Origin of the sequence: Paraburkholderia caffeinilytica, assembly GCF_051027425.1 — a bacterium.
Lineage (GTDB): Bacteria > Pseudomonadota > Gammaproteobacteria > Burkholderiales > Burkholderiaceae > Paraburkholderia > Paraburkholderia caffeinilytica_A.
The window spans coordinates 113738-170989 of record NZ_CP186552.1; the positions used below are offsets into that span (position 1 = coordinate 113738).

Genomic DNA, 57252 nt, shown 5'->3' on the forward strand with positions numbered 1-57252 from the left:
GAAGTCGCTCGCCGTCGAGCATCTGGTCGACAAGTGGGACCATGCGTTCCTCGTCTACGAAGGCGATACGCAGGTGCGCGGTTTCCTGGAAACGATGGCGGGGCACAAGACGGTCGTGCTCGATCGCATTCCCACCGTTGAAAATCTCGCAGCCGTCGCGTTCGACATTCTCGCGAATGTCTACGACGCGCATTACGGTGTGAATCTGCGTTTGCACAAGGTGCGTCTGTTCGAGACGCCGAACTGCTGGGCCGACGTCGTTCGCGACTAAACGCCGGGTCGACTTCACGGCCCAACCTCCACGTTATTGTCACGGTATGATCGCTCCGATAACCACACGGAGCGAGACATGCCGGTCACCGCATTGCGTTGCAGCAGGCACTCAGGCCGTCATGGCCCAGGCGCTGGGCCGTTCCGCCACGCCAGCATCTTCAACCGTGTTTCAGGCGATGTATCCCATCGCCAGGGAGCGCGGCAATGAGCACCTTCACGAATCCCCTCAAACAACGTCTGAAAGAAGCCGATCCGCTGTTCGGCCTATGGCTTTCGCTCGGCAGCGATTCCGCGGCCGAGGCGCTTGCGCACGCCGGTTTCGACTGGCTGCTGATCGACATGGAGCATGCGCCGAACGATAGCGGCGATGTCACGTCGCAGTTGCGCGCGATCGCCGCCGCGCATCTGCCGAGCGAGCCGGTCGTGCGCGTGCCCGCCAGCGAGGCGTGGCTCGTCAAGCGCGTGCTGGACGCCGGCGCGCGCACGCTGATGTTCCCGAATATCGAAACCGCCGAGGAGGCGGCACACGCCGTGCGTCTGACGCAGTATCCGAGCGCCGATGCGCTCGACGGTCAGCGTGGTGTCGCCGGTGCGGTGCGGGCGGCTGCGTACGGCATGCGGCGCGACTACGTGCAGAGCGCCAACGCGCAGATCGCAAATATCGTGCAGATCGAGTCGGCGCGCGGCTTGCAGGAAGTGGAGAAGATTGCGGCGACGCCGGGCGTCGATTGCCTGTTCGTCGGACCGGCCGATCTCGCCGCGAGCCTCGGTCATCTTGGCGATTCGAAGCATGCCGACGTGCAGGCCGCGATGGCGCGCATCGTTAGCGCCGCCGACAAGGCCGGCATCGCCGCGGGAATTTTTGCTATGGATGTCGCGAGTGCGAAGCAGCATCGCGATGCCGGTTTTCGTTTTATCGCTCTGGCCGCCGACGTCATGTGGATGTTGCGCGCAACCCGCCAGGCGTTGCAGGAGGTGAGGACATGAAGGGGATGGTGCAGTGCGTCGTGGTGCGTCTGGCGGTTACGGCGGCGTTGATGGCGAATGTGACGGCGTATGCGCAGGACAGCCGCGTCGCGAAGTCGAACGATCCGGAGACGCAAACCGCGGTCGCCGACTACAACGCCGGCAACCTGGGCGCGGCGCTTGCCGAGTTCCGTAAAGCCGCGCAGCGCGGCAGCCGGCTGGCCCAGTTCAACTACGCGATGATGCTGCTCAACGGTGAAGGCACCACGGCCAATGTCGACGAAGGTAAGAAGTGGCTGCGCAAAGCCGCCGACGCCAACATGTCGCACGCGCAGTACGTGTACGGCAAGATGTACGACGACGGCGAGTTCGTCGGGCGTGATCCGGTCGAGGCGCACCGGTGGTTTCTGAAGGCTGCGCAGCAGGGGCATGTGCAGGCGGAGCTCGCGCTGGCCAACCAGTTTCTCGATGGCCGCGGCACGACTCGCGATAACCAGCAGGCGTTCGTCTGGTACAAGAAGGCTGCGCAAGGCGGCGATATGACCGCGCAGTACGTAACCGGCTCGTTCTACGAGCGCGGTGGCGATGGCGTGGATAAGAACCTGAACGTGGCGCGTGCGTATTATGCGGCAGCGGCAGCACAGGGCGATCCGGCGGCGAAACTCAAGTACCAGCAATTGAGTGCGCAACTGCGGGATCAGAAGGAAGTGAAGCCGCAGTAGATACAAAAAGGGGCGCTCCTGACTTGAACTGCACTCCAAAAGTTGGACACGTGTCCATGCTTTTCAGGTGCGGTTCACGTCGGGCGGGTCCCTTTTGTTTGCTGGGCCTTCTTTTTGCAGCCTGATTTGACTGCGCGTTTTTCGGCTCTTCTGGTTGCGACCGGCTTCGCAGCCTGCGCCTTCGGATGGCACTAACTCTGCATCAACCGTTTCTGTCGCGCGATGCTCATGATCAGGCCGATAGCGACCCCCAGCGTAGTCAGCGCAGTGCCGCCATAACTCATGAATGGCAACGGCACGCCCACCACCGGCAAGATCCCGCTCACCATGCCGATGTTGACAAACGCGTAGGTGAAGAACGCCATGGTCAGCGATCCGGCCAGTAGCCGCCCAAACAGCGTCGCTCCGTTGGCCGCGATATACAAACCGCGCGCGATCAGCAGCATATAAAGCGTGAGCAGCACGATCCCGCCCGCCAGCCCGAACTCCTCGGAAAACACCGCAAAAATGAAGTCGGTGTGCTTCTCAGGGATGAACTCCAGATGTGCCTGGGTACCCTTGAGCCAGCCCTTGCCGAGCGGGCCGCCCGAGCCGATGGCAATCACCGCCTGGATCGTGTGGAAACCCTTGCCGAGCGGATCGGACGTCGGATCGAGCAGCGTACAGATACGGTGCTTCTGATAGTCGTGCATCAGCGGCCACTGCACTTCCGGCTGGCAGATCTTGTCCTGGAACGCCGCGATGGAGCCGACCGCGATCACGCCCGCAATCAGCACCGGCACGATCAGCTTGAAGCTCAGTCCCGCGAAATAAATCACGAAGAAACCCGCCGCGAACACCAGCACGGCGGTGCCAAGGTCAGGCTGCTTGGCGATCAGACCGACCGGCACAATCAGGATCACGAAGCCGACCAGAAAGTCGTACCAGCGCATCACGCCTTCGCGTCGCTGGTAGTACCAGGCGAGCATCAACGGGGTAGCGATCTTCAGAATCTCGGACGGCTGGATCACCACGCCGACATTGATCCAGCGCTTGGCTCCCTTGCGCGTCAGGCCGAACAGCGCCACTGCAACCAGTAACGCGATCCCGAACGTATAGAGCGGGACCGCGAAGCGCATCAGCGTGGTGGGTGGCACATTGGCCAGCGCCCACATCAGCACGAACGTCAGCATGATGTTGCGCAGTTGGTCTTCCACGCGGCCGGGCATGTCCAGCGTCGCGCTGTATAGCGTGACGATGCCGACGCACAGCAACAGAAACACGATCAGGGCGAGCGGCCGGTCGAAGCCCACGAACATCCGCTTGATGCGGTCGAGCCAGGCGCGCTTGTCGAATTGCATGCCTTTCTCCTTACTCGTCGATGCCGCCGGAAACCGGCTGGCGTGGCGACGTAGGCTGAATGCTGTCATCCCGCGACGGAGCGGCGGCGGTCGGTACCGGCTCGCTGCTCGGGCGGGGTTTGTGCGGGACGCCGGATTTACGCGGCGTCGGGTTTTTTGCAGCGGCGGCGGATGCAGATGTGGATGCGGCGATGGCTGCTGATGCGCTGGTTGCGCCGGATGCGGAAGCAGCCGCCGCGGCCGGCGATGTCGCCGCTGTAGCTGCCGACGCAGCAGCCGAAGCCGAAGCAGCCGCCGCCGCGGAAGCTGCCGCAGCGGCCGAAGCAGCACCCGGCATCGGCAGAGGAGTGAAGCCTGCCGCGACCTTGACCGGTTGCGCCGCGTCCTGTGGCGTCGGTGAGCCACCCACTTCAGGCGCTGACGCATCCTGCGTCGCCGAGGCCGCTGCGGCGACAGCCGCCGCTTCAGCGCCGGGCTTGTTCTTGCCGACCAGGTAGTAGTCGAGCACCCGACGCGCGATCGGACCGGCCGCTTCCGCGCCCCAGCCACCGTTTTCGACGATCAGCGCGAGCGCGATTTTCGGTTGCTCGGCCGGCGCGAACGCGATGAAGAGCGCGTGGTCGCGCAGATGCTCGGCGATCGCGTGACCCTTGTAGTTGGCACCTTGCAGCGAGTACACCTGCGCCGTACCGGTCTTGCCGGCCGCCAGATAGGGCGCGCCGATGAACAGCTTCGACGCCGTACCGTTGGTCACGACGCCTTCCATCGCGCGCTTGATGATGTCGATGTCCGATTGCTTCACCGCGATCTTGTCGCTCGGATCGCGCACGACCGGGCGCGTGTCTTTCGTAATCGGATTCTCGATGTCGCGCACCAGGTGCGGCTTCATCACGATGCCGTTGTTCGCGAGCGTGGCCGTGGCGTGGGCGAGTTGCAGAATGGTGAACGAGTTATAGCCCTGGCCGATGCCCAGACTGATCGTTTCGCCTTCATACCAGCGCTGCTGCTCGGGCTTGCGGTACGCCTTGCGTTTCCATTCCGTGGACGGCAGGATGCCGCGCGCTTCGCCCGAAATGTCGATGCCCGTGATCTGGCCGAAGCCCCACGGCTTCATGAAATTAGCGATCGCGTTGACGCCGAGATCGTGGGCGAGCATGTAGAAATACGTGTCGTTCGACACCACGATCGCGCGGTTCATGTCGACCCAGCCCTGGCCCGAGCGCACGTCGTTGCGGAACGTATGGCCGCCGAACGTGTACGAGCCCGGATCCTGGAAGCCCCAGCCCGGCGTGCGCTTATGCAGCGTCAGCGCGGCGAGTGCCATGAACGGCTTGTAGGTCGAGCCCGGCGGATAGGTGCCGTGCAGCGGACGGTTCAGCAGCGGATGGTCGGGCGAGTTATTGAGCTCGTCCCAGGTCTGCTGATCGATACCGTCGACAAACGAATTCGGATCGAAGCTCGGCGCCGACACGAACGCGAGCACGTCGCCGGTTGCCGGTTCGATCGCGACCAGCGCTCCGCGGCGCCCCGCAAACGCCTGTTCGGCGACCTGCTGGAGGCCGATGTCGATCGACAGTTCGAGGTTGTTGCCCGGCGTTGCCTGCGTGCGCGACAGGGTGCGCACGGGCCGTCCGCCCGCGGTGACTTCGACTTCTTCAAAACCGGTCTGGCCGTGCAGTTCCGTCTCGTAGCTCTGCTCGACGCCGATCTTGCCGATGTAGTCGGTGCCTTTGTAGTTGTTCGCGTCGAGGCGTGGATCGTAGTGGTCCGGATCGCTGTCGTTCTGATCGCTGGCGTCGTCGATACGATCCTGATCGCGCTGCGAAATCCGACCGATGTAGCCGATCACGTGCGCCGCCGTGGGCCCAAGCGGGTATTGACGGAACAGGCGCGCGCGCACTTCCACGCCCGGGAAGCGGAAGCGTTGCGCGGTGAAGCGCGCGACTTCGTCGTCGGTGAGACGGGTGCGGATCGGCAGGCTCTCGAAATTCTTCGAGTCTTCCTGCAGTTTCTTGAAGCGGCGGCGGTCGCGAGCGTCGATCGAAACCACGGTGGCCAGGTTGTCGATCACGTTTTCGAGCGTGTCGTTCAGCTTCGACGGGGTGATTTCGAGCGTATACGCCGAATAGTTCTTGGCCAGCACCACGCCGTTGCGGTCGGTGATGATGCCCCGGTTCGGCACGATCGGCGCGACCGAGATGCGGTTTTCGTCGGCTTGCAGCGAGTACTTGCTGTAGTGCCAGACCTGCAGGACCAGGAAACGGAAGCCGATCAGCCCGAAACAGACGAACACGAACACGCCCGCCGCCGCGACCCGCAGGCGGAACTTCGAGAGCTGTTGCTGAGTGTCCTTGAATTCGGTCATGCGATTCTGCAAAAGGCCGTGTGACGGCCATCATGAGTGTGCGCCTAAACCGGCCGGAACCGGGAGGCATGAACAGCGATGCGCGTCGAGCGGGCCGGCTGCCTGGGTTCCATTGGAACGAACTGCCGGTGTGCTCGATGCGTGATTAAATCGGCCGCGTATCGTCCGGATCGGCAGGCCGGCGCTGCGGCATCAACAGCAGCATGCTGGCGACCGGCCACAGCGCGGCTTCGACGAATCCGTCAATCAGGTAACTCCAGCCCGGAAACGCCGCGCCCGTCAGCAGGCGGATCACGAACGGCACCAGTTGCGCGATGACCAGCAGCGGCATCACCGCGAAAGTCTGCACGCCGAGCGACATCCACAGCACCCGGCGATGGATCGTAATCGCGCCATACGACAACAACGTATACGCCAGCGCGTGCTCGCCGAGCAGGCTGGCGTTATGCACGTCCATCAACAGGCCGAGAAAGAACGCGATGCCCATGCCGACTTTGCGCGGCTGGTGCACGTTCCAGAACAGCAGCACGAGCGCCACGAAGTCCGGCACGCCGGCGAGGCGCCCCCACGGCATCAGGTTCAGCAGGAACGCCGCGGCGAGGCTGAACGCGATGAAGTACGGATTGACCGGCTGCAGGATGTATTGCGGACGGTTCATGGCTGGGCCCCCGGCGTGGCTTGCGGCTTCGCGTTCTTGTCAGCGGCCGGTTTCTTTTCGGTGGCGGCTTTCTTCTCCGCGGCCGACGGCTTTTCAGCGGGCTTGACGGGCGCTTTCTCGGCGGGTTTGGCGACCGGCTTTTCAGCAGGTTTCGCCGCGGATTTATCCGCTGCGGCCTTGCTGTCCGCCGGTTTGCCGCCCTTCTTCGCTTTCGCGTCTTTCGCGGACGTGGCCGCATCGGGCTCTTCCGCCGGGCGCGGCGGCACATTGTTTACGTAGTGCAGCACCAGTAGCTGACGCGCGCCGCGCACGGGTGCAACCGGCAAGCAGATCACGCGCGCGAATGCGGTATCGGCCTGTTTGTCGACCCGCACGACCTTGGCGACCGGCAGCCCCGGCGGATAAACGCCGTCGAGCCCGCTGGTGACGAGTTCGTCTCCGGTTTGCACGTCGGCGCTGATCGGCACGAAGCGCAGATCGAGAGTATCGCCCTTCGGCGTGCCGTAGATCACGCTGCGCAAGCCAGTACGCACGATCTGCACGGGCACTGCCTGGTCTTTGTCGGTGAGCAGCGTTACTTCGGCTTGCAGGGGGAACACGCGCGTCACCTGACCGATCACGCCGTCTTCGTTGACGACCGGCGAACCGTCCTGGACGCCTTGCTGGGCGCCGCGGCCGATGACGACCTTCTGCGTGAACGGATCGCGCGTGTCGTACTGGATTTCAGCGGGCAGCGATTGCGTGGTGGAGCGCTGCGAGAGTTGCAGCAGTGCGCGCAAATGCGTGTTTTCGGCGGCCAGTTCGGCGGCCGTATTGGCTTGCTGCGAGAGCTGAAGATCTTTGGTGCGCAGCTTGTCATTCTCGCTGCGCAACGTGGCGCTGGTCACGGCCAGGTCGGCCGCGCCCATGAACACGTCGCGCGGCACGAGGGCTGCGCGTTGCAACGGATATAGACCCGCACCGAGCACGCCACGCACGATTTCGAGCGTTTTGAAGCGTGCGTCGGAGATCAGCAGGGCGAGCGCCAGCACGACGAAAAACACCAGCCGTGCGAGAGCTGACGGGCCTTGCTTGAACAGGGGCGGCGGACTGTATTCCATGGTCGGCGCCGGGGGCGTGAGCGGTTGGGTGAGACGGCGGCGCGCGAGGGACGCGCGTTCAGCGCACGGAGGCTGGCAGGCCCAGCCAACGGCAAACCGGCCCACGAGGGGCCGTTTGCCTGATCCGCGCTACTGACATGGAGACGGGCTCGCTTACTCGTACGAGAAGATGCTGCCGAGCTTGTCCATGCGTTCGAGCGCCATGCCCGAACCGCGCACAACGCAGGTCAGCGGGTCTTCGGCGACGAGCACCGGCAGGCCGGTTTCTTCGGCGAGCAGGCGGTCCAGATCGCGCAGCAATGCGCCACCACCCGTGAGCATCATGCCGCGCTCGGCAATGTCCGCACCCAGTTCCGGCGGCGTTTGTTCGAGCGCGATCTTCACCGACGACACGATTTGGTTCAGCGGATCGGTGAGGGCTTCGAGGATTTCGTTGCTGGAGATCGTGAAGCTGCGCGGAATGCCTTCCGACAGATTGCGGCCCTTCACTTCCATTTCCTTGACTTCGGAACCCGGGAACGCGGAGCCGATTTCTTTCTTGATGGCTTCGGCGGTTTGCTCGCCGATCAGCATGCCGTAGTTGCGGCGGATGTAGTTGACGATCGCTTCGTCGAACTTGTCGCCGCCTACGCGCACCGAACCCTTGTACACAATACCGCCGAGCGAGATCACGCCGACTTCGGTCGTGCCGCCGCCGATGTCGACGACCATCGAGCCGGTTGCTTCCGACACCGGCAGGCCGGCGCCGATGGCGGCCGCCATGGGTTCTTCAATGAGGTAAACCTGCGAAGCGCCCGCACCGTGCGCGGCTTCTTTAATGGCGCGACGCTCGACCTGGGTCGACCCGCACGGCACGCAAATGATGATGCGCGGCGACGGCGAGAACATGCGCGATTCGTGAGCAGTTTTGATGAACTGCTTGATCATCTGTTCGGTGACGGTGAAGTCGGCGATCACGCCGTCTTTCATCGGGCGGATCGCCTCGATGTTGCCCGGCACCTTGCCAAGCATCTGCTTGGCTTCCTTGCCGACTGCCTGAATGGTCTTCTTACCGTTGGGACCGCCTTCCTGGCGGATCGAGACCACCGACGGTTCGTCAAGAACGATACCCTTGCCACGCATATAGATGAGCGTGTTGGCGGTGCCGAGGTCAATCGCCAGATCGTTGGAGAAGTAGCTGCGCAGAAAACCGAACATTCAAAATCCTGTCTCGCTTGGGGCCAGCCCTCGCAACGATTGCGCAGGGCGGCAGCGGAAAAAATAACAGCTTCAACCGGGCGGAAGCGGCGCCACAGGAACTTGAAGCTGCGAGGGAGTCTACCGGAGGCCGGAGCAAGGCCCAGTCAGAAAAATCCGAACTATCTTTGGGAATTGTTCAGAAAGGCCTTGTTAAGTCGGTCCGGGTTTGGGTCGAACGCGTAATGATACCTTATAATTTTGGATGTTTTGAAGGAAACGGACGGCACTTTTTGCCGCCGCTGGCCCCTTTTTCGAGGCCGTCCTCCAGTGTCGTAACCCGCTGTCGCAGCATCGTTTTCCCGCGCTGCGGCGGTCCACCACATTTTCCGGTGACTGCATGGCTCTGACCCTGACCGATGTTAAGCGCATCGCGCACCTCGCGCGGCTCGAACTGGCTGATGCCGAAGCTGAACACACGCTTGTCCAGCTCAACGATTTTTTCGGCCTTGTCGAGCAAATGCAGGCGGTCGATACCACCGGCATCGCCCCGCTTGCCCATCCGATCGAGCAGATCGAAGACGTCGCGCTGCGTCTGCGTAACGACGCGGTGACCGAAACGGTCGACCGTGAAGCCTTCCAGCGCCCGGCGCCGGCCGTTCAGGACGGCCTGTACCTGGTGCCGAAGGTGATCGAGTAAGTGATCGACCAAGACTCGCGAATCAAGCCCAGGATAAAACGCAATGCATGAAAAAAGCTTGACCGAACTGCGCGCCGCACTGGCAGCCAAAGAATGCTCCGCAGTCGAACTGGCGCAGCTGTATCTGAAGCGGATCGACGCGGCCAACAGCCTGAATGCGTTCATTCAGGTCGACCCGGATCTCACGCTCGCGCAGGCGAAAGCCGCGGACGCGCTGCTGCACACCGGCCACGCCGGCCCGCTGGTCGGCTTGCCGATCGCGCACAAGGACGTGTTCGTCACCAGGGGCTGGCGTTCCACCGCCGGCTCGAAAATGCTGTCGAACTACGAAAGCCCGTTCGATGCGACGGTAGTCGCGCGTCTGCAGAACGCCGGCATGGTGTGCGTGGGCAAGACCAACATGGACGAGTTCGCGATGGGCTCATCCAACGAGAATTCGTACTTTGGCCCCGTGAAGAATCCGTGGGATCGTCTGGCTGTGCCGGGCGGTTCATCGGGTGGTTCGGCGGCAGCGGTTGCGGCGCGCCTCGCGCCCGCCGCAACCGGCACGGATACCGGCGGCTCGATCCGTCAGCCGGCGTCGTTCTCCGGTATCACCGGCATCAAGCCGACGTACGGCCGCGTGTCGCGTTACGGGATGATCGCGTTCGCGTCGTCGCTGGATCAGGGCGGCCCGTTTGCGCGGACCGCCGCGGATTGCGCCACGCTGCTCAATGCGATGGCCGGTTTCGACGAACGCGATTCGACCAGCCTCACGCGCGATGACGAAGACTTCACGCGCTACATCGGTAAGACGTGGAAAGAAGACGGTGCGGATAAACCGCTCGCCGGCCTGCGCATCGGCCTGCCGAAAGAGTATTTCGGTGCGGGTCTTGCCGACGACGTGCGCGCCTCGATCGACGCCGCGCTGAAGCAATACGAAGCGTTGGGCGCGACGCTGGTGGAAGTCTCGCTGCCAAAAACCGAGCTGTCGATCCCGGTGTACTACGTGATCGCGCCGGCGGAAGCCTCGTCGAACCTGTCGCGTTTCGATGGCGTGCGCTTCGGCCATCGCGCCGCGGAATACCGCGATCTGCTCGACATGTACAAGAAGTCGCGTGCGGAAGGCTTCGGTCCGGAAGTGAAGCGCCGCATTCTGGTGGGCGCGTATGTGTTGTCGCATGGCTACTACGACGCGTATTACCTGCAGGCGCAAAAGATTCGCCGCATCATCGCGCAAGACTTCCAGGAAGCGTTCAAGCAATGCGACGTGATCATGGGACCGGTCGCGCCGTCGGTGGCGTGGGACATCGGCGCGAAGGGCGACGATCCGGTGCAGATGTATCTGGCCGACATCTACACGCTGTCGGTGAGCCTCGCCGGCTTGCCGGGCATGAGCGTGCCGTGCGGCTTCGGCGCGGGCGCGAATGCGCAGCGCCCGGTGGGTCTGCAGATCATCGGCAACTATTTCAATGAAGCCCGGATGCTGCAAGTGGCCGACGCGTTCCAGCGCGCGACCGACTGGCACCGCAAAGCACCGGCAGGAGTGTGAGCACCATGGCCAAGCAATGGGAAGTCGTGATCGGTCTGGAGACCCACGCGCAACTGTCGACCCAATCGAAGATTTTCTCGGGCACCGCCACGCAATTCGGTGCTGCACCGAACACGCAGGCCAGCCCCGTCGATCTGGCATTGCCGGGCACGCTGCCGGTGATGAACCGCGGCGCCGTGGAGCGTGCGATTCAATTCGGCCTCGCAATCGGTTCGACCATCGCGCCGCGCAGCATTTTCGCGCGCAAGAATTACTTTTACCCCGATCTGCCGAAGGGCTATCAGATCAGCCAGTACGAAATCCCCGTCGTGCAGGGCGGCCAGGTGACGATTCAGGTCCCGGCTAACGAAAAGGCGGGTAAGGAAGCGTACGAGAAGGTCGTCAACCTGACGCGCGCCCACCTCGAAGAAGACGCGGGCAAGTCGCTGCACGAAGACTTCGCGGGCATGACCGGCATCGACCTGAATCGCGCCGGCACGCCGCTGCTCGAAATCGTCACCGAGCCGGAAATGCGCAGCGCGGCCGAAGCGGTCGCGTATGCGAAAACGCTGCACACGCTGGTCACCTGGCTTGGCATCTGCGACGGCAACATGCAGGAAGGCTCGTTCCGTTGCGACGCGAACGTGTCGGTGCGCCCGGTCGGTCAGGCGGAATTCGGCACGCGTGCCGAGATCAAGAACCTGAACTCGTTCCGCTTCCTCGAGGAAGCGATCCAGTACGAAGTGCGCCGTCAGATCGAATTGATCGAAGACGGCGGCACGGTGGTGCAGGAAACGCGTCTGTACGATCCGGACAAGCGCGAAACGCGTTCGATGCGCAGCAAGGAAGACGCGCACGATTACCGCTATTTCCCCGATCCCGATCTGATGCCGCTGGTGATCGACGCGGCGTGGGTCGAGCGCGTGAAGGGCGAAATGCCGGAACTGCCGGTGGCGATTCAGCAGCGCTTCGTCACGCAATACGGCCTGACGCCGTACGACGCGAACGTGCTGACGTCGAGCAAGGCCATGGCTGCGTACTACGAAGCGGTCGTCCTCAAAGTCGGTCCGTCGAACGCCAAGGTTGCGGCTAACTGGCTGATGGGCGAAGTGTCGTCGCAACTGAATCGCGAAGGCCTGGACATCGCGGAGAGCCCGGTTTCGTCGGCGCAACTCGCGTTGTTGCTGCAACGTATCGCCGACGGCACGATCTCGAACAAGATCGCCAAGGAAATTTTCCTCGCGATCTGGGAAGAGAAGGCTACCGACGAAGCCGCCGCCGATCGCATCATCGAAGCGAAGGGTTTGAAACAGATTTCGGACACTGGCGCGCTGGAAGCGATCATCGACGAAGTGCTTGCCGCGAATCCGAAGTCGGTTGAGGAATTCCGCGCCGGCAAGGAAAAGGCATTCAACGCGCTGATCGGTCAGGCGATGAAAGCGACCAAGGGCAAGGCCAATCCGGCGCAGGTGAACGAACTGCTGAAGAAGAAGCTGTCCTGAGTTGAAGCTGGGCTAAAGCCCAGTTGAAAAAGCCACGGCCGGAGCGCGAGCTTCGGCCAACACGGGCTGTTGCCGGAAACGAAAGTGGGGGCAGCGGCCCGTTTCATTTTGCGGGCCCGCTTTTATGTACCGCTGAACGCAAAACACGGAGTGTGAATGGCGAAGCAACCCGAACTCGACGATTTTCGCGTGCCGTATTTCGACGACGGCAAGAAAAACAGCAAATTCTCGCTCGACGCTTTCGATCCAGCCGCGAAGCCTTTTTCGACTGGTTCGAAAGATTCCGACCGGGCGCGATTGTCGGAGATCGGCGCGATCCTCGACACGCAGCAGGAGTGCCTGCACGCGCAGCAGAAGCGTCGGGTGTTGCTGGTATTGCAAGGCATGGACACGAGCGGCAAGGACGGCACGATCCGCGCGGTGTTTCATGAGGTCGATCCGCTCGGTTTGCGTATCGTGCCGTTCAAGGCGCCGACGCCCGTCGAACTGGCGCACGATTTTCTCTGGCGTGTGCATGCACAGGCGCCCGCTGCCGGCGAGCTGACCATCTTCAACCGCAGTCACTACGAAGACTTGCTGGTGCCCACCGTGCTCGGCAATCTGGATGCCGAGGCATTCGCGCGGCGTTGCGGCCATATTCGCCAGTTCGAAGCACTGCTCGCAGACAGCGGAACCGCCATCATCAAATGCATGCTGCACATTTCAAAAGATGAGCAGCGTGCGCGTCTGCAAGCGCGCATTGACGATCCGAGCAAGCACTGGAAATTCGATGTCTCCGATCTCGAAGCCCGCAAGCAGTGGGACAAATATCAGGCCGCGTATCGCGAAGCGCTGGCCGCGACGTCGACCGACTACGCGCCGTGGTACGTGATTCCGGCCGATTCGAAGACCCATCGCAACGTGATGGTCGCCGAGTTGCTGCTACGTACGTTCGAAGCGCTGAAGCTCGAATATCCGCCTGCCAAAGAATCGCTGAAGGGCGTCAAGGTCGAGTGACCTTTTTGCTTTTTGCCCTTTGCTCCAACAACGAATCGAACACAAAAGGAACGACATGTTGCGTGTGATTACCGCCAACCTGAACGGCATCCGCTCAGCGGCGAAAAAAGGTTTTTTTGAATGGTTCGGCGAACAGAAAGCCGACGTGCTGTGCGTGCAGGAAATCAAATGCTCGCAGGACGATTTGACGCCGGAATTCATGTCGCCGCACAATTTCACCGGCTATTTTCAGCATGCGGTGAAGAAGGGCTATAGCGGCGCCGGCGTGTACACGCGTCACGAACCGGACGAGGTGATTATCGGTTTCGGTAGCGAGGAATTCGATCCGGAAGGGCGCTATGTCGAATTGCGCTTCGGCAAACTGTCGGTGATTTCGGTGTATGTGCCGTCGGGGTCGAGCGGTGAAGAACGCCAGCAGGCCAAGTTCCGGTTCATGGACGAGTTCATGCCGCATCTCGCGGAACTGGCCCAGGAGCGCGAAGTGATCGTGTGCGGCGACGTGAACATCGTCCACAAAGAGATCGACATCAAGAACTGGAAGAGCAACCAGAAAAATTCAGGTTGCCTGCCGGAAGAGCGCGAGTGGCTCACCAAACTGTTCGACGAAGTGGGTTATGTGGACGTGTTTCGTACTCTGGATCAGCGGCCGGAACAGTACACGTGGTGGAGCAATCGCGGTCAGGCGTATGCGAATAACGTGGGGTGGCGGATCGATTATCAGATCGCGACGCAGGGCATCGCCGGCAAGGCGAAACGCACCGACGTGTTCCGCGATATCAAGTTCAGCGACCATGCACCGCTGACGGTCGATTACGACCACAAGCTCAAAAAGTAAGCAGGGCGAGAACTGAGGCGGAACCGGGTGAACTACAGGCGCGCCCGAGGCCGCAAGCCGCAAGCCGCAAGCCGCAAGCCGCAAGCCTCAAGCCTCAAGCCTCAAGCTCCGCGGCCCGCGCAATTCACTCGCTGCCGAGCGGTTTACGGCGCGGGCGGCCCATGCCGGCATAGTCCGGCAACGCATCGAAGCTCTTGCCAATGGCCTTCGCATAGAGCGGCAGCATATCCGGCAAACGCTTGATGATGTCCTGGCGGCGCGCCGGCGTGTACGGGTGCACGTAGATATAGCCCTGGTCACGATTGCTGCGCGTCGCCTTGGCCAGCTTGTCCCATAACGTGACTGCCGCGCGCGGATCGAAACCGGCGCGCGAAGCGATATCGCTGCCGATGACGTCGGCTTCGGTTTCGTCGGTGCTTTCGTACTTCATCTCCAGCAACCGCGACCCGATACCAAGCGGCGCCGCGCCCAGATCGGCGAGCCCGAATAGCTGCGGGATCGTGCCGGACGAGTCGAGCTGGCTGGACTGGAGTTCGCCGAGCCGTTCACGCGCATGCTCGCGCAATGCGTGCGCGATCTCATGACCGATCAGCATGCCGAGTTCGTTGTCGTTCAGACGCGCGCGATCGAGCAGGCCGCTGTACACGACAATCTTGCCGCCCGGCAGGCAGTACATGCGGATATCGGGCGAGCGCACTATCGCCACATTCCACTTCCATCCCTTCGCGCGCTCGTTCCACTTCAGCGAATAGGGAATCAGCTTGTCGACAATCGACCGCACGCGAGTGACGTGGGCGTCGGTATCGCCGTACAGTCGGTCCGCATGCTCTGCGCCGTACACGATCTGGCTGAATTCCTCGGCGGCTTGCGCCTCGAGCATCGGCGACGGGATCAGGTTGCGAAATACGAGGTAGCCGCCGTAGCGCAACTGGGTGTTCGGCGCGCTGTAAGACGGGGGCGTGGGAGCGTTGGCGGCTGCGGCGGGCGTTGACGTCGCGGCAGGCGCTTTTGCGGTCGCAGCCGGTGTCGAGGTGGTTGCCGGCGTTTTGGCCGTTACTGGCGCCGGCGGCGGCTGCGTCGAAGACGGCGGCGTAGCGGCTGCGGGCGCACTGCCGGCGTTCGTGGTGCTGGTCGCGCCGGCCGCCGCCGGTGTCGCGTTTTCCGGATTCGCGGTGTTCTGCGCCGATTTTGCCGCCGGCGCCGCTGCCGGAGTCGGTGTGGTGGTGGCCGCTGCTGCACTGGAGCCGACTGCAGGCATCGCGGTCGCGTAGGCGCTCAACGGCGCCGCCAGCGTCAGGCTCGCGCAACCGAGCGCCAACGCCGCGCGCAGTACCGCGCGGCTGACCTTGAGCGAAGGAACCCCGGTGGTATTCGATCCCGGGCGCACCACGTGCGTTGACTGAAGCGCCGTCACGACCGGATTCTCCAGGGCGCGATGCGCAGCAGAAGCAGCATGCCAGGCAGCCCCAGCGCGGTACACACGATGAAATAGTCGAACCAGCCGATCTTCGCAACCACATAGCCGCTTGCCGCCGACGCCAACGTGCGCGGCACGGAGGCGAGGCTCGTGAAAAGCGCGAACTGCGTAGCGGTGTAACGCGGATCGGTGGTGCTGGCGATGTAAGCGGTGAAGGCCGCCATCGTCAGACCGGTCGCGAAGGTTTCCAGCCCGTAGACCAGCGCCAGCGCGACAGAGCGCGGGTCGAGCTGCACGGTCCAGTCTATGCCGACCAGCGCGAGCAGTTTCGAGGTGCCCTGGCTCAGCCAGACAGCGATGTCATAAATCACGGCAAGGCCGGGCGACGCCGGGCCAAGATGGGCGAGCCATGCAAAGCCGAGCGTCGACACCATCTGCAGGACGCCGAAGATCCAGAGCCCGCGGCCGATACCGATCTTCATCAGCCAGATCCCGCCGACCAGCCCGCCCGCCAGACTCGCGCCAAACGCGGTGGTCTTGGCGATCACGCCAATCTGCGTGCGCGAAAAGCCGATGTCGAGAAAGAACGACGTGGACAGCGTGGTCGCCATCGTGTCGCCGAGCTTGTAAAGGAAGATGAAGCCCAACACGAAGAGCGCGCCGCGCCAGCCGTCGCGCTGAATGAATTCGCTGAACGGTTGCACGATCGCTTCGCGCAGATTCTTCGGCGGCGTGCCGTGCACCTCCGGCTCGCGCACCACCAGCGTCATCACCATGCCGGGCAGCATGAAGGCGGCGGTGACGATAAAAACGGTGGTCCACGGCAAATGGTCGGACAGAATCAGCGCCAGCGAACCCGGCACCAGCGCGGCGATCTTGTAGGCATTCACATGCACTGCATTGCCGAGGCCCTGCTGCGTGTCGCTCAGCAATTCACGCCGGTAGGCGTCGATCACGATGTCCTGGCTCGCGCCGAAGAACGCAACCAGCGCCGTCAAAGCCGCCACGGTCCAGATCGAGTCGCGCGGAGACACGAAACCTAATGTCCCGATCGCGCCCGCCACCAGAATCTGCGTGACCAGCATCCAGCCGCGCCGTCTTCCCGGACGCCAGCCCGGAAAGCGTGGGACGTAGCGGTCCATCAACGGCGCCCAGATGAATTTCCAGGTGTACGGGAACTGGATCAGCGCAAAAAGGCCGATTTCCTTCAGATTGACGCCTTCGGAGCGTAGCCACGCCTGCACCAGATAGACGAGCGTGAACAGCGGCAGTCCCGACGTAAAGCCGAGAAAGACGCAGATCAGCATGCGCGTATTCAGGAACGCGCGCCAGCCGGGATGTTCTTCGTGAGCGGTAAGTGCAGGCGCCTCGTGCGGCGGGTTCGACATGTGGATAAGTGGCGTTAGCTTTTCTTGACGCGATAGACCGCAAGACTACCACGCCAGTTCACCCCCCATCGCACCACCTGGCCATCATGAAGCACCACGCGGTCGAGAATCTCGATGCCGACTTCCGGCGCCAGCGCCTCGAAATCCTTGATCGTCAGCACCCGCACGTTCGGCGTGTTGTGCCACTGGAAAGGCAGCGACTTCGACACCGGCATGCGGCCTTGCAGCACGGACAGCCGATGCGCCCAGTAACCGAAATTCGGGAACGAGACGATGCACTCCTTGCCCACCCGCACCGTCTCGCGCAGGATCGCGGCGGTCTGGTGGATGGTTTGCAGCGTCTGCGACAGAACCGCGAAATCGAAGCTGCCGTCTTCGAACAGGCGCAGGCCGTCTTCCAGATTCTGCTGGATCACGTTGATGCCGTTCTGCGTCGACGCCAGCACGCCGGCGTCGTTGATTTCGATGCCGTAGCCCTGCACGTCCAGTTCTTCGGTCAGGAGCGACAGCAAGGAGCCGTCGCCGCAACCCAGATCGAGCACGGTGGCGCGCGGTTCGACCCAGCGGGCGATCGCGCGGAAGTCCGGGCGCTGCGCCAGATAATCGAGTGCTCGCTGGTTCATGCGTTCACCTCGTTCGCAATACGTTCGTAGTAGGCGCGCATCAGGTTGTGATAGCGCGCGTCGTCGAGCAGGAAGGCGTCGTGGCCGTGCGGCGCGTCGATTTCCGCGTAGGTCACCGTGCGCTTGTGGTCGAGCAGCGCCTTCACCAGTTCGCGCGAGCGGGCCGGCGCGAAACGCCAGTCGGTCGAGAAACTGGCGATCAGGTATTTCGCCGTGGTGTGCGCGACGGCGGCGGTCAGATCGCCGTCGAAGGCCTTGGCCGGATCGAAATAGTCGAGCGCGCGGGTGATCAGCAGGTACGTGTTCGCGTCGAAGTAGTCGGCGAATTTGTCGCCCTGGTAGCGCAGGTACGACTCCACTTCGAACTCGACGTCGAAGTTGAAGTTGTACGCGTCCACCGCGCCTTCCGCACGGCGCAACGAGCGGCCGAATTTCTCGGCCATGTCGTCGTCCGACAGATACGTGATGTGACCGATCATGCGCGCGACGCGCAGGCCGCGTTTCGGCTTCACGTTGTGCGCGTAGTAGTTGCCGCCGTGGAAGTCCGGGTCCGACAGGATCGCCGAGCGCGCCACTTCGTTGAACGCGATGTTCTGCGCAGACAACTTCGGCGTGGACGCGACCACGATGCAATGGCCCACGCGTTCCGGGTACATCATGCTCCACGCGAGCGCCTGCATGCCGCCGAGGCTGCCGCCCATCACCGCGGCGAAGCGCGTGATGCCGAACTCATCGGCGACGCGCGCCTGCGCGTTCACCCAGTCTTCAACCGTGACCACCGGAAAGGTCGCGCCGTACGGGTTGCCCGTTGCCGGATCGACGCTCATCGGCCCGGTCGAGCCGAAGCACGAACCCAGGTTGTTCACGCCGATCACGAAGAACTTATTGGTGTCGAGCGGCTTGCCCGGGCCGACCATGTTGTCCCACCAGCCGATGTCCTTCGGATTGTCCGCGTACACGCCTGCCACGTGGTGCGAGGCGTTGAGCGCGTGGCACACCAGCACGGCATTGCTGCGCGCGGCGTTGAGCGTGCCGTAGGTCTCGACCATCAGGTCGTAACCGGCCAGCGAGCTGCCGTTCTGCATGAGCAGCGGCTCGGTGAAATGCATTTTTTGGGGAGCGACGATACCGATCGATTCCATTCATTCCGCCGTTTAACAAATACAGGGCGGCTAGATTGGCGTCGGCGAGGCACGGGGGAGAAACAGTGTGCGCGGCTGACGACCTCTTTAGCCGCATTTATAGTGAACCGCGGGATCGTATGTTCCCGCTGGTTCGCGCGCCCGCAATCGAGTCAGCAAATCGGCGCGTGATAGTACGTGTACAAGGTGTTCAGGGTGCTCTGGACAGCGGTCTCGGGAGTATCGAGTTGCCGAAGTCAGGCGCAAAGTATAGCGGAAAATTTCGTGCGGTAGCGGCGGGGGCGCTACCGTGCCACTGTGCGCTGCCGCGCGGACTACTGAAGAATCAGCAGCAGTTGCGCGTCGGCGTGTTCGGCGGGCGGCCGTGCAAAGCCGCTGCGCACATACCGATGCCAGCGGCCGATGATGTAGCTCAGCAGCAGGCTCGCGCGAATCGCGGAATCGTAGCCGGCGGGCAGCGGGGCAGCATGCGCATTTGCGCCCGGGCTGGCGTTTTCACCCGTGCTTGCGTTTGCCTCCATCTGGGCTAACCGCAAACACTGTTTCAACGACGCTTCGATCCGTTCCAGCATCTGATTGACACGCTCGGTCAGCCGTTCGTGCTCGCCGACCAGCGCCTCGCAGGTCAGCACGCGCGTCATGCCGGGATTTTTCGCGGGAAAGTTGAGCAGCATCAGCGCAATCGCACGGGCTTGCAGCACGCCGTTGTTTTCTTTGTCGGTGATCTGGTTGATCAGGCCGAAGATGGTCTGCTCGATGAACTCGATCAGCCCTTCGAACATTTGCGCCTTGCTGGCGAAATGGCGGTACAGCGCGGCTTCGGAGACGCCGAGCCGGGCGGCGAGCGCCGCCGTGGTGATCTTTTCGCTCTTCGGCGCCTCCAGCATGGCCGCGAGCGTCTGCAGGATGTGCACGCGACGCTCGCCCGGTTTCAGGCGCAGCGCACGCGGGGTGGCCGGCGGGACGGGTTCGTCTTCGGCTAAGGCTTCGTCAGGCTTGTCGATCGGCTGCATGGCTGTCGTCCCGTCTGCTGTCCCTTCAATCGAACCGAGCGGGTGCCCAGTCGTAGCGATTTTAACGAACGAATGTTGCGATCGACATAATGCGGCCGACCGGTGCCCGGCAGGCGCGTCGGTATGCCGTCCGCGTGCGGTTTGCGCGGCAAATGGCCGGTGATCCACACGGTGCGAATGCCGAGTCGCCGGTAGTTCTTCAGATGCGAGTGCGTGTCTTCCACAAGGATCACATCTTTGAGCGAGACGTGCGCGTCGCGCATCGCCCGGCGCAGCATCGCATGGTCAGGCTTGGCGCGCCAGTTGCGGCGATCGCGCATATGCTCGATGGCAATTACCTGTTCGAACAGACGCTCGATGCGCAATTTCGCGAGCACCGCGCGCGCATACGCCTCAGGTGCATTGGTCAGCACGATCTTGCGACCGGGCAGCGACGCGACGAGGCGCGCGACGCCGCGCTCGTGCCGGATCATCGAGCCGAGATCGGGGAACATGTGCACGACTTTCAGGAAGTCGTTCGGGTCGACCGGATGGTGACGTGCCAGACCGAGCAGCGCCGCGCCGTAACGTTGCGTATAGCCGGTGCGCAGGCGGTTGGCTTCGTCGATATCGACACCCAGCGTATCGATGATGTATTGCGTCATCCCCCGATTGATCGCCGGGAAGATCGCGTGCGAAGCGTTGTGCAGCGTGTTGTCGAGATCGAACAGCCAGACCGGACTGCCACCTGCGATATGCGGACGACGGCGTCGGGAAGCGGAGTTGCGCATGATAAGGACGCCGTTCAGGCGCGAGCAGTCGCTTCGCGCAGCGAATGCGGACAACGGTTCGCAATGCGGAAGGCGGTAAAAGAGGGAAGCGTATTTTTGCGGCGCGGGACAGCGCGCGGTGCGCCACATGGCGCGGTGATGGTGCAACTGCCCGACCCATACGGCACGCCGGGCGGGCGTGCCGTATGGGTCGGATTTGAGGCAGGAATCAATGCGAGCGGATCATCGTGCCGAACGGCTGTTCGGTGAGAATTTCCAGCAGCACCGAGTGCTCGATACGACCGTCGATGATGTGTACCGAACGCACGCCGCTCTTCGCGGCATCCAGCGCCGACGAGATTTTCGGCAGCATGCCGCCGGAGATCGTGCCGTCTGCGAACAGGCCGTCGATTTCGCGCGCCGACAGATCGGTCAGCAGATTGCCTTCCTTATCCATCACGCCCGGGATGTTGGTCATGATCACGAGCTTTTCGGCGTTCAGCACAACCGCCAGTTTGCCCGCGACCAGGTCAGCGTTGATGTTGTACGACAGGCCGTCTTCGCCAAAGCCGATCGGCGAGATCACCGGAATGAACGCGTCGTCCTGCAGCGCTTTCACAACCGCGGGATTGATCGCCTCGACTTCGCCTACCTGGCCGATATCGACGTACTGGCCCGGATTGTCGCGATCCGGCATCTGCATCTTGCGCGCGTGGATCAGGCCGCCATCTTTGCCGGTCAGGCCGACCGCGTGGCCGCCAAAATGGTTGATCAGCGTGACGATGTCCTGCTGCACTTCGCCGCCGAGCACCCATTCGACGACTTCCATCGTCTCTTCGTCGGTAACGCGCATGCCCTGAATGAACGTGCCCTGCTTGCCGATTTTCTTCAGCGCCTGGTCGATTTGCGGACCGCCGCCGTGCACGATGACCGGATTGATACCGACCAGCTTCAGCAGAATCACGTCGCGCGCGAAGCCTTGCTTCAGCCGCTCCTCGGTCATGGCGTTGCCGCCGTATTTGATGACCACGGTCTTACCGTGATACTGGCGAATGTAAGGCAGCGCCTCGGCCAGGATTTCAGCCTTCAGGGTGGGCGCGATCTGCGAAAGGTCAGGGATCTCGGACATGGCGGCAGGCTCAGGCACGGAACAAGTTAAAACAGGGCGAATTGTACAGGACTGGCGCGCTGCAACAGGGTTTTCGATACCCGCACCGGTGACGGGTGGCGCAGGCTTTGCGCACTGCGCAATGGGTGGGCGGAAGCAGCGGCCGACAATCAAGCTTACCGTCGTTGAATGACGCCTGTGAATTGGCCGAATGGCCGACTCGCGGCGCCCCGCCAGCCGTGGCATCATTTCCTCGTCAAGGCTGAAGCGAGACCATCCGGCCCCTTATGAAATTGTCAGCTTCCCGCTCCGGAAGCAGCGCGCTTTGTCCGCGCTGCGGTCATGCGTTCGATTGCGCCATGCACGGCGTGCCGTTCGACTGCTGGTGCCGCGAGATGCCGGCCCTGCCGGCCGACAGGCTCGACCCGTCTGGCCGTTGCCTGTGCCCTGAATGTCTCGCAGCGGAGATCGCACGAGCCGTCCGGCCGGCGCCTGGCGCCGGCTCACCTTGAGCGAGGCGTGGCTTTCGCGGCCGCGTTGCCGGTTTACGCCGCGTGATGCTGGGCTGCCAGCACGCTCAGGTCACCGGCAACGGCTTTGAGCGCCGGGTCCCATTGGCCGAACTGTGGCTGCCGGTAAAGTGTTGCGCTCGGATACCACGGACTGTCGGACCGGTCGAGTAGCCAGACCCAATGCGGATTCACGTCGAGTAGCACCCATGTGCGCTGGCCGAGCGCGCCGCTCAGATGCGCGGCAGACGTGCAGACTGTAATGACGAGATCGAGCGCGCTGACAAACGCGGCCGTATCGTCGAAGGTGGCGAATTCGGCGGTGTAGTCCGACATTGGCAGACCTGCCGCTCGCGCCGCCGCGACATCCGTCCCGGCACCCGGTTGCAGCGAATAGAACGCCACGTTATGCATCCCGCCGAAATGCTCTGCGTAGCGCTCCCAGCCCACTCGCCGGAAGGGATTGCGCTGATGGCCAAGGCTGCCGGTCCATGTCAGCCCGACTTTGAGCCTCGTTTCGCCGGCAAGCCTCTGTTGCCATGACGCATTGGCTGCAGCGTCCGCGCGCAAATACGGAGTCGTACCGGGGATGGTTTCTTCGCGTGTGTCGAATATCAAAGGCAGACTAAGCAGCGGAATTTCGTAGTCGAACGACGGCAAAGATTCGACACCGCCGCCTGCCGAATAGTCATCCACGTAATGGCCGAGGCTGCGAGCGAGCAGCGCACCCATCTGCGGAAATGAATTCCAGACGAGACGGCCGCCCTCGCGATGAACACGTTCGGCCAGCAGAGGGATATAGCGGCTGAACTGCAGGACATCGCCCATGCCTTGTTCACCCCATACAAGCAGCGTTTTACCGACGAGCGGTTCGCCTTGCCAGGTCGGCGCCGGCATTGCCGGTCGGTTGCCGGTTAATTCAAGTGAGCCGTCCCAGCGCGCTTCATGGGTTTGCCAGCCGTGCGCGTAGTCGCCGCGCACCAGTTGCAGCATGCTGAGATTGGCGCGCATGGTTGCGTTGTTGGGCGCTAATGCACAGGCGGTTGTTCCGGCGTGTGTCGCTTCGTCCCAGCGTTGCGCTTCACGCAGCGCCAGCGCATAGTTGTTATGCGCTAAAGAGCTATGCGGCGCGCATTGCACGGCTTTTGCGCCGGCTTCCAGCGCACGCGGCAGGTTCAGATTGGCGCGGCTTGCATGAGTGAGATTGGTCCATGCGTCGCCGTGGCCGGGTTCGTCATGAACCGCACTTTCCAGTAGTGCGAGTTGTTCGCTGAGATCGCCGCCTGTGAGCGCGAGGGCGCCCGCGAGATTGTTGCGCAACTGCGGCAGTTTCGGATCGATGGCGAGTGCGCGACGATATGGCGCGATTGCCTCGCTATGCCGGTTTGCCATCTGCAGCGCGTAGCCGAAACGGAAGTGTGCGAGAGCGCGATGAGGATCGAGTTGGGCAATAATGGCGGCGAGTTCAATCGCGTCGTTGTGGCGATGTTGCTCGAGCAACGCGGCAATGAGCGATGCAATCGACTCGTCGTCGAGTGAATGGCGTTGCGCAGCGGCATCGAGCCATGTGGCCTCTGCTTCTGCGGTGCCGTTTTGCCGGGCTGCGGCAGCATGTCGCAGAAAAGTCAGGAAAGCTGACGAGGCGGATGCCTCGCTATCGGAAGTAGGCAGCATGGATGGTTTTGGGCGGCACAAAAACCGGTGATGTGTGATCGGCCTGTGCAACGCTGTCGCAAAAATTCCATGTTACCGGCACGAGGCCGCGAGGTAAGTCGGACTAGTCCGAACAGGTAAACTAAAGTCATGCACCGTATAACCAACACCGGCCGGGTCAACCTCGGTCATCTGTTCTGGCTGCGCAGTCTCGCCATCATTGGCCAACTGATGACGATCGCGTTCGTGCAGATCTTCATCGGCGTGCATTTGCCGCTGCCCGCCATGCTGCTCGTGATCGCCCTCGAAGTTATCTTCAACGGACTTACGTGGTGGCGTGTCTCGCAGCAGCGGCCCGAGTCCAATCTCGAACTGTTCGGCCAGATATGGGTCGATCTCGGCGCGCTGTCGGCGCTCCTGTTCCTCTCCGGTGGTACCACCAACCCGTTCGTTTCGCTGTACCTGCCATCGCTCGCGATTGCCGCAGCCGTGTTGCCGTGGCATCTGATGGCGTGGCTCGCCGCGTTCGCCGTGGCCTGCTATGCCGTACTCGGTTTCGACTCGGTGCCGCTGAATCTCGACAACCCGGCGAACCTGTTCGACTACTATCGCGCCGGCATGTGGGTGAACTTCATGGTCAGCGTCGGGCTGATTGCGTGGTTCGTCGCGCGCATGTCACGCGCTCTGCGACTACGTGACGCAGCGCTCGGAGAGGCGCAGCAGCGCTTGCTTCATGACGAACGCGCCGTTGCGCTCGGCGTGCAGGCCGCCACGGTCGCGCACGAAATTGGGACGCCTCTGTCTACAATTGCAATGTTGTCCGAAGAATTGCGCGATGCCGCCCGAACCGATAAAGGGCTTGCGCCGTACAGCGCCGATCTGGAGTTGCTCGAACAGCAAATGACGCTGTGTACTTCGGCGCTTGCGCGGTTGCGCAGCCGTGCATCGACAACGACTAACCGGCAAACGGTCAACGAATGGCTCGAATCGTTCGGCGAGCAATGGCGCTTGCGTCATCCGCATGTGAAGTTCGAACGGATCGGTGTGTCGCCTGCAGGAGTCAGTCTTGACGATACGGTTGCCGTCAGTCAGATTCTCACGATTCTGCTCGACAACGCCGCGCGGGCGAGCCGCGATCATGTAACGCTGTCGTGCACGCTTGCGGCTCGCGCCGACCAGATCGTATTCGAGGTATGCGACGCAGGCCCTGGTATTCCGGCCGCGTTGCGCGGGTTGCTCGGCGCGATGCCGGTCGACAGCACGCAGGGCGGACACGGCGTGGGCCTGTATCTGGCATTTTCAGCGGCGGCACGTCTGAAGGGATCGATCGAACTGACCGATGTCAGCGAGATCAAGCCGCGTGGCACGCGCGCAGTGTTGAGACTGCCGCTTGCTGCGCGCAAATTATCAGGTGCGGGCCGTCAAGGCACTACGCCATCCAACACGGAGAAACAGGCATGAGCGAAATGAATTTTCTGGTGATCGACGACGACGAGGTGTTCTCCGGCATCCTCGCACGTGGTTTGACGCGTCGCGGTTATACGGTGTCCGAAGCGCATAACGCCGACGAGGCGATCAAGTTGGCGAACCAGCAGAAGTTCAGCCAGATTACGGTGGACCTGCACCTCGGCAACGACTCCGGTCTTACGCTCGTCGCTCCCTTACGCGATTTGCAGCCCGACGCGCGTATGCTGGTGTTGACCGGTTATGCCAGCATCGCCACAGCGGTGCAGGCAGTAAAAGACGGCGCCGATAACTACCTGGCGAAGCCCGCCAACGTGGAGACGATCTTGTCGGCGTTGCAAAGCGAAGCGAGCTCGCTGCAAGCGGAAGAGGCGATTGAGCATCCCACGCCTTTGTCGGTTGCGCGCCTGGAGTGGGAGCATATTCAACGCGTGCTCGCGGAGCACGGCGGCAATATTTCGGCTACTGCGCGCGCGTTGAACATGCATCGTCGAACGCTGCAACGCAAGTTGGCGAAACGGCCGGTCAAGCAGTAAGCGCTGAGGTCCACAAGCCTCAGCGGGACGGAAAACAAAATGGGCTGTCTTTTACAAGACAGCCCATTTTTTTACGCGTCACAGATGATCGGCTGTGCGCGAAGCGCGAGGCGCGCGGCTTTAACGCGGCGTCAGTATCGACATCGACGCCAGCATCTGCATCAGCATCAGCATCAGCATCAGCATCAGCATCTGCATCGATATCTACATCGGCCTCACAGCACGTAGCGCGACAGATCCTCGTCTTCCGCCACTTCGTTCAGCGCGCGATCGACATACGCCGCGTCGATCTGCACCGTCTTGCCCGAGTGATTGCCCGCTGCGAACGAGACGTCTTCGAGCAGTTTTTCGATTACCGTGTACAGGCGGCGCGCGCCGATATTTTCAGTCTTCTCATTGACCGAGTACGCGATTTCGGCCATGCGGCGAATGCCGTCGTCGGCGAATTCGAGGTGCACGTCTTCGGTGGCCAGCAGTGCCTGATATTGCTTGACGAGGCTCGCGTCCGTCGACACCAGAATCGATTCGAAATCGCCCACCGACAGCGAATCCAGTTCGACCCGAATCGGGAAGCGGCCTTGCAGTTCCGGAATCAGATCACTCGGCTTGGCGAGATGAAATGCACCACTCGCGATGAACAGAATGTGATCGGTCTTCACCATGCCGTACTTGGTGTTGATCGTGGTGCCTTCGACGAGCGGCAGCAGATCGCGCTGCACGCCTTGGCGCGACACCTCGCCACCGCCTGCTTCACTGCGCGACGCGATCTTGTCGATTTCGTCGAGGAATACGATGCCGTTCTGCTCGACGTTCTGCACTGCCTTGGTCTTCACCTCTTCGTCGTTGAGCATCTTGCCGGCTTCTTCGTCGGTGAGGACCTTGAGCGCTTCCTTCACCTTCAGCTTGCGGCGCGTTTTCTTGCCGCCGCCGATGTTCGCGAACATCGAACGGATCTGCTCGGTCATGTCTTCCATGCCCGGCGGCCCCATGATGTCCATGCCGACTTGCGGCTGTTCGACGTCGAGTTCGATTTCCTTGTCGTCGAGCAGGCCTTCGCGCAGACGCTTGCGGAACGTTTGACGCGTGGTGCTGCCTTCGTCTGCTGTATCCGCGGCGCTCGAACTCGCGCCGAAACCGACCGGACGCGCGCTTGGCAACAGGATGTCGAGAATGCGGTCTTCGGCCTGATCTTCCGCCTTAGTCCGCACTTTACGCATTTCCGTTTCGCGCGTCTGCTTGACCGAGATTTCGATCAGGTCGCGCACGATGCTGTCGACGTCGCGGCCCACGTAACCAACCTCAGTGAACTTGGTGGCTTCGATCTTGATGAACGGTGCGTCGGCCAGTTTCGCCAGGCGCCGCGCGATTTCGGTTTTGCCGACGCCGGTCGGTCCGATCATCAAGATGTTCTTCGGTGTGATTTCCTGACGCAGCGGTTCTTCAACCTGTTGACGCCGCCAGCGGTTGCGCAGCGCCACGGCAACCGCCTTCTTCGCACGGCCTTGGCCGATGATGTGTTTGTCGAGTTCCGAGACGATCTCGGCAGGGGTCATAGTGCTCATCGTGGGTCCTTACTCGATCGTCTCGATGACGCGGTTATGGTTCGTATAGATGCACATGTCGCCCGCAATCTCCAGCGACTTCTCCACGATCTCGCGCGGCGACAGCTCGGTGTTGTCAACGAGCGCCTTCGCGGCGGCTTGCGCGTAAGCGCCGCCCGAACCGATCGCGCAGATGCCGCCTTCCGGATCGAGCACGTCGCCGTTACCGGTGATGACGAGGGTGGTGGTGGCGTCCGCGGCGATCAGCATGGCTTCGAGGCGGCGCAGCATGCGGTCGGTGCGCCAGTCTTTGGCGAGCTCGACGGCGGCGCGGGTCAGATTGCCCTGGTGTTTTTCCAGCTTCGCTTCGAAGCGGTCGAGCAGCGAGAAGGCGTCGGCCGTGCCGCCGGCGAAGCCGACCATCACCTTGCCGTTATAGATGCGCCGGACTTTTTTCGCGCCGCCTTTCATGACGATGTTGCCCAGCGTGACCTGGCCGTCGCCGCCAAGCGCGACCTTGTCGCCGCGGCGCACGGAGACGATCGTCGTGCCGTGAAATTGCTCCATATGCGTTCCTCTTTGCAAAACGGGTAGGACGCGATGGCGTAGGCCACCGCATGAATCCTGGACGCGGACGGCGCGAAACGATGAACCGGTCGGCGCGCGCTCGTGCAACGCATGTCCGACTTATTTTAGGGCGTGCGCGGTCATATCAAGAGCCGGCAAATGGCATAAGACAAAAACACAGGGTTCCGGGCGATGGAGCGGGAGCAGCGCTGAGGCGGGGCGGGCGTCGAGATGCGAGCCGCGCGGAGGGGGGGCGGCGGAACTGGGCACGGCGCTGAACCGCCGCGTAGCGGGCGCTCAGAGCCGTTATCCCAGCAAAGCTCGAAAAGCGTCTCACAAAAGAAAAAAGGCGCACAGATCACCGTGCGCCTCTCGACGAAGCAGCTTAAAAGGGCGCGGAGCCGAAGCCGCGCCGCAGGTGTTCAGTCGCCGAACAGCTTCTGGCGCAGTTCGCGGCGTTCCTGCGCTTCGAGCGACAGGGTAGCCGTGGGCCGTGCGAGCAGACGCGGCACGCCGATCGGTTCGCCGGTTTCTTCGCACCAGCCGTAATCGCCCGAATCGATGCGCGCGATCGATTGCTGCACTTTCTTCAGCAGCTTGCGCTCGCGGTCGCGCGTGCGCAGTTCCAGCGCATGCTCTTCTTCGATCGTTGCACGGTCGGCCGGGTCCGGCACGATTACTGTTTCGCGCAGGTTTTCGGTCGTCTGGCCGGCATTGCGGAGAATATCCGCCTGCAGCTGTTCGAGCTTGTTCTTGAAGAAGGCGAGCTGATCCGCATTCATGTAATCCTTGTCGCTCATCTTCAGGATTTCGGCTTCAGTCAAGAGTCGTTTCGTCGTCATCTGGCTTGCTTCTTCAATGTGAGGCAAAACTCTTACATAGTGCCCGCACTTTCGTATTGCCCGCAAAGGCGCCACGAGGACGCGGAACGCTAGGCGGGCACGGACGATGGGCTGTCGTGACGCCGAAGCGCCTTGCGCCCACGCGCCGGGCGTCGCTACGCCAATGCGGGGCCGAACTCCTCTGGAAACCGTTTCTCACATGCTCCGGAGGCATTGTTTGCCGGCCGCGTGCCTTGTCTGCAGTGCCAGCCGGCATTGTCGGCGTGATTTCCGGATAAGATTTTCCGGCGCCGTTTCTGGCCCGGCGCGTAATACGCGCTGACCGGGCAATTCGTTGTCATTCTCCAGTGGGCACGTATTGTAACTGAATCACAATCCAGCACCGCAACTGGTGAAAATCCCCTGGCGGCGCACTGATATCCCGAAAATATAACGCGCGCACGACCAAAAAGCGATGGTCGTGCACGGTTTAATACAGCAGGGTTTTCACGTGCTTTTCACACGCCCGACATGTCAGCGGGCGTTTGGCCGCTCGTCTGCGTATTCCGCAGAGGATTGCCTCGGTGTCCCATGGCACACCAAGGCAAGGGTGCTCCAACCCGCCGCGCGCCATGCGACTTGCATGGCGCGGCAGGCGTGATGCTTACGCCAGACAGGCGTCGAGGCCGTCGGTGATCAGGTCTTGCGGCAGTTCGATGCCGATAAACACCATCTTGTTGGTCTTCTTCTCGATCGGCTGCCATTTCGCGGCCAGATCGCTGCCCATCATCTGATGTACGCCCTGAAACACCACTTTCCGGTCGACGCCCTTCATATACAGCACGCCTTTGTAGCGCAGCAGGCGCTCGCCATAGATCTGCAGAATGCCGCCGAGGAAGTCCTCGAGCTTGTTCGGATCGAACGGGCGGTCGCTGCGGTAGACGAACGATTTGATCTTGTCGTCATGGTGCGCGTGATGGTGATGCGCGTGGTCGTGGCCTTCGTGGTCGCACTTGCCGTGGTCGTGATCGCAGTTTTCGTGATCGTGGCCATCGTGATCGGCATGGGTGTGGCCGTGCTCGTCATGCGCGTGAGCGTGGTTGTGCGCATGTTCGTCTTCGGCGAGGAAGTCCGGATCGATCTCGAGCTTCGAATTCAGGTTGAAGCCGCGCAGGTCGAAGATTTCCTTGATGTCCGCTTCACCGAAATTGACGATCTTGATCGCCGCCCGCGGATTCATGTGCAGCAGACGGTGGCGCAGATCGCCCACGTGCTTTTCGTCGACCGTATCGGACTTCGTGATGAACAGGCGATCGGCGAAGCCGACCTGGCGCTGCACGACTTCGTGCTCGTCCAGTTGATGGTTCGCGTGTTTCGCGTCGACCAGCGTGATGATCGCGTCGAGCAGGAATTCGTTGGCGATCTGGTCGTCCATGAAGAACGTCTGCGCGACCGGGCCCGGATTGGCGAGACCGGTGGTTTCGATCACGACGCGGTCGAAATCCAGCTCGCCGGACTGCTTCTTCGCCGCCAGATCGCCCAGCACGCGCGACAGGTCACCACGGATCGTGCAGCAGATGCAGCCGTTGCTCATCTGGATGATCTGCTCGCTCGTGTCCTGCACGAGGATTTCGTTGTCGATGTTTTCTTCGCCGAACTCGTTCTCGATCACGGCGATCTTCATGCCGTGCTTTTCATTCAGGATGCGCTTGAGCAGGGTGGTTTTGCCGCTGCCGAGAAAGCCGGTCAGGATGGTGACTGGGATCATGGTGGTCGCCTTTACGTAAGTCTGTGCGTAATCGAAAAGTGCCGCGCGAAATGTGCAGCGCGAAATGTGCAACGAATTCGTCTGCGAATCCGGTTTGCCGGGCGCGGCAGCCTGACGGCGCGCAACCCGATCTAGCCGGATATTGAAACATATCTGTCAAGCCGGTGCTGGCGGCGGGGGCGAACCCCTTCGCAGCACGCGGGAAATAACCCTGAAGCTATGGGCGATCAGGCAATTTGCAACAGCAGGCCTTTCAGATATTCACCTTCCGGGAATGCGGTGAGCAGCGGGTGGTCGACACCGGCGCCGAGGCGCTTGAGAATCCGCGCATCGACGCGTGCATCGGCCGCCGCGCCGGACACGATCTTCTGGAACAGTTCGGAATCGATCGCGCCGGAGCACGAATAGGTGAACAGCAGACCGCCCGGACGCAGCAGCTTCAGGCCGGTCAGGTTGATGTCCTTGTAGGCGCGCGAGGCGCGGTCCACGTGTTCACGCGAGGGCGCGAATTTCGGCGGATCGAGCACGATCAGGTCGAAGCGTTCGCCCTCGTCGTACAGGCGGCGCAGGGTTTTGAACGCGTCGGCGTCGAGCCAGGTGGCGCGTTCGGCGTCGAAACCGTTGGCCGTCACGTTCTGCTGCGCGATCGCGAGCGCGTCGCCCGACGAATCGATCGACACCACGCGTTTGGCGCCGCCCTTCAAAGCCGCGAGCGAAAAGCCGCCGGTGTAGCAGAAGCAGTTCAGCACGTCGCGATCTTTCGCCAGTTCCTGCACCAGCAGGCGGTTGTCGCGCTGGTCGACGTAGAAGCCGGTTTTGTGGCCGTTGCGCACGTCGACGTGATAACGCACGCCGTTTTCGCTCGCGATCAGCGCTTCCGACGGCGCCTCGCCCGCCAGCACGCCAGTGGTCTGCTCGAGCCCTTCCTTCTGGCGGATCGACACGTCCGAGCGCTCGTAGACGTTCGGGCAACCGGTCGCGTCGGTCAGCGCGGCGACGATCGCTTCCTTCCATGCTTCGACGCCCGTCGCCATGAACTGGCACACCAGTTGGCTGCGCTGGCCTTCGTCCTCGGCTACGTAGTGATCGACGATCAGACCAGGCAGGCCATCTGCTTCGCCGAAAATCAGCCGCACGGCGCCGGTGTTGTGCACCATCGTTTGACGATGCGCGAGCGCGCGCTGCACGCGGCGCTTGAAGAACGCGTGATCGATCGGCTCGGCTTCGTCGAAGCTCCACACGCGGGCGCGAATCTGCGAATGCGGGCTGTAGGCCGCGCGTGCGAGGAAACGGCCGTCGTGCGCGCGCACCAGCACAGTCGCGCCGGGCGCGGGATTGCCGTCGACGCGATCGATCACGTTGGCATAGACCCACGGGTGGCGGCGCAGCAGCGATTTTTCTTTCGACGGTTTGAGCGTAACGATATTCATCAGGGTGTCAGCAGGAGCAATAGGCCGCGCGGAACAGGGGTCGCACGGCAGGTGAAGCGAAGGTGAAGACCGCACGCCGCAAGAAGCAAAGAGCGGAATCAGTCGCGTTTTTTGGCGCGCGGATGCGCCTGATCGTAGACGTGCGCGAGATGCTGGAAATCGAGCGCGGTGTAGACCTGTGTGGCGGTGATACTGGCGTGGCCGAGCAATTCCTGCACGGCCCGCAGATCGCCGCTCGACTGCAGCACGTGCGTGGCGAACGAATGCCGCAGCACGTGCGGATGCACATTGGCGGGGATGCCGGCGACCAGCGCCGCGCGCTTCACACGGTCACGCACGACATTCGGCGACAACCGGTTACCACGCGCGGACAGAAACAGCGGATGCGGATCCTGCCTGACCATCTGGTCGCGTACCGCGAGCCACGCGTTCAAGGCGTCGAGCGCTTTGCTGCCCACCGGCACGACGCGGCGCCGGTTGCCCTTGCCGAGCACTTCGACTTCGGCGGAATCGAGCTTGAGCCAGCCCGCGGAACGGTAGCCGCCGGCGTCGGCAAAACGGGCGTCGAGGCCGACCAGCTCGGACAAGCGCAGGCCCGACGAGTAGAACAGTTCGAGCATCGCGTGGTCGCGCAAGCCTTCGGGCGTCGCGGCGGGCGGGCTCTCCATCAGGCGCGTGGCGTCGTCGACGGAAAGCGCTTTCGGCAGGGATTTGGCCTGCTTCGGCGCCCGCACGGTGGCGACCGGGTTGGCCGGCAGATCGACGCGGCCCGCGAACCAGCGGTAAAACGCTCGCCAGCACGACAGCCGATGGCTGATCGAGCGCGCCGTCAAACCACCGGCATGCGCTCGCGAAACCGCGCCGCGAATATCGACGGCAGTGAGGCTTTCGAGCGGCCGGCCTTTGGCCAGCAGCTTGAGCTCCTCGAGTTCGTGGGTGTAGCCGCGCAGTGTATGCGCCGACAGCCGCCGCTCATGTTCGAGATTCGACAGGTAGGCGGCGATCGGATCGGCTTCGGTCACGATGGCTTTTCGTGGCTCAGCGCGGCAGCAGACGGCTCAGCGCCGCGCTTGCCAACGCGCCGATCTGCGTCAGGAAATCGGTCGCCATGCCGTCGTGGAAGCGGCGTGCGTCGGCCGAACCCATGACCAGCAGGCCGAAGGTGGGCGCTTCTTCCTTCCCTTCGGGGTCGCGCAGCGCCAGCAACGCAATCGATTCGGTGACGTGCGCGGACTCGCCTGTGCTGCCTGCGGACTCGTCGTCGCTCACGGCCGACACGGCCGGCACCAGCCACTGGGCCGCTTCGAAGCCGGTGTTCGCGCCACAGTACGGTGTGGTGAGGCTATTCGCGAAGATTCGCACTTCCTCGCCGACATGACGCGCGAACTCGGCCTGTGAATAGGGCTCGGAGACGTCCCATACGCGCAGCGCGGCCTGCGGCACATCGAAAATCTCGCGCAAGCCGTTGGAAATCGTGCGGGGCAAGGCGTACGGATCGCGCTCGGCCATCACGCGAATGGTCCAGCGATTGAATTTCGACGCGATGCTGTCGTTTTCGTGGCCATAGCGCAGCAGCTCGGCCAGACGCCGCTCGAGAAGCTTGTTCTTGTCGCGCAGCATTTCCATCTGGCGCTCCTGCAGCGACACCGCGGCCTTGCCGTGCGGGTTCGCAAGCCGGATCGTCGCGAGCATTTCCGCGTGTTCGGCGAAGAATTCGGGGTTGGCGAGCAGATATTCGGCGACTTCGCGATCGTTCATGGTTTCGGCTAAAGGACTACGGGACGACGCCTTCGGGCGGCGCATCGGTCATGCGTTCGGTCGGCTGGTGAAAGGGCCGCCTGGTCCGGCTCTTTCACCAGCCGCTTCATCGGCATCTTCACCGGCCTATTCGAGATTCGAGGCCAGGTGTCGGGTACTTTCCGGGCCGATTGCTCGGCCGTTGAATCGGGTACTGCGCTGGCGCGGATCAGTCGGCCAGTTCGATCTCGCCTTCGAAGACAGTTGCTGCGGGGCCGGCCATCAGCAGCGGCGCGCCGTCTTGCGTGCTGTCCCACGTGATGGTCAGCTTGCCGCCGTGCGTGTGCACCAGCACCGGCGCATCCAGCAGCCCGCGGCGAATGCCGGCGGCGACTGCCGCACACGCGCCCGTACCGCAGGCCAATGTTTCGCCGGCGCCGCGTTCATAGACGCGCAGCTTGATCTCGCTACGGCCGACGATCTGCATGAAGCCCGCGTTCACTCGCTGCGGGAAACGTGCATGCCGTTCGATCACCGGGCCTTCGACGAGCACCGGAAATTCCTCGACGTCGTCGACCACCTGCACCGCATGCGGATTGCCCATCGACACCACCGAAATCCAGCGTGTGACACCGTTCACGTCGAGCGGCCAGAGCGTGTCCGCGCCCTCGCGGCGGCCTTCGAGGCCTTTGGTGGCGAACGGCACGCGCTCCGGTTCGAACACGGGCGAGCTCATGTCGACCAGTACTTCGCCGTTTTCCTGCATGGTCAGCTGGATGATGCCGTTCTGCACTTGCACGCGTACGCTGCGCTTGTCGGTCAGGCCGTTGTCGCGCACGAACTTGACGAAGCAGCGTGCGCCGTTGCCGCAGTGCTCGACCTCGCCGCCGTCGCAATTGAAGATGCGATATCTGAAATCGACGCCGTCCACGGTGGGCTTCTCGACCAGCAGCAACTGGTCGGCACCGACACCGAAATGCCGGTCCGCGAGCGCGCGCGCCTGCGCCGGCGTCAGGTTGACCGGTTGGGTGTAGCCGTCGAGCACGACGAAGTCGTTACCCGCGCCGTGCATTTTGGTGAATTTCAGTTTCATCACGCTATTGTAAGTGACGCGCCTGCAAGTGGGCCGAACGCCGCTTTATTTGCCACCTTATTTGCCGCTTTATTTTCTCGTTCAGGCGCTTTTTTCGAAGAGCCGGTCAGTACACGCTCGGCTCGCCCGGCGGCCGGGTTTTGAAGCGCTTGTGCACCCAATAGTACTGTTCGGGAATGAGCGGAATCTGCTCTTCGAGGAAGGCGTTCATGCGCCGCGCGTCGGCGTCGTCGTCGCCGGTGGGATAGTTGTCCCACGGTTTGAAGACCCTCAGCCGGTAGCCCTTGTAGTTCGGCAGCACCTCGCCGATGAACGGCACCACCTGGGCATGCCCGACCTTGGCCAGACGGCCGACCGCGGTCAACGTGCAGGTCGGCACGCCGAAGAACGGCACGAACGTGGAGTTGCGTGCGCCGTAGTCCATGTCCGCGCCGAGCATCACCGGCTTGCGGTCGCGCAGCCAGCGCAGCACGATGCGCGCACTGTCGGCACGGCTCGCCATATCGGCGCCGAAGCGCGCGCGCGCTGCTTTGGCGACCTCTTCGAGTTCCGGGTTCGACATCGGCTGATACAGCGAGCCGCATTGGCGTTTGAGCGAGTAATTCAGAAAGATCGAACCCGCCTCGATACCGACGAAGTGGAAACCGAGGAACAGCGTAGGCGGCAGATCCGGATCGGTCAGGTCGATTTCGCTGTCGAGCTGGATCAGCCGTTCGAGCTTTTCCGCCGAGCCGAACCATTGCACGCTACGCTCGACGTAACTGCGGATCGCATGCCGGAAGTGCTTCTGGGCAACCTCTTCGCGGCGCTCGTCATTCCATTCGGGGAAGCATAGTTTCAGGTTGATATGGACAATGCGCTTGCGCCGGCTCGGGACCTGGTAAAGCAGCCAGCCGAGTCCGTCGCCTACGCGGGCGACGAAACCGTACGGCAACAGTGCAAACAATTTAAGCAGCCCGATTGCGAGCTTTGCGCCATAGCGGCTCAGCATGCGGCACCCCGCTGTGGGGTGCCGTGCCGGGTTGCCTTCAGGAAAGCGGAAAGATAGACGTAATACCGCACTCGTGATCACTCTGTGACAATCAAAGGAAGTCGCTATAATAAGGGCTTCGCCGAGTTAATAGACAACTTGCGGGGCGAAGCTGGCGGGTGCGATCCATGGGATAGGCCCCTGCCGGTAAGGTAATCCGCTAAAGCGTCGCCGCTTCAAGGCTCCCGAAGCTGGCTACGTGAAACTCAACCGTAACCACAAAACAGGAGTCTGCAACGTGGCAAACGATTATCTCTTCACTTCCGAATCCGTTTCCGAAGGCCATCCCGACAAAGTCGCGGATCAGATCTCGGACGCAATTCTCGACGCTATCCTGACACAGGACAAATACTCGCGTGTCGCAGCCGAAACGCTGTGCAACACGGGTCTTGTCGTGCTGGCCGGTGAAATCACCACCACCGCGAACGTCGATTACATCCAGGTCGCGCGCAATACGATCAAGCGCATCGGCTACGACAACACCGATTACGGTATCGATTACCGCGGCTGCGCGGTGCTGGTGGCGTATGACAAGCAGTCGCCGGACATCGCCCAGGGCGTGGACCGTGCGCACGACAACAATCTCGATCAAGGCGCCGGCGACCAGGGCCTGATGTTCGGTTACGCGTGCGAAGAAACGCCGGAATTGATGCCGCTGCCGATCCACCTCTCGCACCGTCTGGTGGAGCGTCAGGCGAATCTGCGCCGCGACGGCCGTCTGCCCTGGCTGCGTCCGGATGCGAAGTCGCAGGTCACGGTGCGTTATGTCGACGGCAAGCCGCATGCGATCGACACGGTCGTGCTGTCCACGCAGCATTCGCCGGATATCGATCTGGCCACGCTGCGCGAAGCCGTGATCGAAGAAGTCATCAAGCCGACGCTGCCGGCTGACCTGATCAAGGGCGACATCAAGTTCCTGGTGAACCCGACCGGCCGGTTTGTGATCGGCGGCCCGCAAGGCGATTGCGGTCTGACGGGCCGCAAGATCATTGTCGATACGTACGGTGGCGCGGCTCCGCACGGCGGCGGCGCGTTTTCGGGCAAGGATCCGTCGAAGGTCGACCGTTCGGCAGCGTATGCCGGCCGTTATGTCGCGAAGAACATCGTGGCGGCTGGTTTGGCGTCGCGCTGCCTGATTCAGGTGTCGTACGCGATCGGCGTTGCCCAGCCGACTTCGGTCATGGTCAACACGTTCGGCACGGGCCGCGTGTCGGATGCAGTCATCACGAAGCTGGTGCTGGAGCATTTCGACCTGCGTCCGAAGGGCATCATCCAGATGCTCGACCTGCTGCGCCCGATCTACGAGAAAAGCGCGGCCTACGGCCACTTCGGCCGCGAAGAGCCGGAATTCACGTGGGAAGCCACGGACAAGGCGCTGGTGCTCGCCGAAGCTGCAGGCACCGAACCGGTTGCCGCGCTTGCAGAATAAGCGCGCAGTCCGCTTTAGCAAAAAACCCCGCCGGCGCGAGCCGGGCGGGGTTTTTTTATTGCCTTTGAATATGCTGTACGGTAGGGCAAAGACGGCGTGAACACCGCAGCGGGATGTGCTCGTTTCAGTCCGACCGCGGACATGACGCCGTTCAACGCAGGCATGGTGCCTTGCTCAACGGCTCACTAAGCCGCTTCTTCCGCGCTTCGCTCAGCGACTTACACCACGCCTCATTCAGCGCCTCACTCAGCCGCTCGCGATACCTCGCTCAGCGGCTAGCAAACGCGAACGCAAACCAGCCGGTGCTGCCATTCGTCGACATGCGGCGCGGACGGCGGCTCAGGCTCTGGGGAGCGGCGACCGGTGCATTACGCGTAGCGGTGAGACGCAGCGGCGTCGGTTTGCGCAGCAGCGTGCGCAGCGAAAAGCGGCGCGAACTGCCTTGCAGGCGCAGTGCGGAGAAGAAGGTGTGGAACCACGTGCGAATGCCGTCGACCGCTTTGGCTTCGCGCCACTGTTCGCCTAGTGCGCGAGTACGGGTGGCATGGTGACGCAGTGCACGCACCACATGGCGGCGCGCCGGACGCGCCGCTTTCAATGCGGCGCGGGTAAGACGGGTGCTCAGAAGAGTATGCATGGCTTCACAAGTAGGCAACGTGTCGCGCGACGGAGTGTGCGCCAGAAGGAGCACCAAATGTGCCAACGGCGGTGTCGCGATGGACGGCGCGAAAGCCCGGAATTCGATGGAAAAGGGCACGGAGGACGGCGGAGCCAGTCACAGCGGCGCGTGCGCGCCGCACAAGTGCGGGAGTAGCGATCAACATGTGTGCAGGCTACACGCGATTCATGACGTCAGAAAGTCGGTTTTTACCCTGCGAATACGGGTTTTTACGGGGTAATGCGACGTGCACGTTGTCGGGGTCGTGCCCTTTGCGGGCGATTATCGTGCGTGCTTGCCCTGCCAGTGTGCTTTGCAAACCGCCAGGTCGCGTGAAAGTAGTGCGTAAGGCTCTGGCTTTTCGAAAGGTGAAACTGCGCGCAGTCCGATCGCGCCCGTTTTACAATCGAGCATCAGTCAGTCGAAAGTAACGGAACACCATGTCACTTCACTCGAAGAAAGAACAGATTCAAACGTTGCGGGAGCAAGGATTTGTCGTTGTGCCTGGATTGGTGTCGCCCGAGCGTTGCGACGAGCTGAAGCAGATTGCGGAACGGCAGTTGCAGGAAGCGGCGGCGCCGATCGAGTTCGAAGCGGATCTCCGCTATCCGGGCGCGCCGGAATCGAAGCATGCGCCGGGCGGCCATACGGTTCGCCGGCTGCTGGATGCGTACGGGCGCGATCCGCGTTTTGCGCAATGGGCGACCGCGCCGGAAATTCGCGGCTGGATGGAGTTGTACTTCGGTGAGGAGCCGCGCTTATCGCGGGCGCACCACAATTGCATGATGACCAAGCATCCTGCTTATGGGAGCTTGACTGGCTGGCATCGCGACGTGAGGTATTGGTCGTTCGAGCGTGACGATCTGGTGTCGGTATGGCTCGCGGTCGGCTCGGAGACTGTCGATAACGGTGCGTTATGGCTGGTGCCGAAGTCGCACAACGTTGCCTTCACCTCGGACCGGTTCGACGAGGCCAAGTTTTTCCGCTCCGATCTGGAAGAAAATCAGGCATTGATTCGCACCGCGGTTTCGCCCGAACTCAAAGCCGGAGACGTGGTGTTCTTCCATTGCAACACGCTGCATTCGGCTGGCAAGAACATCAGCGATCAGGTGAAGTTTTCTTTGGTGTTTACCTATCACGGGGCGAGCAATGTGCCCCTGCCGGGGTCCCGCTCGGCGGCTAAGCCTGAAATTGCTTTTTAAGTGCTTTGCCCTGCGCGGCGCGAACGTTCGTTGGTCTCGCGCCGCGCAGGCAACCCGCGCTCTACCGCTTGCGTCCGGAAACGGCCACGCCGGTCAGGCCGGCAACCGTGGCGATAACGCCGCCCACAATCAGCATGATCGCCTTGTTGGTCGGCGATCCGGTGAACACGCGAGACACCTCGCTGCTGACCGAGTTGAATGCCTGGCCGCCGAAATACAACAACACGATACCGCCGACAATCAGCGCGATTGAAATCGCCTTCGTCATGAACCCGCCCCTCCGATAAGCTTTGATCGGCCAAAGTGTAGGGGGGCCGCAAGCAATCGTCCATCCCGCATACTGGGCGTCAGCAGGCATCACGCCGATTGGCTACCATAGCGGTCTGGTTTCACCCATACCTAAAAAAATCTGCACGCCTCCCGCAACATGTGATCTCCTCACGCCCGTGATCGGCGGGTGACTTCAACATCAAGGACACTAGCAATGGCTTACGAAGCAGCTTCAGAACGCTATTCGGACATGCAATACCGCGTCTGCGGCAAGTCGGGTCTCAAACTGCCGGCGCTGTCGCTAGGCTTGTGGCACAACTTCGGCGATACCACGCCGATTTCCACGCAGCGCGATATCCTGCGCACGGCCTTCGACCTGGGCATCACGCACTTCGATCTCGCCAACAACTACGGCCCCCCGTACGGCAGCGCTGAAACCAACTTTGGGCGGCTCTTCAAAGACGACTTCAAGCCGTATCGCGACGAATTGCTGATCTCGTCGAAAGCGGGTTGGGACATGTGGCCGGGTCCGTACGGACAGGGTGGCGGGTCGCGTAAGTACGTGCTGGCGAGTCTCGATCAGAGCCTGCAGCGCATGGGTCTCGACTACGTCGACATTTTCTATTCGCATCGCTTCGATGCCGATACGCCGCTCGAAGAAACCGCCGGCGCATTGGCAACCGCTGTGCAGCAGGGCAAGGCGCTGTACATCGGTATTTCGTCGTACTCGGCAACCAAGACGCTCGAAATGGCCAAGCTGCTCGCCGAGTACAAGGTGCCGCTGCTGATCCATCAGCCGGCGTACAACATGCTCAACCGCTGGATCGAACACGAGCTGCTGGGCGCGCTCGATAAAGTCGGCGCGGGCGCCATTGCTTTCACGCCGCTCGCGCAGGGCTTGCTCACCGGCAAGTATCTGAACGGCGTGCCGGACGACGCGCGCGTCAACAAGCCGGGTGGCGGTTCGTTGAAGCAGGAGCATCTGAGCCCGCAAAATATCGAGCACGTGCGCAAGCTCAATGACATCGCGCAGCGCCGCGGACAAAGCCTCGCGCAGATGGCGCTGGCCTGGGCGCTGCGCGATCCGCGCGTCACTTCGGTGCTGATCGGCGCGAGCCGCGCGGAGCAGGTGCGCGAGAACGTCGGTGCCTTGAAGAATCTCGCGTTCTCGAAGGAAGAGCTCGCGGAGATCGACCGCTACGCGACTGAAGGCGGCATTAACCTGTGGGAAAAACCGTCGACGGATCAGGCGATCTGAGTCTGCGGTTCTTTTTGTGCCGTAGAAGTAGACGTAAAAAAGCCGCCGATGAGGCGGCTTTTTGTTTGGCGTGGCCAAGTGGCGAGCGGTTTCCGGCGACAGGTAGCCTGGTTACGCACGCTCACAGAAAAGGCTGTGAACAGTAGCGGTGCGTTCCGATCGCAGGCGCCGTTCAGATCGATGGCGCACACAGACATCGCAGCAGCCGAAGCTGCCGCGTTCCGTCAACCGAACCATCGGCGAAGCGGCCACGCCGTCTCCGCCAGACCCCGCTACACCAGCGCCGGCAAGCCTTCGACCAGCACGACCGCGAACACCACGCCGATAAGCGCGCCAAGCACGCGTAGCACGTTGTGCCGAAATTCCGTCTTACAGGGGAGTGCGCCGACAAACAGAGCGCCGGCCAGCGCCATCGGAATGACCAGAATAAAATCGCCGATCGTGAAATAGGTCGTCATACCCGTCTCCTTATGTAGTACTGGCGCGGACAGTGGCTCGATTTCTGGAGTCATGCACTGTCAACGCTCGATTCGAGTATAGGCGACGGTTAGATCAACATAACAACGCTTTGCGGCGCTGCAACGCGTCTTCGCAGGCTGCAGAACCCAATGCTGCAAGGCCGGCCACGATTGTCGCGGCGCAGCAAAAGTGCCGTAAAAAATGAAGTATTTGCTTACGCAGGCCTTACTTTTTAAGTCTGATCGATGCGCTGCGGATTGCTTCCGCCTAATCGAGGCCCGCCGATATAAGCGTCGATGCCATGCTGCGTTCAACTTCAGTTTTCCCGAAACCGATCAGCCGCGTCCTCTCATACGGCATTCTGTTCGCGCTGACGCAAGCGCGTGGCCGCAACGATACCGATGACGAGCAGCACGGCTACCAGTCCAGCGACACCGTTCCAGCCATAACCGGCCCATATGTGCCCGCCGTAAGAGCCGACCACGCTGGAGCCGATGTAATACGCGAGCAGATACAGCGCGGCCGCTTGCCCCTTGGCTTCTTTCGCGAGGCGTCCGACCCAGCCGCTCGCCACCGAGTGTCCGGCGAAGAAGCCGAACGTCACGCACGCGATCCCGATTGCAATTGCCGCGATCGGATGGAGCATCGTGAGGGCGAGTCCGAGCATCATCAGTAGCAAGCTGGCGGTCAGCACGCGCGCCCGGCCGAAGGTGTCGGCCATGCGGCCCGACCACGGCGACGCGACGACGCCTGTCAGATAGACGACGAAAATCGCGCCGATCTCCGTCTGATTCAACAGGTAAGGCGGCGCGAGCAGCCGGTAACCGATGTAGTTGTACAGCGTGACGAAGCTGCCCATCAGCACGAAGCCGAGCAGAAACAGCAGGGGCAAGCCGGGTCGCGTGAATTGCTTCAGCAATGCACTGCGATGATGGGTAAAGCCGAGACCGCGACGCGGCACGAAATGGCGCGATGGCGGCAGCAACGCGCGAAACGCGAGCATCGAGAGAATGCCGAGCACGCCGATCGTGCCGATGGCCACGCGCCACGAAAACAGATCCGCGACGACGCCGGTAATCACGCGCCCGGCCATCCCGCCGATCGCCGTGCCGCCGACATACAGCCCCATCGCCAGACCCAGTCCATCGGGGTGCACTTCTTCCGCGAGGTACGCCATCGCGACGGCGGGCACGCCACCGAGCGCGAGTCCTTCGAGCGTGCGCAACACGAGCAGTTGATGCCAGTGCGGGGCGATCGACACGCCGATCGTCAACAGCGCCGACAGCGTGAGCGACGTGGTCATCAGCTTGTGACGGCTCCAGCCTTCGGAGACGAAACCGGCGACGAATATGGCGAGCGCGAGCGCGGCTGTTGTCAGTGAGAGCGACAAGCTGCTCTGTGCCGGTGTGACGTTGAACGCCGTGGAAAACGCCGGCAGCAAGGGCTGTACGCAATACAGCAGTGAGAAGGTGGCGTAGCCGGCGAACAGTAGCGCGATGCTGGCGCGCCAATAGGCACGTGTGCCGCGTTCGAGATAGGGCGTGTTGGAGACGTCGGGCACGGCAGCGGAGGTAAAAGAAGCGGATGACGCGGGAACAGCTGAAGCAGCAGTCCGGTGGGATTCCGGCGATGCAGTCACGAAAAAATCTCCTTGGGGAGCACAAAGCACTCAAAGGAGTTAAGGATACGCTGAAAAAACTCAACGGGTAGCCGAGGCGCGCAGCGAGGCATTGTCATGACGCGCGCAGACGACATGCTCGCCGCGGTTTTCGCTTTCGTTTGGGACTGGCTGCCAACCGCTAACCATGCGCCGCAGCTTCGCTCGCAGGCGCTGCGGGATGCACGATCTGTTCGTCGGTCGGCAGCGCAGACGTGTCCCAGCCGCCACCTAACGCCTTGATTAACGCGATGCTCGCAGCCATCCGGCGACGTGCGATCGACACCGCATTGCGTTCATTGGTGAGCGCGGTGGTTTGTGCGACCACGACGTCGAGATACGTGATCGCGCCGTTTTTGTAGCGGTTCGACACGACAGATAGCGACCGCTGCGCAGCGGCCACGGCGTCGTCCTGGGCGGCGGCCTCCTGTTCGAGCACGCGCAATGCGGCGAGGTTGTCTTCGACCTGGCCGAACGCGGTCAGCACGGTCTGGCGGTACTGCGCGACGCTTTCGTCATAGTGCGCGCGGGCCTGTTCTTTCACCGACGCACGTCCGCCGAAATCGAGCAGCGTGCCGGCCAGTGCAGGCCCGAGCGACCACAACCGGCTCGGCGCCAGCAGCCATTGGCTATAGTTGGTCGCTTCGAGCCCGCCCGTCACCGACAAAATCAGGCTCGGAAAGAATGCGGCCGTCGCCACCCCGATCTGCGCGTTCATGTCGGCGACGTGGCGCTCCGCCGACGCGATATCGGGCCGCCGTTCGAGCAACGCGGATGGCACACCGGCCGCCGCGACCACCGGCACGGCGGTAAGTGGCGCAACCGGCAGGGAAAATGTCGAGGGCGTCTGCCCGATCAGGATCGCGATCGCGTGTTCGAGTTGGGCGCGCTGCACGCCGAAGTCGAGCGCTTGCGCCTGCGTGGTTTTCAACTGCGTCTGCGCCTGCGCGACGTCGGCGTCGGTGGCGATGCCGCCGGCGTAGCGGTGTTGCGTCAGATCGAGCGCTTCCTTGTAGGCCGTGATCGTGTCGTCGAGAAGTTGACGCTCCTGATCGAGGCCGCGGAGTTCGAAATAGTCCGTCGCCAGTTCGGCCTGCATCGAGAGAAGGACGGCTTGCGCGTCGGCGGCGCTGGCCTGTGCTTCGGCTTTCGCACCTTCGACGCTGCGCGACACGCGGCCCCACAAGTCCGGTTCCCACGACGCGTCGGCTTGCACGATGTAGTCGTTCAGCGTGAGACCGGCGGTCGATTTGTGCAGCACATTCTCCGATGTCCGCGCGCGCGAATAATCGCCGTTCGCAGTGACCACAGGGAAGAAGTTCGAGCGGTATTGCGCAACCGTCGCGCGGGCGGCGCGAAAGCGCGCCTCGGCGGCCTGCACGTTCTGATTCGCGCTGGCGACCTGCAGTTCGAGTGTATCGAGCGACGGGTCCGCGTAGACGTTCCACCACGCGCCGCGCGAGAGCGTGTCCGCGGGTTGCGCGGGTTTCCAGCCGGTGCCTTCGAGTTCCTTGTAGGTCGCGGCGGCGGTGGCCGGTGGCTTGACGTAGTCGGGGCCCACGGTGCAGGCCGTGAGCGTGAAGACAAGGACCGACGCTACGGCAAGCAGCGAGCCGTGTTTAAACGGTGGCCCAGAATGGAAACGTGATACTGGCGCGCTCACAAGGACATCCTCGCTGATTGCAGGCTGGCGACGTGCGCAATTGGCGCGCTTGCGGCAGCTGCACCCGGGGCACCCGTCGCGCCCTCCGCACCTGCAGTTGCACCAGAGGCACCCGCTGTGCCCTCCGCACCTGCTGCTGCACCCGAGGCACCCGCAGCGCCCTCCGCGCCTGCTGCTGCACCCGAAGCCCCCGCTGCGCTGCCCGCACTAGCCCCCGCTTTGCCCTGCACGATCCGCACCGGCGCACCGTCCACGATCGAATCCTGCGGATTCAGAATCACCTGCTCGCCGCCTTGCAAACCGGATGCGATTGCCACGCGTGTGCCGAAGTCCGTTCCGAGCGAAACCGGCAGCAACTTCACTTTGTGCTGCGGATCCACAGTGGCCACTTTCACGCCGTCCGGGCGAAACAGCAACGCGTTGCCGGGCAGCGTAAACGGTGCGGCGCCCGCACCCAAAGCGAAATGCACCTGTGCGTACGCACCCGGCAGCAGATCGCCATTGCGATTGTCGACATCGACTTCAACGAGCATGGTGCGTTGTTGCGGATCGACGGCACCCGCGGTGCGCGCCACCGTTCCTGGATAATGTCTGGACGGCGTTTCGGTCAGCGTCAGAAACGCCGTCTGCTGCGCGTGAACCTCCTGCGCGTAGGCCTGCGGCACATTCACATACACGCGCAATCTGTCCGCTTGCGCAACGTGAAACAGTTCCTTCGCCGGGCCGCCGGAACTGCCCGCATCGATCAGCGCGCCGACATCGACATTGCGTGCCGTCACGATACCGTCGAACGGTGCGTAGACCTTCTGGAACGACTGCGTTTTCTCGAGGCGCGCCACGTTGAAACGCGCGGCATCCAGCGTGCCTTTCTTTGCGAGCATGTCGCCGACTTTCTCGTCGGTTTCCTGCTTCGAGACGGATTTGCTTTTCAGCATCTCGGTCCAGCGGTCGGCCGTGCTTTTCGCGAGCGCATAGTTGGCGTCGGCATTCGCGAGATCGGCGCGGGCGGCGCGCAGTTGATCGTCCACCTCGGGCGTGTCGATTTCCGCGAGCAACTGGCCGTTCTTGACATGCGCGCCGATGTCCGCGTACCACTTCTTCAGATAACCGTTGGTGCGTGCATAAATCGGTGTGTCGAGAAACGCCTGCACGTTGCCGGGCAGCACGAGGTCGAGTCCCGCCGTCGATTTCTGCGGACGCACGACTTCGACGCTCATCTGACTTGCGTGCTCGGCGTCGCGCTCGAGTGCCGCATGTGCATCGTGGCGTGACCAGATGCCTTGCGCCGCGAGCAGAACGACAATCACGACCACCGCCACGATGATCCAGCGCGTACGCTTTCCCTTCGACGGATCGAGCGCGGCGTTGGAGCCGTCTGGACGTTTTCCTTCCATCAACCTTCCCCTATCAGATTGCCTGGGCAGTCGACACTGCCTCTTGTGCTTCGTGCTGTTTGTTGTGCGCGGGTCGTCATGGCTTCTGCACCACATGCTCGGCCGCTCGCTGACGCCGCGCCGCGAGCCGTCGGTAGATCATCGAAAACACCACCGGTACGAAGATCAGCGTGGCCAACGTGCCGACCGTCAAACCGCCGATCACCGCGCGCCCAAGCGGCGCATTCTGCTCGCCGCCTTCGCCGAGACCGATTGCCATCGGCACCATGCCGATCACCATCGCGAGCGCCGTCATCAGCACGGGACGGAAACGCGTGAAGCCCGCTTCGATTGCCGCGCGCGTCGCGTCGCCGTGTTCGAGCAGTTGCTCGCGCGCGAAGCTGATCACGAGAATCGAGTTCGCGGTGGCGATGCCGATACACATGATCGCACCCGTGAGCGCCGGAATCGACAGCGTGGTGTGGGTGAGAAACAGCATCCACACGATGCCCGCCAATGCACCCGGCAGTGCCGTGATGATAATGAAGGGATCGAGCCACGACTGGAAATTCACCACGATCAGCAGATACACCAGCAGGATCGCAAATACCAGACCGCCGAACAGACCCGAGAACGAATCGTTCATTGTCTGCACCTGGCCACGCACCTCGATGGTCGAGCTTTTGGGGAGATCGGCTTTGGCGTCGTCGATGATCTTGCTGATGTCGTCGGAAACGCCGCCAAGATCGCGGCCGTCGGCGGTGCCGAAAATGTCGATGGTGGTTTGCGCGTTGTAGTGGGTGAGCACCGCGTTGCCCGCTTCGCGTTTCATCGTGGCGAGCGAGCCGAGGATATTGCTGCGGCCGTTTGCATTCAGCGGAATGTTCGCAAGCGATTGCAGCGAATCGATCGTGTATTGCGGCGCTTCCGTGATCACGTTGTAGCTGACGCCATTGCGCGGATTGAGCCAGAACGTCGGCGTGGTCTGCTGGCTGCCGGACAGCGTAATCAGCAGATTGCTCGCGATGTCGCGCTGCGAGAATCCTGCCTGCTGCGCGCGCGTGCGGTCCACGTCGATAAAGATGCGCGGCAAATCGGCGGGCTGCTGGATGCGCGCGTCGGCAAGACCCGGCACCGTGCGCAGCCGGTTCAGCAACTGCGCGGCGAAGGCACGATTGCCGGCCACCTCGCGTCCGACGATCTGAATGTCGATCGGCGAAGGCATGCCGAAGTTGAGCGTCTGGCTGACGATATCCGCGGGCAGGAAGGCGAACTGCACGCCCGGGAATTCGTCGGTGAGCGTTCGGCGCAGCGTGCGCACGTAATCGGCGCTGGGATGATGACCGGGATTCAGCGTAATCAGGATGTCCGAATCCGAGGTTCCGATCGTGCCGGTGTTGCTGTACGAGAGGTTAATGCCGGAGACAGGCAAGCCGATATTGTCGATAAGCGAATGCAGCTCGCCCGCCGGTATCAGTTGACGAATCCGCGTATCGACGCGATCGGTCACCACGGCGGTTTCCTCGACCCGCATGCCGGTTTTGGCACGCAGATGCAACGCGATGGTGCCCGCATCGACTTGCGGAAAAAAGTCGCGGCCGAGAAACGGCATCAACAGCATCGACGCGCCACAGCAGACGAGAAACAGCGTCACGAACAGACCCGGCCGCGCAACCCGCGCTTCGAGAAACACACGATAGCGTTCGCGCAAACGCTCGAAGCCGCGCTCGAAGGAATAGTGCACGCGCATGAACGGATTGCGCGTTTGCGCGGGCGCGTGATGCAGATCAGCCGGTTTGTGGTGATAGCGCAGCAGGTATTTGGCGAGCGTCGGTACGAGCGTACGCGAGAAGAAGTAGGACGCCAGCATCGCGAACACGACCGCTTCGGCGAGCGGAATGAACAGATAGTGCGCGACGCCCGTCAACAGAAACATCGGCACGAACACGATGCAGATGGATAGTGTCGAGACCAGCGTCGGAATCGCGATCTGGTGCGCGCCGTCGAGAATCGCCTGTTCGAGCGTCTTGCCTTGCTCCAGTTGATGACTAATGTTTTCGATCGCCACGGTGGCGTCGTCGACCAGAATACCGACCGCGAGCGCGAGGCCGCCGAGCGTCATGATGTTGATGGTTTCACCGAGCATCGACAGCGCAATGATCGAGGTGATCATCGACAGCGGAATCGACACGGCGATGATCAACGTGGCGCGCCAGTTACCGAGGAACAGCAGAATCATCAGCCCGGTGAGGCATGCGGCGATCAGCGCTTCACGCAGCACGCCCTGCACGGAGGCGCGCACGAACAGCGACTGATCGGCGACCGGATCGATGTTCAGCGAAGCGGGCACGAGATTGCGCAGCGTCGGCATCATCTTCTTGATGCGGTCGACGATTTCGAGCGTGGACGTGTTGCCGCTTTTGTTGATGGTCAGCAAAGCGGCGCGCTGGCCGTTTACGCGCACGATGTTGGTTTGCGGCTGGAACCCGTCGCGCACATGAGCGACGTCGCGGATATAGACGGTGCCGTTAGCGGTGGATTTGATCGGAATGTTATTGAGTCCGGCGAGCGAATCCGGACTGCCGTTCATCTCTACCGAATATTCCGTCGAGCCGATTTTCGCGGTGCCCGAGGGCAGGATCAGATTCTGCGCGGAGACGGCGTTGACCACGTCCATGGGCGACAGATTGCGCTCCTGCAGCTTGCGCGAATCGATATCGACCATGATCTGCCGCTGCTTGCCGCCGTACGGCAACGGCGCGGAGGCGCCCGGCACGGTGGCGAGTTGCGTCTTCAGGAAGTTGTTGCCGAAGTCATACAGCTCCTGCTCGGTGAGCGAAGCGGACGACAGCGCGAGGCGCAGGATCGGCACCGTCGAGGCGTTGTAGCGCAGGATATTCGGCGGCGTGATGCCGGGTGGCAGCGAGCGCAGTTGCGTTTGTGACAGCGCGGTGACTTGGGCGAGCGCTTCATCGATATTCGCGTGCGGCTGGAAAAAGATCTTCACGACCGCGATCCCGTTCAGCGAAGTCGACTCCGTATGCTCGATATCGTTGACCGCGGTCGACAGCCCGCGCTCGTAGTTGAGTACGATGCGCTTTTCCATCTCGTCGGCGGGCAGGCCGTTGTACGACCAGATCACCGACAGCACTGGAATGTCGATATTTGGGAAAATGTCGGTCGGCGTGCGCAGGATCGTCAACGGACCGACGATCAGCAAAAGCAGGGCCAGCACGACGAACGTGTAAGGGCGCCGCAGCGCCAGGCGAACGATCCACATGGTTAGTGAGGTTGCTGAAAGCCGGCGTCGCCGGCGCGGCGCACACAGCGGTTATGACGCATGCCGCGGCGGAGGACAGCAGGCACAATAGGCGGATTGAGCAGATTGTTCTGGCGGTGCATGATTTTGATATATCGCCCCAGCTGGGTTTATGATGGTCTCGTTACGACGCTGTACGCCCAGATCATCGGCCCGGCACGCTGTAATGGGAATAGGGCGAAACGACGGGTAAGGAACCGTGAATTCGCGCTTTCCATGGCCCCGCACAACGGGAACAATGACTCGAACCTCTCACGCGTCTTGCGCGCAGCAGATTGGGTGCGTACGCAACGTTATCGGCGAAGCGGCGCTTTTATTATCACCTTGACCGGCGCGGAAACCATAAAGCCGGCTATGGGAGAAACGGGGAAACATCATGCAAATCGGTTCCATTGTCCGATCGGTGCATATCGCGGTGCCGCAGGGCGCACGCGGGATTGTCATGCGCATTCTCGGCGACATGGCTATGGTGGCCTGGTATGCCGGCGAGCCCGGCACATCGGAGCATCTGAATACTGAACCCTTTTTCCTTGAAGATCTGATCGATACGGGCGAGCAGGTGCGTCCGTCTAGCGCGCAGGTGCATTGAAGCTGGTTTGAGTCCGTTTCATGGTGGTTGCTGGTGGTGGCAAGCCGCAAGATGAGCCGGCGCCCTCGTCTTTGACGGCGGCGCGGCGCACAATGCGGGCATGAACGACGACAATCTCGACCCACAGGACGGCGCCGATAGCGCCGTCCCTTTCGCCCGGCTCAAGCCGGAAATCGTGCTCGACGCGCTCGACAGCGTGCTCAGCAGCGTCGGTGTGTACACCGACGGCCGCATGCTGCCGCTCAACAGCTACGAGAACCGCGTGTACCAGGTGGGCGTGGAAGACGGCCCGCCCGTGGTCGCCAAGTTCTATCGTCCCGAGCGTTGGACCGACGCCGCTATTCTCGAAGAACATGCCTTTGTCGCCGATCTCGCCGCGCGTGAGATTCCGGCGGTACCCGCGCGTGTTTTCGAAGGCCGCACGCTGCATACCTTCGACGGTTTCCGTTTCTCGATCTTCGAACGCCGCGGCGGCCGCGCGCCCGATCTGGACCGGCGCGATACGCTCGAATGGCTCGGGCGTTTTATCGGCCGCATCCATGCGGTTGGACAGACGCAGAACTACACCGAACGTCCCACGCTCGACATCAATACATTCGGCTACGAGCCGCGCGATTTCCTGCTGTCGCAACGCTTTGTGCCTGACGACGTGCGTGCCGCGTGGGAAACCGTCGTGAATCTCGCGCTCGAAGGCGTCGAGCGCGCATTCGAGCGTGCCGGCGATATTCGCATGTTGCGAATGCACGGCGATTGCCATCCGAGCAATGTGTTGTGGACCGACGCGGGTCCGCATTTCGTCGACTTCGACGATAGCCGCATGGGTCCGGCGGTGCAGGACTTGTGGCTGCTGCTGCCGGGTGATCGCGTCGAGGCGTCGCGTGCGCTGGCGGATCTGCTTGCCGGCTACGAAGACTTCTGCGACTTCGAGCCGCGCGAACTGTATCTCGTCGAAGCATTGCGCACACTGCGGCTGATTCACTACCAGGCGTGGCTCGCGCGCCGTTGGGACGACCCGGCATTTCCGGCGGCTTTCCCGTGGTTCAACACGCAGCGCTATTGGGAAGACCGCATCCTCGAATTGCGCGAGCAGCTCGGCGCGATGCAGGAAGGACCGCTCTGGCCGGTTTGAGCGTTGACGGTCCTACGGCGCCTGCGACGCCACGCTCGACGATTCCACCAGCGTCGATTTGACGATTACCTCAGCGCGCACGTCGCGCCCGATTGCTTCGATCGCGGGCCGCATCTGCGCGAAGTCGTCGGGCGTGCAGACCTCGCTGTTGAAGTGCGTTGCGCCGTCGCGCGTCATCGCCACGACGTTGCTGAGCGGATCGAACGTGTACTGCGACTGAAAATCGACGAAGCGGTCCTGAGTGTGTTTCGCCTCCGGCATCTCGAGCACGCGGAAATTCGCCGGCAATTCAATGCGAGCCCGTTCGTGCAACGTCAGGTTATGGCAGACGAAGGGTTGTGTGCGCTGGCGTTCGCCGAGCCAATAGCGGGTGTCCGCCGCGAAGCCGCCGGCCAGACTCGTCAGCGCCGGAATCGATGCCGCTGCGCCCGGCACCACGAGACTTTCGAGCGTGCCCTTCATCGTGATTGTCAGCGGGCCGTCGGCAACGGTGAGGTCATTGGTGGTCAACGTGGCGGTGCCGCGCAGGTTGGCGCTGCGTAACTCTGCCTGGATCGACTCTTCACGTTGCGCGGGCGTCTGCGTGCGCAACATCGCGCGTGCCTGTTCGGCCGAAGCCCCCGATGCTTCCAGCCGATAGGTAAAGCTCGCCGATCCATCCGGCTCGACCTTGATCGACAGGTCACTGCTGCGCGTCATCAACTCGGTGGCCGGCGTTTGCGCGAGCACGCCCTGATTGACGAGGACAGTGGGCCGGTTCATATCGGACGACGGCAGAAAGCCGAACTCGACATTCGATGCCGTCGAGTCGGCGTATTGCTGCAAATCCGGCAGCCACGTGATGGCGTGATTGATGACGCCGTAGCCCGGCACGCTGGGCAGCGTATAGATCGAGCCGCTGCTGATCAGGACCGGCTCGTTGCGGATACCGACCGCGTCGAGCAGTGCGCCATATAAAGCCACGTGATCCTTGCAGTCGCCGTAGCGGTTCGCGAGGATTTCGCTTGCGCTGTGCGGCACCACCGAGCCACGCCCGACATAGATCGCCACATAACGGACGTTGTGGCGCACCCAGTCGTACAGCGTCTTGGCTTTGTCGCGAGGCGTCCGCTCATGTGCCGTGAGGTTTTGCGCGAGACGTGTAATGGCGGGATCGTGCACGTTCTGATCCGCGGCGGATGCCCTGTAACTGGCGGCGAAAGCGGCGTAGTCCGGAAAGGTCGAGACCATCAAGCGGTCGCCATACGACACGTAGGCGATCGAGCCGCGCTCCAGCCGGCTGAAATGCGCCTTGTCGTAACGATATTCGTAGCGCGTGCGGCCGTTGCGCGTCACCGGTTGCAGCGCGGTGAAGCCGCGCGCATCGGCATAGAGCGGTTTGTCGGCGGGCAGATCGTAGATCAGGTGGAAGTTGTGGGTCGGCGCGAGATCGGGCGGTGTGAAGTCGCTGAACTCGCCCGGCACGATCGGCTGCTTTTGCGTCTTGCGATAGGTGAGGTGCACGCGCGCGCCGGGCTCGACGGCGGGGAACACGATCACTTTTTCCTGGATGTCCTGGAACATCGGCGCGTCGAACGAACGGACTTCCTGTACGTCGCGAATCTGCTCGGGTTGCACGTCATGACGCACGCCGTCGGCGGTGATCGTGTAGGCCTCGATGATCTGCACGTCCGCCATATTGCGGTTGAACCAGACGTATTGCTGCGCGACCCGCGCGACGCCTGCTTCGTTGTTCACGTGCAGCGTCATCGAATCGAGCTTCGAGAAGGAGCCGTCGGCGTTGACGGTGTAAGTCTGCGTTTCGCCTTCGTTGGTATAGGGATCGTCCAGTTTGGCCGCGATGCTCGCGCTCGCCACGTGGATGCCGGCAAGCCAGCCGAGAGAGGCAAGACAGACCAGGGAAGCGAGGCGCATGGCAGGCGGGTATCCGAACGGCAACGTTGACGGGATCGCCAGCTAGAGTCGGTTTGCGCCGCCCGGATGTCAAGCGGATGTCACGCATTGCGATTGAGCAAATGCCCTAATTGTGTAATGATATCCATTCTCAATTGAAAGGCGCCGCCAGCTCTCTGTCACATTTCTCCTCCTCTGTGACTGCCAGCCAGCCTTTCAGCCGGACGCCCTGGACCGCAAGCCGGGTTTGTCCGGCCCTTCCTTTCGAACTTTCTTTTACCGCCGGCATGAGCGAGCGCCACGTCGTCGCCTGTTGGCGAGGGTTTAACTTGCTGCGCCTGGAGCCTGGATGTGAACGCGCCTGATTCGATCGATATGAAACCTGCTGCTGGCGGCGGCACGCACTACGTCGCTCATACGCCGGAGCGCACTCATCATCTGATGGACGACGCCGAGCAGACGGCGCGGCGCCGGCGTTCGCGGCGGGCGAACTTCATCAAGTGGCTGCGCAAGGTGCACGGATGGGTTGGCCTGTGGGGCGCGGCGCTTGGGCTGATGTTTGGCGTGACGGGTTTTTTGCTGAACCATCGGGCCGGACCGTTGAAGGTGTCGTCGGGTGAGCCGCAGGTCGAGCAGATGCAGATTTCCGTGCCGCAGGGGAAGCTGAAGTCGCCGATGGATATGGCGAAATGGCTCAAGGATGAGTTGAAGATCGACGGCAAGCCGGGGCGGGTGAAGCGCGAGCCGGCACATCCGGTGGCGTGGGGCGATCGCAGCACGATGCAGCCGGAATTCTGGCAGGTCGGGATTTTGGGGCCTGCTCAGAACGTGCAGGCCGAGTACTGGGTTGGGAATGGGTTTGTTTCGGTGAAACGCACGGAGAATTCGTTTCTCACGACGATGAATAATTTGCATCGTGGCGTGGGGTTGAGTGTTGGGTGGGTTTTGCTGATTGATACGATTGCTGGTGGGATGATTTTGCTTTCTTTGACTGGCGTCCTGTTGTGGACTGAGTTGAATAAGCGGCGTGTTGTGGGGGTTTTGCTGGTTGGCGGTTCGGTGGTTGCGGCTGTGGTTTGTGGGTTAATGTGAGTTAGGGGTTTTTTTGCCTGCGCGGCGCTTATTGTTGTGCGCCTACGGCGTTGGCCTTTCCTTGAATTGTTATTGGTTTATTAGCGTCGCCCCTGTGCGGGGCAGGCACCTACTTTTCTTTGCCTGCTGCAAAGAAAAGTAGGCAAAAGAAAGCAGCTCACCCCGCCAGCTCATAAGCGGGTCCCCCGCACAGTTACGGTAGTGGTGCATCTGGAATCCGTGCCCTCGCGCATTCAACGTTCGTGACAAGGCCGTCATACTTCCGGCGGCGCTGCGCGCGCCGACACATAGTTCCCCTGAACCGTCTGATCGTTTTCGCGCGTGGGCCCCACCCGACGCCGCGGCTCGCCGTTGTATCCGCAGCATTCTTCCGATGCGCCAGCGCTTCGCGAGGCGACGCCGATGGCCGCCACCGCATCCAAACGAAGCCGCTGGTTTCCCATGCGGACCCGTCCGCGACGCACGTAGTGCGGAGTGGGAGCTGATGACACCTTTGTCACCAGCGCTGAATGCGCGAGGGCACAGATTCCAGATGGACCACTACCGTGGCTGCGCGGGGGACCCGCTTAAGAGTTAGCGGGGTGAGCTGCTTTCTTTTGCCTACTTTTCTTTGCAGCAGGCAAAGAAAAGTAGGTGCCTGCCCCGCACAGGGGCGACGCTAATAAACCAATAAGAAAACAAGGAAAGGCCAAAGACCAAAGAGTCCAGATCAAGGAAAGCCCAACGCTGCAGGCGAACAGACAAACAATCGCCAGGCAGGCAAACCAATCAAGCAAAGGAAAACCCAACACCACAGGCATACAGCGAAGCGCCGCGCAGGCAAAAAAAACCAGCCAAACCCCAACACCGCAAGCAAACAACCAACAAATCGCGCCGCAGGCAAAAAACCAAAGAGCACACAACCCAATAGCGCACCCAAGCAATTTGTGCTTTACTTTTCGGCAGACCCATAAAAAAGAACAGCAAACCCGCAGCACCCTAATCGGACCCCACGAGCAGGCAGCTGAAGGCAGGAAAAAACAAAGGTCCGGTTTCACCCCATAAGGAGACAACTTCATGGCGATCAGCATCAGTCTGACGGTGAACGGCGCGCCCATCAGCGCCTCAATCGACCCGAACACCCTGCTTGTCCAGTTCCTTCGTGATCAACTTCGCCTAACAGGAACGCACATCGGCTGCGACACCGCCCAGTGCGGCGCATGCACGGTCCACCTGAACGGCCGCGCGATCAAATCCTGCAACATCCTCGCGGTCCAGGCCGAAGGCGCAACCATCACCACCATCGAAGGACTCGCCAAAGACGGCGCCCTCCACCCGATGCAAGCCGCCTTCAAACACTGCCACGGCCTGCAGTGCGGTTTCTGTACGCCCGGTATGGTGATGAGCGCCATCTCGCTCGTCGAGCGTCAGCCCAATCTCACCGGCGACGACGTGCGCGCCCAGCTCGACGGCAATCTCTGCCGCTGTACGGGCTATCACAACATCGTCAAAGCAGTGCTCGAAGGCGCCGAAGGCATGAAGTCCGGCGGCACGGCCAACGCCAACGCCGCGGCCACTGCGCCCGCCACCGCCTGAGGAGCCGACGATGAACGCACCCGACACCCACCTCATCGGCGCCTCCGTCGAACGTAAGGAAGACTATCGTTTCCTCACCGGCAACGGTCAGTACACCGACGACATCGTCCTGCCGCAGCAAACCTACGCAGTATTCCTGCGCTCGCCTCACGCACACGCAAAAATCAACAGCATCGACACCGCCGCGGCGAAACAGTCGCCCGGCGTCGTCGCGATCTTCACCGGCGCGGACATGGCCGCGGATAACGTCGGCGGACTGCCGTGCGGCTGGCTGATCCACAGCACCGACGGCAAGCCGATGAACGAGCCGCCGCATCCGATCATCGCGCATACGAAAGCACGCCACGTCGGCGATCAGGTCGCGCTCGTCATCGCCGATTCGATCAAGGCCGCGAAAGACGCCGCCGAACTGATCGAGGTCGATTACGACGTGCTGCCGGCCGTGGTCGATACCGCGCACGCGTCCGATCCGGGCCAGGCAGCGGTTCACGACGAGGTGCCGGACAACGTCTGCTACAACTGGGGCCACGGCGACAAAGCCGCGACCGACGCCGCCTTCGCCAAAGCCGCGCACGTCACCACGCTCGACATCGTCAACAACCGCCTGATCCCGAACGCGATCGAACCGCGCGCGGTCAACGCAAGCTACTCGGTGCAGGACGACAGCTACACGCTCTACGTAGCGAATCAGAATCCGCATGTGGAGCGCCTGTTGATGGCCGCGTTCGTGCTGTCGCTGCCGGAATCGAAACTACGCGTCATCGCGCCGGATGTCGGCGGCGGTTTCGGATCGAAAATTTTCCTGTACGCCGAAGACGTCGCGTTGACGTGGGCATCGAAGAAGATTCGCCGTCCGATCAAGTGGACGGCCGAGCGCTCGGAAGCCTTCGTGTCCGACGCGCACGGCCGCGATCACGTCACCAAAGCCGAGCTGGCGATGGACGCCGACGGCAAGTTCCTCGCGATGCGCATTCATACGATCGCCAACATGGGCGCGTATCTGTCGACCTTCGCATCGAGCGTGCCGACCATCCTGTACGCGACGCTGCTCGCCGGCCAGTACGCGACGCCCGCCATCTACGCCGAGGTAAAAGCGGTCTTCACCAACACCGTCCCGGTCGACGCCTACCGCGGCGCGGGCCGTCCGGAAGCAACGTACGTGGTCGAGCGTCTGGTCGAAACCGCGGCGCGCGAGATGAAGCTCGACCCAGCGGAAATCCGCCGCCGCAATTTCATCCGCACGTTTCCGTATGCCACGCCGGTCGGCCTCACCTACGATACCGGCGACTACGAGGCCACGCTGAACCGCGCGCTCGAACTCGCGGACGTGAAAGGCTTCGCCGCGCGCAAGCAGGAATCCGAAAAGAACGGCAAGCTGCGCGGCCTCGGCTACTCGTGCTATATCGAGGCCTGCGGTTTGGCGCCGTCGAACATCGCCGGTGCCTTGGGCGCACGCGCCGGGCTCTTCGAGGTCGGCCAGATTCGTGTGCATCCGACGGGCTCGGTCACCGTGTTCACCGGTTCCCACAGCCACGGCCAAGGGCATGAGACAACCTTCGCGCAAGTGGTCGCGGACCGGCTCGGCATTGCGCTGGAAAGCGTGGAGATCGTTCACGGCGACACCGGGCGCATTCCGTTCGGCATGGGCACATACGGCTCTCGCTCGATCGCGGTCGGCGGCTCGGCGATCATGAAGGCGCTCGACAAGATCGAAGCCAAGGCGAAGAAAATCGCCGCGCATCTGCTGGAAGCCGCGGCAGAAGACATCGAGTTCAAGGACGGCGTGTTCCGCGTCGCGGGCACCGATCGCACCAAGGCATTCGCCGAGATCTCGCTCGCCGCGTACGTGCCGCACAACTATCCGCTCAACGTGCTCGAACCAGGCCTCGAAGAAAGCGCATTCTACGATCCGAGCAACTTCACGTATCCGGCGGGCTCGTACATCTGCGAAATC

Annotated in this window: 50 protein-coding genes (2 of these 50 only partly in view); 19 read left to right on the plus strand and 31 right to left on the minus strand. The window is 62.3% G+C overall.

Annotation, left to right across the window (positions count from 1 at the left end):
- From queD to ACOSV0_RS00495, 3 genes are all read left to right on the plus strand, one after another.
- Positions 1-271 carry the 3' portion of a 6-carboxytetrahydropterin synthase QueD gene (gene queD / locus ACOSV0_RS00485; RefSeq protein WP_093634683.1) on the plus strand. Its footprint begins 173 nt before the window's first position, so only the last 271 of its 444 coding nucleotides appear in the window; the start codon falls outside the window, past its left edge; its stop codon occupies positions 269-271.
- Between the two features lie 206 nt (positions 272-477).
- Positions 478-1260, plus strand: coding sequence for an HpcH/HpaI aldolase family protein (locus ACOSV0_RS00490; protein ID WP_434108051.1), 783 nt, complete (start codon positions 478-480; stop codon positions 1258-1260).
- Positions 1257-1961: a tetratricopeptide repeat protein gene (locus ACOSV0_RS00495; protein WP_434108052.1), complete on the plus strand. Its 705-nt coding sequence runs from the start codon at positions 1257-1259 to the stop codon at positions 1959-1961. Before ACOSV0_RS00490 ends, ACOSV0_RS00495 begins: the two co-directional genes overlap by 4 nt.
- 191 nt (positions 1962-2152) lie before the next feature.
- Here ACOSV0_RS00495 and rodA read toward each other — a convergent pair whose 3' ends face one another.
- The 5 genes from rodA to ACOSV0_RS00520 form a co-directional block, all read right to left on the minus strand.
- Positions 2153-3301: a rod shape-determining protein RodA gene (gene rodA, locus ACOSV0_RS00500; RefSeq protein WP_434108053.1), complete on the minus strand. Its 1149-nt coding sequence runs from the start codon at positions 3299-3301 to the stop codon at positions 2153-2155.
- Between the two features lie 10 nt (positions 3302-3311).
- Entirely contained in the window at positions 3312-5666 is a 2355-nt protein-coding gene (mrdA, locus tag ACOSV0_RS00505; protein ID WP_434108054.1) for a penicillin-binding protein 2, read from the minus strand.
- Between the two features lie 145 nt (positions 5667-5811).
- Positions 5812-6324 (minus strand): rod shape-determining protein MreD, encoded by a 513-nt coding sequence (gene mreD / locus ACOSV0_RS00510; protein WP_434108056.1) that lies wholly within the window; start codon positions 6322-6324, stop codon positions 5812-5814.
- The gene (gene mreC / locus ACOSV0_RS00515) at positions 6321-7424 is read right to left on the minus strand and encodes a rod shape-determining protein MreC (protein WP_434108057.1); all 1104 of its coding nucleotides are present in this window, start codon (positions 7422-7424) and stop codon (positions 6321-6323) included. Before mreC ends, mreD begins: the two co-directional genes overlap by 4 nt.
- A 153-nt stretch (positions 7425-7577) precedes the next feature.
- The gene (locus ACOSV0_RS00520; RefSeq protein WP_004189550.1) at positions 7578-8621 is read right to left on the minus strand and encodes a rod shape-determining protein; all 1044 of its coding nucleotides are present in this window, start codon (positions 8619-8621) and stop codon (positions 7578-7580) included.
- A 379-nt stretch (positions 8622-9000) separates the two neighbouring features.
- Between ACOSV0_RS00520 and gatC the strand changes: the two genes are divergently transcribed.
- From gatC to ACOSV0_RS00545, 5 genes are all read left to right on the plus strand, one after another.
- The gene (gatC, locus tag ACOSV0_RS00525; protein WP_211613146.1) at positions 9001-9300 is read left to right on the plus strand and encodes an Asp-tRNA(Asn)/Glu-tRNA(Gln) amidotransferase subunit GatC; all 300 of its coding nucleotides are present in this window, start codon (positions 9001-9003) and stop codon (positions 9298-9300) included.
- Positions 9301-9343: 43 nt separating this feature from the next.
- Positions 9344-10831: an Asp-tRNA(Asn)/Glu-tRNA(Gln) amidotransferase subunit GatA gene (gene gatA, locus ACOSV0_RS00530; RefSeq protein WP_434108059.1), complete on the plus strand. Its 1488-nt coding sequence runs from the start codon at positions 9344-9346 to the stop codon at positions 10829-10831.
- A 5-nt stretch (positions 10832-10836) separates the two neighbouring features.
- On the plus strand, positions 10837-12312 hold the full coding sequence (gene gatB, locus ACOSV0_RS00535; RefSeq protein WP_434108060.1) for an Asp-tRNA(Asn)/Glu-tRNA(Gln) amidotransferase subunit GatB: 1476 nt from the start codon (positions 10837-10839) through the stop codon (positions 12310-12312).
- A gap of 156 nt (positions 12313-12468) precedes the next feature.
- Positions 12469-13308 (plus strand): PPK2 family polyphosphate kinase, encoded by an 840-nt coding sequence (locus ACOSV0_RS00540; protein WP_434108061.1) that lies wholly within the window; start codon positions 12469-12471, stop codon positions 13306-13308.
- Between the two features lie 55 nt (positions 13309-13363).
- Positions 13364-14143 carry an exodeoxyribonuclease III gene (locus tag ACOSV0_RS00545; RefSeq protein ID WP_434108062.1) on the plus strand — a complete coding sequence of 260 codons (780 nt, stop codon included), beginning with the start codon at positions 13364-13366 and terminating at the stop codon, positions 14141-14143.
- 124 nt (positions 14144-14267) lie between these two features.
- On the opposite strand, the gene ACOSV0_RS00550 is transcribed toward ACOSV0_RS00545, so the two are convergent.
- The 7 genes from ACOSV0_RS00550 to argB form a co-directional block, all read right to left on the minus strand.
- The gene (locus tag ACOSV0_RS00550; protein ID WP_434110350.1) at positions 14268-15533 is read right to left on the minus strand and encodes a M48 family metallopeptidase; all 1266 of its coding nucleotides are present in this window, start codon (positions 15531-15533) and stop codon (positions 14268-14270) included.
- A gap of 20 nt (positions 15534-15553) precedes the next feature.
- Positions 15554-16948 (minus strand): AmpG family muropeptide MFS transporter, encoded by a 1395-nt coding sequence (locus ACOSV0_RS00555; RefSeq protein ID WP_434108063.1) that lies wholly within the window; start codon positions 16946-16948, stop codon positions 15554-15556.
- 14 nt (positions 16949-16962) lie between these two features.
- The gene (gene metW, locus ACOSV0_RS00560; RefSeq protein ID WP_434108065.1) at positions 16963-17571 is read right to left on the minus strand and encodes a methionine biosynthesis protein MetW; all 609 of its coding nucleotides are present in this window, start codon (positions 17569-17571) and stop codon (positions 16963-16965) included.
- Positions 17568-18713, minus strand: coding sequence for a homoserine O-succinyltransferase MetX (metX, locus tag ACOSV0_RS00565; protein WP_434108066.1), 1146 nt, complete (start codon positions 18711-18713; stop codon positions 17568-17570). Before metX ends, metW begins: the two co-directional genes overlap by 4 nt.
- 314 nt (positions 18714-19027) lie before the next feature.
- Positions 19028-19726: a nucleoid occlusion factor SlmA gene (gene slmA / locus ACOSV0_RS00570; protein WP_434108067.1), complete on the minus strand. Its 699-nt coding sequence runs from the start codon at positions 19724-19726 to the stop codon at positions 19028-19030.
- Entirely contained in the window at positions 19693-20496 is an 804-nt protein-coding gene (locus ACOSV0_RS00575; protein WP_434108068.1) for a pyrimidine 5'-nucleotidase, read from the minus strand. Before ACOSV0_RS00575 ends, slmA begins: the two co-directional genes overlap by 34 nt.
- Positions 20497-20704: 208 nt before the next feature.
- Positions 20705-21604: an acetylglutamate kinase gene (argB, locus tag ACOSV0_RS00580; protein WP_063494482.1), complete on the minus strand. Its 900-nt coding sequence runs from the start codon at positions 21602-21604 to the stop codon at positions 20705-20707.
- A 266-nt stretch (positions 21605-21870) separates the two neighbouring features.
- Here argB and ACOSV0_RS00585 point away from each other — a divergent pair, with 266 nt between their 5' ends.
- Positions 21871-22095 carry a cysteine-rich CWC family protein gene (locus ACOSV0_RS00585; RefSeq protein ID WP_434108069.1) on the plus strand — a complete coding sequence of 75 codons (225 nt, stop codon included), beginning with the start codon at positions 21871-21873 and terminating at the stop codon, positions 22093-22095.
- Positions 22096-22128: 33 nt separating this feature from the next.
- Here ACOSV0_RS00585 and ACOSV0_RS00590 read toward each other — a convergent pair whose 3' ends face one another.
- A complete protein-coding gene (locus ACOSV0_RS00590) occupies positions 22129-23766 on the minus strand; it encodes a tetratricopeptide repeat protein (protein ID WP_434108070.1) in 1638 nt (545 codons plus the stop codon).
- 129 nt (positions 23767-23895) lie between these two features.
- Here ACOSV0_RS00590 and ACOSV0_RS00595 point away from each other — a divergent pair, with 129 nt between their 5' ends.
- Positions 23896-25206, plus strand: coding sequence for an ATP-binding protein (locus ACOSV0_RS00595; RefSeq protein WP_434108071.1), 1311 nt, complete (start codon positions 23896-23898; stop codon positions 25204-25206).
- The gene (locus tag ACOSV0_RS00600; protein WP_434108072.1) at positions 25203-25745 is read left to right on the plus strand and encodes a response regulator transcription factor; all 543 of its coding nucleotides are present in this window, start codon (positions 25203-25205) and stop codon (positions 25743-25745) included. The genes ACOSV0_RS00595 and ACOSV0_RS00600 overlap by 4 nt, the downstream gene beginning before the upstream one ends.
- Before the next feature lie 215 nt (positions 25746-25960).
- Here the strand turns inward: ACOSV0_RS00600 and hslU are convergent, their stop codons facing one another.
- The 9 genes from hslU to ACOSV0_RS00645 form a co-directional block, all read right to left on the minus strand.
- On the minus strand, positions 25961-27307 hold the full coding sequence (hslU, locus tag ACOSV0_RS00605; RefSeq protein ID WP_434108073.1) for an ATP-dependent protease ATPase subunit HslU: 1347 nt from the start codon (positions 27305-27307) through the stop codon (positions 25961-25963).
- A gap of 9 nt (positions 27308-27316) precedes the next feature.
- A complete protein-coding gene (gene hslV / locus ACOSV0_RS00610; RefSeq protein ID WP_028197737.1) occupies positions 27317-27853 on the minus strand; it encodes an ATP-dependent protease subunit HslV in 537 nt (178 codons plus the stop codon).
- Positions 27854-28275: 422 nt separating this feature from the next.
- Entirely contained in the window at positions 28276-28695 is a 420-nt protein-coding gene (dksA, locus tag ACOSV0_RS00615) for an RNA polymerase-binding protein DksA (RefSeq protein ID WP_408198908.1), read from the minus strand.
- Positions 28696-29338: 643 nt separating this feature from the next.
- Positions 29339-30442, minus strand: a complete 1104-nt coding sequence (locus tag ACOSV0_RS00620) for a CobW family GTP-binding protein (RefSeq protein ID WP_434108074.1) — start codon at positions 30440-30442, stop codon at positions 29339-29341.
- 227 nt (positions 30443-30669) lie between these two features.
- Positions 30670-31872: a class I SAM-dependent rRNA methyltransferase gene (locus tag ACOSV0_RS00625; RefSeq protein ID WP_434108075.1), complete on the minus strand. Its 1203-nt coding sequence runs from the start codon at positions 31870-31872 to the stop codon at positions 30670-30672.
- Positions 31873-31970: 98 nt separating this feature from the next.
- Entirely contained in the window at positions 31971-32894 is a 924-nt protein-coding gene (gene xerC / locus ACOSV0_RS00630; protein ID WP_434108076.1) for a tyrosine recombinase XerC, read from the minus strand.
- Between the two features lie 16 nt (positions 32895-32910).
- On the minus strand, positions 32911-33630 hold the full coding sequence (locus ACOSV0_RS00635) for a DUF484 family protein (protein ID WP_434108077.1): 720 nt from the start codon (positions 33628-33630) through the stop codon (positions 32911-32913).
- Between the two features lie 208 nt (positions 33631-33838).
- A complete protein-coding gene (gene dapF / locus ACOSV0_RS00640; protein ID WP_434108078.1) occupies positions 33839-34702 on the minus strand; it encodes a diaminopimelate epimerase in 864 nt (287 codons plus the stop codon).
- 106 nt (positions 34703-34808) lie between these two features.
- Positions 34809-35693 (minus strand): lipid A biosynthesis lauroyl acyltransferase, encoded by an 885-nt coding sequence (locus tag ACOSV0_RS00645; protein ID WP_434108079.1) that lies wholly within the window; start codon positions 35691-35693, stop codon positions 34809-34811.
- A 277-nt stretch (positions 35694-35970) separates the two neighbouring features.
- On the opposite strand from ACOSV0_RS00645, the gene metK reads away from it, so the two are divergent.
- Positions 35971-37161: a methionine adenosyltransferase gene (gene metK / locus ACOSV0_RS00650; protein WP_434108080.1), complete on the plus strand. Its 1191-nt coding sequence runs from the start codon at positions 35971-35973 to the stop codon at positions 37159-37161.
- 268 nt (positions 37162-37429) lie between these two features.
- On the opposite strand, the gene ACOSV0_RS00655 is transcribed toward metK, so the two are convergent.
- The gene (locus ACOSV0_RS00655) at positions 37430-37798 is read right to left on the minus strand and encodes a hypothetical protein (protein WP_434108081.1); all 369 of its coding nucleotides are present in this window, start codon (positions 37796-37798) and stop codon (positions 37430-37432) included.
- A gap of 461 nt (positions 37799-38259) precedes the next feature.
- On the opposite strand from ACOSV0_RS00655, the gene ACOSV0_RS00660 reads away from it, so the two are divergent.
- Positions 38260-39021, plus strand: coding sequence for a phytanoyl-CoA dioxygenase family protein (locus ACOSV0_RS00660; RefSeq protein WP_434108082.1), 762 nt, complete (start codon positions 38260-38262; stop codon positions 39019-39021).
- A gap of 61 nt (positions 39022-39082) precedes the next feature.
- On the opposite strand, the gene ACOSV0_RS00665 is transcribed toward ACOSV0_RS00660, so the two are convergent.
- A complete protein-coding gene (locus tag ACOSV0_RS00665; RefSeq protein ID WP_434108083.1) occupies positions 39083-39289 on the minus strand; it encodes a DUF3185 family protein in 207 nt (68 codons plus the stop codon).
- Between the two features lie 216 nt (positions 39290-39505).
- Here ACOSV0_RS00665 and mgrA point away from each other — a divergent pair, with 216 nt between their 5' ends.
- Positions 39506-40549, plus strand: a complete 1044-nt coding sequence (mgrA, locus tag ACOSV0_RS00670) for an L-glyceraldehyde 3-phosphate reductase (protein WP_434108084.1) — start codon at positions 39506-39508, stop codon at positions 40547-40549.
- 272 nt (positions 40550-40821) lie between these two features.
- On the opposite strand, the gene ACOSV0_RS00675 is transcribed toward mgrA, so the two are convergent.
- From ACOSV0_RS00675 to ACOSV0_RS00695, 5 genes are all read right to left on the minus strand, one after another.
- A complete protein-coding gene (locus ACOSV0_RS00675) occupies positions 40822-41007 on the minus strand; it encodes a hypothetical protein (RefSeq protein WP_179707336.1) in 186 nt (61 codons plus the stop codon).
- 350 nt (positions 41008-41357) lie between these two features.
- Positions 41358-42647 carry an MFS transporter gene (locus ACOSV0_RS00680; RefSeq protein ID WP_434108085.1) on the minus strand — a complete coding sequence of 430 codons (1290 nt, stop codon included), beginning with the start codon at positions 42645-42647 and terminating at the stop codon, positions 41358-41360.
- Between the two features lie 160 nt (positions 42648-42807).
- Positions 42808-44328, minus strand: coding sequence for an efflux transporter outer membrane subunit (locus ACOSV0_RS00685; RefSeq protein ID WP_434108086.1), 1521 nt, complete (start codon positions 44326-44328; stop codon positions 42808-42810).
- A complete protein-coding gene (locus tag ACOSV0_RS00690) occupies positions 44325-45722 on the minus strand; it encodes an efflux RND transporter periplasmic adaptor subunit (protein WP_434108087.1) in 1398 nt (465 codons plus the stop codon). Before ACOSV0_RS00690 ends, ACOSV0_RS00685 begins: the two co-directional genes overlap by 4 nt.
- Before the next feature lie 76 nt (positions 45723-45798).
- Positions 45799-48981: an efflux RND transporter permease subunit gene (locus ACOSV0_RS00695; protein ID WP_434108088.1), complete on the minus strand. Its 3183-nt coding sequence runs from the start codon at positions 48979-48981 to the stop codon at positions 45799-45801.
- A 415-nt stretch (positions 48982-49396) separates the two neighbouring features.
- Here ACOSV0_RS00695 and ACOSV0_RS00700 point away from each other — a divergent pair, with 415 nt between their 5' ends.
- Both ACOSV0_RS00700 and ACOSV0_RS00705 read left to right on the plus strand, forming a co-directional pair.
- Positions 49397-49609: a hypothetical protein gene (locus ACOSV0_RS00700; RefSeq protein ID WP_035554043.1), complete on the plus strand. Its 213-nt coding sequence runs from the start codon at positions 49397-49399 to the stop codon at positions 49607-49609.
- A 100-nt stretch (positions 49610-49709) separates the two neighbouring features.
- Positions 49710-50738 (plus strand): serine/threonine protein kinase, encoded by a 1029-nt coding sequence (locus ACOSV0_RS00705; protein ID WP_434108089.1) that lies wholly within the window; start codon positions 49710-49712, stop codon positions 50736-50738.
- Positions 50739-50750: 12 nt separating this feature from the next.
- On the opposite strand, the gene ACOSV0_RS00710 is transcribed toward ACOSV0_RS00705, so the two are convergent.
- A complete protein-coding gene (locus tag ACOSV0_RS00710) occupies positions 50751-52652 on the minus strand; it encodes a DUF3857 domain-containing transglutaminase family protein (RefSeq protein WP_434108090.1) in 1902 nt (633 codons plus the stop codon).
- A gap of 330 nt (positions 52653-52982) precedes the next feature.
- Between ACOSV0_RS00710 and ACOSV0_RS00715 the strand changes: the two genes are divergently transcribed.
- On the plus strand, positions 52983-53723 hold the full coding sequence (locus ACOSV0_RS00715; protein ID WP_434108091.1) for a PepSY-associated TM helix domain-containing protein: 741 nt from the start codon (positions 52983-52985) through the stop codon (positions 53721-53723).
- Between the two features lie 566 nt (positions 53724-54289).
- Here ACOSV0_RS00715 and ACOSV0_RS00720 read toward each other — a convergent pair.
- A complete protein-coding gene (locus tag ACOSV0_RS00720; protein ID WP_434108092.1) occupies positions 54290-54793 on the minus strand; it encodes a hypothetical protein in 504 nt (167 codons plus the stop codon).
- Between ACOSV0_RS00720 and ACOSV0_RS00725 the strand changes: the two genes are divergently transcribed.
- Entirely contained in the window at positions 54780-55298 is a 519-nt protein-coding gene (locus ACOSV0_RS00725) for a (2Fe-2S)-binding protein (protein WP_434108093.1), read from the plus strand. The genes ACOSV0_RS00720 and ACOSV0_RS00725 overlap by 14 nt on opposite strands.
- Positions 55299-55308: 10 nt before the next feature.
- Positions 55309-57252: the 5' portion of a xanthine dehydrogenase family protein molybdopterin-binding subunit gene (locus ACOSV0_RS00730; protein ID WP_434108094.1), read on the plus strand. 435 nt of this gene lie beyond the right edge of the window; 1944 of the gene's 2379 nt are visible here — the first part of the coding sequence; it begins with the start codon at positions 55309-55311; the stop codon falls past the right edge of the window.

Bases quoted from the DNA above. Each gene is read 5' to 3' on its own strand.
- gatA (WP_434108059.1), top strand. From the start codon at position 9,344: ATGCATGAAAAAAGCTTGACCGAACTGCGCGCCGCACTGGCAGCCAAA.
- ACOSV0_RS00695 (WP_434108088.1), bottom strand. From the start codon at position 48,981: ATGTGGATCGTTCGCCTGGCGCTGCGGCGCCCTTACACGTTCGTCGTG.
- dapF (WP_434108078.1), bottom strand. From the start codon at position 34,702: ATGAAACTGAAATTCACCAAAATGCACGGCGCGGGTAACGACTTCGTC.
- ACOSV0_RS00720 (WP_434108092.1), bottom strand. From the start codon at position 54,793: ATGCTGATCGCCATGAAGTTGTCTCCTTATGGGGTGAAACCGGACCTT.
- ACOSV0_RS00590 (WP_434108070.1), bottom strand. From the start codon at position 23,766: ATGCTGCCTACTTCCGATAGCGAGGCATCCGCCTCGTCAGCTTTCCTG.
- ACOSV0_RS00620 (WP_434108074.1), bottom strand. From the start codon at position 30,442: ATGATCCCAGTCACCATCCTGACCGGCTTTCTCGGCAGCGGCAAAACC.
- ACOSV0_RS00540 (WP_434108061.1), top strand. From the start codon at position 12,469: ATGGCGAAGCAACCCGAACTCGACGATTTTCGCGTGCCGTATTTCGAC.
- ACOSV0_RS00555 (WP_434108063.1), bottom strand. From the start codon at position 16,948: ATGTCGAACCCGCCGCACGAGGCGCCTGCACTTACCGCTCACGAAGAA.
- ACOSV0_RS00495 (WP_434108052.1), top strand. From the start codon at position 1,257: ATGAAGGGGATGGTGCAGTGCGTCGTGGTGCGTCTGGCGGTTACGGCG.
- ACOSV0_RS00700 (WP_035554043.1), top strand. From the start codon at position 49,397: ATGCAAATCGGTTCCATTGTCCGATCGGTGCATATCGCGGTGCCGCAG.
- ACOSV0_RS00710 (WP_434108090.1), bottom strand. From the start codon at position 52,652: ATGCGCCTCGCTTCCCTGGTCTGTCTTGCCTCTCTCGGCTGGCTTGCC.
- ACOSV0_RS00665 (WP_434108083.1), bottom strand. From the start codon at position 39,289: ATGACGAAGGCGATTTCAATCGCGCTGATTGTCGGCGGTATCGTGTTG.
- ACOSV0_RS00625 (WP_434108075.1), bottom strand. From the start codon at position 31,872: ATGAATATCGTTACGCTCAAACCGTCGAAAGAAAAATCGCTGCTGCGC.
- slmA (WP_434108067.1), bottom strand. From the start codon at position 19,726: ATGCAGCCGATCGACAAGCCTGACGAAGCCTTAGCCGAAGACGAACCC.
- ACOSV0_RS00675 (WP_179707336.1), bottom strand. From the start codon at position 41,007: ATGACGACCTATTTCACGATCGGCGATTTTATTCTGGTCATTCCGATG.
- ACOSV0_RS00600 (WP_434108072.1), top strand. From the start codon at position 25,203: ATGAGCGAAATGAATTTTCTGGTGATCGACGACGACGAGGTGTTCTCC.
- rodA (WP_434108053.1), bottom strand. From the start codon at position 3,301: ATGCAATTCGACAAGCGCGCCTGGCTCGACCGCATCAAGCGGATGTTC.
- gatC (WP_211613146.1), top strand. From the start codon at position 9,001: ATGGCTCTGACCCTGACCGATGTTAAGCGCATCGCGCACCTCGCGCGG.
- metX (WP_434108066.1), bottom strand. From the start codon at position 18,713: ATGGAATCGATCGGTATCGTCGCTCCCCAAAAAATGCATTTCACCGAG.
- ACOSV0_RS00645 (WP_434108079.1), bottom strand. From the start codon at position 35,693: ATGCTGAGCCGCTATGGCGCAAAGCTCGCAATCGGGCTGCTTAAATTG.
- mgrA (WP_434108084.1), top strand. From the start codon at position 39,506: ATGGCTTACGAAGCAGCTTCAGAACGCTATTCGGACATGCAATACCGC.
- argB (WP_063494482.1), bottom strand. From the start codon at position 21,604: ATGTCCGAGATCCCTGACCTTTCGCAGATCGCGCCCACCCTGAAGGCT.
- ACOSV0_RS00575 (WP_434108068.1), bottom strand. From the start codon at position 20,496: ATGCGCAACTCCGCTTCCCGACGCCGTCGTCCGCATATCGCAGGTGGC.
- ACOSV0_RS00705 (WP_434108089.1), top strand. From the start codon at position 49,710: ATGAACGACGACAATCTCGACCCACAGGACGGCGCCGATAGCGCCGTC.
- ACOSV0_RS00595 (WP_434108071.1), top strand. From the start codon at position 23,896: ATGCACCGTATAACCAACACCGGCCGGGTCAACCTCGGTCATCTGTTC.
- ACOSV0_RS00490 (WP_434108051.1), top strand. From the start codon at position 478: ATGAGCACCTTCACGAATCCCCTCAAACAACGTCTGAAAGAAGCCGAT.
- mreC (WP_434108057.1), bottom strand. From the start codon at position 7,424: ATGGAATACAGTCCGCCGCCCCTGTTCAAGCAAGGCCCGTCAGCTCTC.
- ACOSV0_RS00635 (WP_434108077.1), bottom strand. From the start codon at position 33,630: ATGAACGATCGCGAAGTCGCCGAATATCTGCTCGCCAACCCCGAATTC.
- hslV (WP_028197737.1), bottom strand. From the start codon at position 27,853: ATGGAGCAATTTCACGGCACGACGATCGTCTCCGTGCGCCGCGGCGAC.
- ACOSV0_RS00725 (WP_434108093.1), top strand. From the start codon at position 54,780: ATGGCGATCAGCATCAGTCTGACGGTGAACGGCGCGCCCATCAGCGCC.
- dksA (WP_408198908.1), bottom strand. From the start codon at position 28,695: ATGACGACGAAACGACTCTTGACTGAAGCCGAAATCCTGAAGATGAGC.
- metW (WP_434108065.1), bottom strand. From the start codon at position 17,571: ATGAACCAGCGAGCACTCGATTATCTGGCGCAGCGCCCGGACTTCCGC.
- ACOSV0_RS00690 (WP_434108087.1), bottom strand. From the start codon at position 45,722: ATGGAAGGAAAACGTCCAGACGGCTCCAACGCCGCGCTCGATCCGTCG.
- ACOSV0_RS00585 (WP_434108069.1), top strand. From the start codon at position 21,871: ATGAAATTGTCAGCTTCCCGCTCCGGAAGCAGCGCGCTTTGTCCGCGC.
- gatB (WP_434108060.1), top strand. From the start codon at position 10,837: ATGGCCAAGCAATGGGAAGTCGTGATCGGTCTGGAGACCCACGCGCAA.
- ACOSV0_RS00655 (WP_434108081.1), bottom strand. From the start codon at position 37,798: ATGCATACTCTTCTGAGCACCCGTCTTACCCGCGCCGCATTGAAAGCG.
- ACOSV0_RS00660 (WP_434108082.1), top strand. From the start codon at position 38,260: ATGTCACTTCACTCGAAGAAAGAACAGATTCAAACGTTGCGGGAGCAA.
- mrdA (WP_434108054.1), bottom strand. From the start codon at position 5,666: ATGACCGAATTCAAGGACACTCAGCAACAGCTCTCGAAGTTCCGCCTG.
- ACOSV0_RS00545 (WP_434108062.1), top strand. From the start codon at position 13,364: ATGTTGCGTGTGATTACCGCCAACCTGAACGGCATCCGCTCAGCGGCG.
- ACOSV0_RS00520 (WP_004189550.1), bottom strand. From the start codon at position 8,621: ATGTTCGGTTTTCTGCGCAGCTACTTCTCCAACGATCTGGCGATTGAC.
- mreD (WP_434108056.1), bottom strand. From the start codon at position 6,324: ATGAACCGTCCGCAATACATCCTGCAGCCGGTCAATCCGTACTTCATC.
- hslU (WP_434108073.1), bottom strand. From the start codon at position 27,307: ATGAGCACTATGACCCCTGCCGAGATCGTCTCGGAACTCGACAAACAC.